The sequence below is a fragment of the Hydrogenophaga laconesensis genome (assembly GCF_031457235.1).
Classification (GTDB): Bacteria; Pseudomonadota; Gammaproteobacteria; order Burkholderiales; family Burkholderiaceae_C; genus Hydrogenophaga; species Hydrogenophaga laconesensis.
Genome location: NZ_JAVDWE010000020.1, coordinates 1 through 57,671 on the forward strand (window position 1 = coordinate 1; position 57,671 = coordinate 57,671).

Sequence of the window (57,671 nt, forward strand, 5' to 3'; positions counted from 1 at the left end):
CAATCTGACATTACGTTCCCATCTACATGTACGTGGGCACGTAGGCTCTCACGTCAGTGCACGAGCAGGAAGGACGTGGTTAATTGCGCGCTTACCTTCAAGGGTGATCGCGTGGATCACCTACTGCCTATGGTCGCTGCGCCAGCGCATTGGCGTCCTGCACCTTTACCGCAGACGCTCGCGCCGGACGAGGTCAATCGGCTGCTGGCTGCCTTCCCGGTGGATTTACCGTCGCACATGCGCTGTTACGCCCTCGTGCGCTGCGTCGTCGACCTCGGGCTGCGCAGCAGCGAGGCGATCACGCTGGAACTCCACGACATCGACTGGGTAGCCGGCACCGTTCGCATCAGCAAAAGCAAATCGCGACGCGCCGATGTACTGCCTCTGCAGCACCTTATCAGCGCTGACATTGCTGAGTACGTGCGATCGGAACGACCCCAGACCACGAGCCACCGGGTCTTCGTTCGGCACTTTGCGCCCGTGATGAAACAGTGGCCGCCGAGGTCGTCAGGCATGCCGTGCGCCAGCCGTATCGTCGTGCCGGGTTGCCGTACACCGGGTGCATATCCCGGCACACGACTGGCCAGTCGGCTTCTCAACGCCGGCGGCACGCTCAACGAGGTCGCCGATGTGCTTCGCCATCGAGAGCTCCAAACCTCACTCATCTATGCCAAAGTCGACTTCGGTCGGCTGGGCGCAGTGGCCATACCTTGCGTTAAAGCTCGGGTTCATCAAGCACGTATCCCATGCCACGCACTGTTCTCAACAGCTTTGCGTCGAATTCGTCGTCGATTTTTGACCTTAACCGGCCGACTGCCACCACTATCACGTTGCTCTCGCAGTCGAAGTTGATGTCCCACATGAGCGAAGCAATCAAGGACCGAGGCAACACTTCACCACGACGTCTCATAAACAGCTCGAGAAGTCCGAACTCCTTAGTGGTTAGGTCCAGCAAACGACCAGACCTCGACGCCTTTCTACGCACTAGGTCCAACTGCAAGTCAGCTACTTGAAGTGTGGTGGACTCCTGGGACTGGGCACCTCTGCGGAGAACCGTCTTGATTCGTGCCAAGAGCTCCAAAAACGAAAATGGCTTCGCCAGGTAGTCATCCGCGCCCAACTCGAGACCTTTTACGCGGTCCTCGATGCTGTCTCTGGCAGTTAAGTACAGCACGGGCAGGTGAGGCTTTTTTCGCCTCAAAGAGCGAAGGACCGACCAGCCATCAATTCCTGGTAAGTTCACATCCAACAGAACGAGATCGTAGTCACCCTCAGTAGCTTCAATCAAACCGTCGATGCCATCACGCATCAATTCAGTGTAGTAGCCGGCCTCTCTCAAACCCTGCTTCAGGTACTCGCCCGATTGGACTTCATCTTCCACTATGAGTATCTTCATATTGCAGCTGTCTCCATCATGGGCGACAGTTTGGCAGTTGAGGAACGCCAATCTCGGAGATGACGAACATGTAATTCAGCTGACACTCCGCCAGGTGCTGACGACGATGCAATTGCCCTCACGGTCTGGAGCGCGAGAGGTTGTCGCAATAAGGCCAGCCGTACAGACGAGCCTCTGCTTTTGATGTTCGGGCTCCATCGATACGAACTCATAGCCTTGGCAAGTGCCAAGGCTATGAGTGACACGTTATGTCGGTTGGTGCGAAGAGGGAGGCAAAACGGGAGAAGCCGATTCGTCGTCAGCCTCTTCATCTTCTTCTCGTCGATAAACAAGCCGATATAGGACCGGCAACACCAGTAACGTCAGTGCTGTTGATGACAAGATGCCTCCAATCACCACAGTTGCCAGGGGGCGCTGCACCTCTGCACCGGTGCCGGTTGCGATCGCCATGGGAACGAAGCCAAGCGAAGCCACCAAGGCTGTCATCAGCACTGGACGAAGTCGCGTCAACGCGCCTTCGAAAATCGCGTCATCCAGTGTCGCACCACCCTCTCTGAGATTTCGGATAAATGAAATCATGACCAGCCCGTTCAGCACGGCCACGCCAGACAACGCAATAAACCCGACAGCAGCTGAGATAGATAGGGGAATATCCCTCAGCCAAAGCGCGAGGATCCCGCCCGTAAGAGCAAAGGGGATTCCGGTGAACACGATGAGGCCGTCTCGCACGTTGCCGAACATGGCGAACAGCAATACGAACACTAGGAGAAGCGCTACCGGGACCACGATCTGCAAGCGCTTTGTCGCGGATTGAAGATTCTCAAACTGTCCACCCCACGTGGTCCAGTATCCCGTCGGAATGACCACCTTCTCCTTCAGAGCGGCTCCGGCTTCCTCCACGAAGGAGCCCAAGTCGCGCCCACGCACATTGGTGCTTACGACGATTCTCCGCTTTCCATCTTCTCGGCTGACTTGGTTTGGTCCTGGTGCCAAATCAAGTGTCGCCAACTCTGAAAGAGGGATAAAGCTCACACGAGTGCTTCCGTCCGCCTGTGTGGCCGCTGGGAGCGTTACCGGGAGACGACGGATCGATTCCAGGTCCCCTCGCATCCTCTCGGGCAGGCGTACAACGATGTCGAATCGGCGATCTCCCTCAAAGAGGGTTCCAGCATTACGACCACCAATGGCAGTAGCAATGGTGTCTTGGATGTCTCCCACGTTGACGCCATAACGTGCCGCCTTGCTTCTGTCAATGTTGATGGAGAGCATGGGCAGGCCGGTGGTTTGCTCGACGTTCACCTCGCTCGCCCCATTGATAGAACCAAGAACCTCGGCGATTTCCTGGGCCGTTTTGTTCAGCACATCCATGTCGTCGCCAAACACTTTGACAGCCACGTCCGCGCGCACACCGGAGATCAACTCGTTGAAACGAAGTTGAATCGGCTGTGAGAACTCGTAGTTGTTGCCCGGGATTTTGCTCACCCTCTCTTGGACAGCTTCAACGAGCTCTTGACGCGTCCGCTTAGGACTTGGCCATTGGTCCTCAGGCTTCAACATCACATATGCGTCGGAGATGTTCGGCGGCATAAGATCTGACGCGATTTCGGCGGTACCTGTGCGGGCAAACACACGCTCAACTTCAGGAAACTCTGCCACCAAAGTGCGCTCAATTTGCTGCTGCATCTGGACAGACTGAGACAAACTGGTGCCTGGAATTCGCAGCGCCTGGATAGCGAAGTCACCCTCGTTAAGGCTGGGTATGAACTCACTGCCCAAGCGAGTTGCCAAAAGTCCCGACAACACAACGGCCACAGCAGCAGCGGTCAGCACAACGGCCCTCGCGCCCATGGCACGTTTGAGCAGTGGGTGGTAGGCGCGACGAGCCCAACCCATGAGACGATTTTCCTTTTCGCCAACGTTGTTGCCGATGAACATGGCGACAGCTGCAGGGATAAAGGTGATTGAGAGAATCATGGCACCCAGCAGCGCGATTACGACTGTCAGAGCCATCGGATGGAACATCTTCCCTTCCACACCGGTAAGGGCGAAGATGGGTAGATAGACGACCATGATGATGAGCTGGCCGTAGAGCAGTGGCCTGCGAGCCTCCTGAGATGCGGCAAACACTTCATGGAATCGCTCCGCCTTTGTCAGCGGACGTCCATAGCGCTCTTGCGCATGCGCCAGGCGACGAATGCAGTTTTCCACAATCACCACGGCGCCATCGACGATGATGCCGAAGTCAAGCGCCCCCAGACTCATCAGGTTGGCGCTCACCTTCTGATTCACCATCCCGGTGAAGGTGAAGAGCATCGAGAGCGGAATGACCAGCGCGGTCAGCAACGCCGCTCGGATGTTGCCCAAGAAAAGGAACAACACCGCGATGACGAGCACGGCACCTTCGAACAGGTTCTTCTTGACCGTGGAGATTGCCTTGTCCACTAGAACTGTTCGGTCATAAACAGTAATCGCGTGTACGCCCTCTGGAAGATTCTGATTGATCTCCTCCATCTTCTTCGCAACAGCTTGGGCGACAGTTCGGCTGTTCTCGCCCAATAGCATGAACACCGTGCCCAGCACGACCTCGCGACCGTTGTCCGTGGCTGCACCAGTTCTCAAGTCCTGGCCAATTTCGACCTCAGCAACGTCGCGGATTCGAACCGGAGTTCCGCTGTTGTTCGCCAAAACGACATTGCGGAGATCCTCAAGGCTGCCGACTTGGCCAGGCGCCCGGATCAGATACTGCTCGCCACGTCTCTCAATGTAGCCTGCGCCCACGTTGGCGTTGTTTCGCTCAAGAGCTTGAACGACATCAGGCAACGTCAACCCGTAGGCCAACAAGCGCTCAGGTATCGGAGCGACCTGGAACTGTCTCTCAAAGCCGCCGATAGAGTTAATCTCAGTCACACCCGGCACATTGCGGAGTTGCGGTTTGATGATCCAGTCCTGAATCACACGAAGGTCGGTCGGCGTATATGGTTTGCCTTCCGCATTCTTCGCTCCTTCTTCAGCCTCCACCGTCCAGAGGAAGATTTCACCCAAGCCGCTAGATATTGGCCCCACAGCTGGGTGGACGCCTTCTGGCAGAGAGCCGACTGCACCCTGCATCCTCTCGTTCACCAACTGGCGTGCGAAGTAGATGTCGGTGCCGTCCTTAAAGACCACGGTGACCTGCGATATGCCATAACGCGAGATGGACCGTGTTTGTTGAAGGCCAGGGAGCCCGGCCATGACGGTCTCAATCGGGAACGTGACGCGCTGCTCTGTCTCGAGAGGCGAGTAGCCAGGTGCAGCCGTGTTGATTTGCACTTGGACATTGGTGATGTCCGGCACGGCGTCAATGGACAACCGTTGGAAGTTGTACACGCCGAGCCCAACCATTCCGAGCACGGCCAACATAACCAGCCATCGTTGTTCGATGGCGAAGCGGATGATGCGTTCAAACATAGTGGGCGGCCCTTAGTGCGCGTGCGTCGCCGAGCTCTTGCCCTGCTCAGACTTGACGACAAAGCTGCCGTCTGCCGCATAGGACTCACCAGCCTTCAGGCCATCCAGAATCTCAACCCGCTGACCATCAGTGCGTCCGATTCGCACAGCTTTCGCGACAAAGCCGCCTTCAACCTTGGTGAAGACCGAAGTCTTGTCTTCCACGGTTTGAAGCGCGTTTGCATCGACAGTTATCGCCGATGCCTTGTCATTGTCATTTGTAAGCACTTCGACGGTGACGAAGAGCCCAGGCCGCCAAGCGCCTTGCGGGTTGCTCAGTTCAACACGAGCAGGTGCCGTTCGAGTTTGCGCACCAATCAGCGAACCAACAAAGGCAATCTTTCCATCCGCGACGACATCTGCGGCATCAGCTTTTACTCGTACACGCTCCCCGACGCGAACCTTGGCAAGGTCACTTGCACCCACGCTCATCTCAGCCCACACCGTTGAAAGGTCGGACAAGGTGAACACGTTTGCGTCCTCGCGCACGGCCTCACCGATGGCGATGTGCTTTTCCACGACCATCGCATCGAACGGCGCCCGCAGCTCAACTCGACCTAGAGCACCGGAACCTGCTGACGCCCCAAGTGTTCGCAACTTCTGCGTGGCATTTGCCACTGCAATCTCTGCCTCACGCAAGGCTTGTCGGGCTTGCAGAACATCCTGTTCGGGCGAAATCTTCTGCTGCCAAAGTGTGTTTTCGCGTTCGTATGTCGTCTGTGCAAGCTCACGACGCTTCGTTGCCGCTTGGAGCTCAGACCTAACCTCCGAAACAGCAGAACTCGAAATCACCGCCAAGACTTGGCCGCGCGACACCTTCTGCCCGAGATTTGCGCTCACACTCTCGACGACCCCCGCTGCTCGCGGAACGATGTGCGCGGTTCGGTCCTCGTTAAATCGAATCTCTCCAGGGAGCTGCAGCGTGGTACGAATCACAGCGGCACCACTTTCCTTAATCACGATACCGGCTGCCTTCACCTGCTCGTCCGTCAGAGCTACCTTTTCCTCATCCTCTTTGTGCGCTTCTTCGCTAGCGCCGGACGGTGACTTGCTCTGTTCAGCAGATGTGCCGGAACCAGTTTCCTGGGCTCCTGCTTTGCTAGCACCCCCTTCGACCTGTGAGCTTTCTTCTCCATGGCCATGGCCATCGCTTTCGCCGTGGCTCTCTCCTCCCCGCAGGATTAGGGCTCCTCCGACTGCGCCCAGCACCAGGATGATGGCGATGATGATGAGCTGCTTTTTCTCAGGTCTTGCATTCATAGGTGATTTGGTAGCCATGGCAGATTCAGTTGAGAGTGTTGTTTCCGAGGAGCCGAGCGACATCTGCTGCCGCTCGATGAGATTCGCCTAGCGAGCGCAGGTACTGGGACCGAGCCTGTAGCAAAGTCCGCTGTGCATCGAGTACGTCGAGGTATTCGAACTTTCCGAGCTCAAAACCTTGCGCGGCGGCGTCGAACGCGAGCTGTGCACTGGGAAGGATTTCCGCACTGACGGCGGCCACCTCTTGGGAGGCGATTTCCATCCGCTGCCTTGCAATCGCGAGATCTGCTCGCAACCGCAACTCAAGTGCCCTCGCGTCGTCTTCCGACTTGTCCCGCAGTCGCAGCGACTGGATGATGTTTCCGCGATTGGTGTCAAACACGGGCAGTGGAATCGAAACCCCAACGATGGCTGTCGAGCGACCGTCCTGCTGAGAACGCTGCATGCCGAGGCTTACGGCTATGTCTGGCTTCCTCTTTGCCTGTTCAAGGTCCGCAAGTGCTGATAGTCGGCTGGTCTCAAGTCGAGCTTGTCGCATCGTCGGTGAGTTCTCAACGCGAGCCTGCAGAACGTCGATTGGAGGGAGGGTCGGAAGAAGCAAAGCGTTGCCGTCCAACGCGTCGAAATGGACCCCACCAGCCAACAGCGCACGCAACTCTTGAAGCTGCGCGGCCAGCTCACCTTGCGCCTGGACAAGCTCGAGACGCACGTTAGCCTCTGCGACCTTCGAGCGCGTCTCCTCCAGGGGAGACACCTTCCCAGCCTGGACGCGCTTGGACGCAGCCTGGCTGCCAGAGCGAGCGATGTTCAGAGACTCTTGCGCCAACCTCACACGCTCCTGCGATAGAAGCGCAGATAGGAATGCTGCTGTGACGTCCGCCTTCAGTTGAGCTTCAGTCGCCTCGCTCTTTACGCGAATAGCTTCCAGTGCGCGCTCCGCCGCAGCAACTCTCGCTGAGCGCTTTCCTCCAAGCTCCAAAGGCTGGCTCAAAGTAACTGTTGTGCTGCGCATACCGGAGCGGAGGTCCTCCACCTCCAGGTCAAGCGACGGGTTTTGATAGACCCCAGCCTGCGTGAGCGCGCCTTGAGCAGCATCTATCTCGCGTCTGGCAGCGGATAACGTCGGGCTGTTGTCGATGGCGGCCTGCAGTGCTGCACCCAAAGTCAGCGGCTGAGACGCTTGCTTGGAGGACGCTACTGCTACTGATGAGGCACCACCGGGAGCGACCTGCTGTGCGTTCGCTGCAAATCCGACGAGCATCGCAAGCGCCATGGCAAGCGACATGGGTTTCCTGGTCATTTGGCTTCTCCCGTTGACCTGAATATCAATGAACGAATCGAGGCAGCACGACAGTGCTCTGCTTTTTGCACAAGCGAGTGACGCAAAGTCGTGGCGGCCATCAGATGGAATCTCGGTCCTAGTGCTCAACTGGCTCAAGGCTGCTCAGCAGTGAGGTACCGCCTTTTCGGAGCAGGACCTTTTCGACAACTCAGTCTTGAAAGAGACTGAGCACGCCGCTTGGCCAAGAAGGCCTGCTACCGGCGATAGAGCTGGTTTCTGGCCACGTAAACGCGGTAGTCCTTGGCAACGAAACCCGAAGGAGCAAACTGCTTCAAGTTCCAAGACCGACCATCCAGGCCGTTGAAGGTCCAAGCAAACGTCTTCCCGCCTGCACCCTGAAACAAGATGGTTTCGCCATATGTGACACTGACTGATTTCGTGGACATCACATCTACGACGCGTGCGTTTTTCGCTTCCACAGCAACCTGTCCATAGGGGGACTCGCCACTACGAAGCGTTTCTGCCGAAGCAGCAGATGTCAGAAGAGCAGATGCAAGGGTTATCGCCGTAAGCGCGACTTGGAGTGTTTTCATCGGGGCCTTAGAGTCAGTCTGAACAGGGGCCAAAGTTCTCTTTTTGGCACTGTCAGAACTGTAGAACTGCCATCTCCACAGTTCGAAAACCGATAAATGACAAATCAGTCATATTGGATGCACGTTGGCGACTGAATGGCTCGCAGGACTCTTCAGAAGCCGTTGTGGGATTGCTCCCCAAGAAGCAGTTCACAGGGGGGCATGTGAGCGGATATTCGCTCTTCCCCCTGACAACCCAGATGCAATCTATTGCTCTATGTGAACAGCAGCAACTTGCTCATGCGCTGATTTCGAGTGGCTTGAAAGCTGGTCGAAGACTAGATGTCGAATTCACGTGAGCTCACACAGCCGTACTCGCGATGGAGGGTTATGGTCACCCATGGTTCACCCAGTTATGCGCGTCGCTTCTGCACCCAGAACTGATACATCCCAACAAAGGTTTGGGGATTCTCTATCTCAAACTGGTGCCACATACTCAAGTCGTGAACAGAGTCATCATCAGGAAATCGTGCTTGGAATTTTCGAAGCACGTCAGGCTCAACATGCAAACCTACGAGGTCGAGCGACAGCTCATCCAGCAGCGCACGTATGGCAACTAAAGTTGTGCGGTGCTCTTGCGTATGGAACAACAAGTCGCGACATGCACTCAAGCCGTAGAAGTCGCCGAACGCAGTGAGGTGGCTAAGTGCCTTCGGACAATCGGCCCTCATGATTGCCGCGCGACATTCTCGAATGCCTTGTGCAGTAGCGGAATAACCATGATGAGCAATGAATTGCCGCGCGGCGACTACTGGAGCGCGCGCTATTTCGCTGTACAGGCCGAGCAACATGAGTCCGCCTGGTCGCAGCATTTGTAGTAGTGCCCGCCAGCCCGCCGCTGGGTCAGCTAAGTGATGCAGTACACCTACGGACTCGATGAGGTCAAAGCGTCGGTTGAGCGACCCGATTCGATAGCGAGACTCGCGTGCTTCAGTAGCTCTTCGACCTTGTCGCTTTCATCTGGGTGCACGAGCCACGAGTATTCGTTCACAAAGCACTGCTGCGCCAGGGCGGAACGCAAGCTCAGCAACACATCATCTTCCACATCGGACCTCAGAGCGCCATCCAGAAGCGTCTCGCGGACCGCTGTCAACAAACGTTCAAGCTCGGCATCGCAAATCGTCGCGCTCTCAAGCAACGCAAGAAGAAGTCTGTTTTCGCTCCAGTCCGCAAGCAATCTCTCTCGGCCAACGCCTTTCGATACTGCTTCCTGGAATCCAGCTTCGCTCTTTAGGAAGGCGATAGCGGCGGGCGCGAGCTCCTCAGGCCGGCGCCAGGCTTCAGCGATTGCGCGTGTCAGCAGAGGGCGCAAGTGGCTCATCACTGGCGAGGCAGGGAGGCGCTGCAAGCACTCGGCGAGGCCAATCTTCACTTCTGTCGCCTCGCGGATGTTCAGAGCCTCCTGATAACTGGACAAGGCCTGAAGCGGTTGACCCAAGCGATTAAGCACAACGCCCAGGTTGCAATGTGCTTCGACAAATCCAGGCGCACAGGCGATTGCTTGGTGATAGTGCGCGACAGCCTGCTCATACTGGGCTTGCCTCATACGAATAAGCCCGAGGTAGTAGTGCGCTTCAGAGAACTGCGGGCGTGCTAGTGCAGCTTTCCGGAGGAGTTCCAGAGCATCCCGGAGATTCCCGCTTTCGCAGGCTAGGACCCCCAGCAAGTACAGCGCATCCGGCTGCGCAGCATCTGAACGAAGAATTGTTCGACACAGACTCGCTGCCTCGGTTGCCTGGCCCGACTCGAAGAAGCTCCATGCCACGCTAAGCGCATCGACTGGGCTGGTCGCTTCACCCGCCGCCAACGGGGTAGAACTACGCGTCATGCAGCAATGCTTGTATTTTTTCCCGCTGCGGCACGGACAAGGCTCATTGCGCCCAACTTCGCTCACGAATCCCCTCTGTAAAGTAAGACCGGCTCCACGATTTCAGTCGTCCTCAGCCAATAGCGGGAAGACCTGTTCGCCCTTGAACCAACGCTCCTCGCAGGTGGGGTCTGTCAATGCAATGAGGAGCGCTTCACCGAGCTCGTGGATGGATAGAGGGCTCTTAGCCTTCGCGTACGCTTCTCTAGTGCCGCTGACGAGCGCCAAGGACTTAAGCGCCAACTCGCCGTCTTCCAACGCACTAACTCCAGGTCTCTTGCACCCCTCAACATCTAGGGATAGGTACTTCCTGCAAGTTGACGGCCTGTCTTCGTAGACGGAACAACGGTCTTCCTTCAGCAAGGGGCAGTTCATCCAGTGCTGCGCGCGACTGACACCTTCTGACCTTTGAACATGTAGACGGAGTCGCTCGGTTACGAGGTCTAGCTGGTCGCCAGGTAGCTCCCGCAGCCTGCGAGCCAGAACGAAAACCTCTGGGGGGAAGACTTCGATGCGGAAGTTGCAGCAATACGAGCACCCCGGTTTGCAGTCGAAGCGCACGTCGGGTCTTGCTTGGACCCTTGTCACTAGTTCGTCTATCTGTCTATGCAGGCTGTGAATCGCATGGATGGCAAAAGTCTTGTTCTTGTTTGCCGAAAGCATCTGGCGATAAGTCTTCTGCTGCTTCTCGGCGATGGCTCTGACTTCTGCTTGACGCTCCTGGGAAAGAAACTCCACGGATAGTTGTCCTGGGATTGAGGGCACGGCCTCTAACCGCGCCCGAGAACAAAGCCATCGGACCTGACATCACAGTGGACGTGGGCCGAGTGAACGTTTGCAGACCTTGCGGTCCGTCGGATCGCTTCGCGGTTGCCAGCGGCAGCCGTCATCTGCTGGACTTAATTTAGAGAGCGCACCGACACAAACCGACATCCGAGCGATGACAAATGCGTCACTTTTTGCTTATGTGTCGGGAGAGCTAGGTAGCTTTCAACCTGGCTCTGAACAGAGGAATCGGTCCGTGCCAGCAGTGGGCCCTGGGTTGAACTGAGAAGCAGCCAAACATGCAATGGGGAGTTGCACGAGGGAAGTTGCTTTCAAGTTGCTGAATCTCGCCTGAATAGCCAAATTCACTAGCGTTTCAACGACGCCCGTTCGGTTTTCTCTTGGTGAAACGCTATGCCATAGCAAGCTGTCTACGTCGAGTCCCGTGCCCTGGTTGCTTGCAATTGAGGGTGGGGGTCAAAAGCTCCGACTCGGCTTTTATCTGTTCATCACCACTTGAAAGCTCACTCATGAAAACAATCATCTCCCCCAAGACCCTGGCCGTGCTTACATTGGCGGCACTCCCCATGCTCGCCAGCGCCCAACTAAGCGCGAACGTCAGCCTCGTCACCAACTACAAGACTCGCGGCCAAGACCAGGATGTGCGAGAAGGACAGCTGCGACCTGCGCTGCAAGGCGGCTTTGACTACTCCCACTCAAGTGGTTTCTATGCTGGAAACTGGAACTCGACCGTCAACTTCCAGACGAGTGCTACAGGCCCGACTGCGAATCTGGAAAGCGATCTCTACGCTGGCTATATCTTTGCAACCGGCGAGCTCAGCTGGGACGCCGGCGTTCTGCGCTATCACTACACGGGTGCCAGCGCTGTAAACACAACTGAGCTCTACCTCGGCGTGGGCTGGGGTCCTCTGAGCGCCAAGTACTATCACACCGTGTCTGACGACTACTTCAATGCTGCGGGCTCCGCGCTCGGGTCGGGCTTGAAGGGCAAGGGCACTGGCTATTTGAACGTGGCCTACGCTCAGGAGATCCATCCCAACTGGACCTTGAAGGCGTCGCTGGGCTACACCTCGTATAGCAGCGACATTGCCCTCCCCAACTACGTCGACTACAGCGTTGGCGCTGTCTATGCCCTAGGCGATGGTTTCTCAGTGTCAGGCGCCATGGTCGGTGCAACCAAGAAGAACTCATTCCTCGGTAAGGCGGATGGCAAGTCTGTGAACGCGAACACGCTGGTCATGATGTTCACGAAGAAGATGTGATTTTCAGAAGTTGATTGCGCGTCAGTTGGCTGTGACCAAACTTTCGTGGAATCCCCATCGAAAAAAGGCCCAAGAGTCGTAAAGCTCTTGGGCCAATTCCACGGGGAGCACTTTATACGCCGCAGCACAGACACCACATCCGTGCTGCGACTCTTTTTGTCAGAACGAGTGACGCACGCCGATGGAGTATCCGGTCGCGCTGTCGCCAGCGGCTATGAGCGGAGACGCCAGGGAAGACGAGGAGACTGCGAAGCCGCGATTGGCGTTGGCGTCATTGCTCACTCGCGCGAGCAGGCCATAGACCACGGTGCGCTTGGACAGCTTGTGAATGTAGCCAAGACCCAGCTTCGAGGAATCGGCGTCGACTTGGTTGCGAGTATTGAATCGCGTGTAGCCGACACGGAATTCACCCGACTGGCCGACAGGGGCCGAGGCACCCAAGGTATACGCATTGACACCACGACCGGCGCCACGCTCGGTGGCAATCAACAACATCGGTTTCACAAAGCCAAGGTCGTACGAAGCACCCAGGTTCACCGCCTTGTAGGTCACTTCCTGAATAGCGGTGCCTGCCTTCAGCTGTGCAAAGCCCAAGGCGATATCGAGCGGGTTAGTTTGATATCCCACGCGTGCGGAGATGAAGTTGCCTCGGCTGTTGTTCGGCTCGCTGCTGGCTCTCTCGCCGAAGCCGTATTGCACCTGGCCGTGGAAGCCACCCATCTTGGGCGTCAGATACGAGACGATATTGCTCGCGCGCTTGGAGTGGCTACCCTCTTGCGTGCCAGCGGCGACCGTTGCGTTGCCGAGCATGTTGTTAGCGCCGTTTCCAGCCACTCCAATGTCGCCGAACGGGTCAAAGGTCTCGACGTTCAGATAGGACGCGAGCTTGTCCCGGCCAAGTCGAACCTCGCCAAACCCGCCAATCAAGCCAACAGTGGAGCGACGGTCAAAACGAAATGTTGTACCGCCGTTGTCAACGGCAACGCTGCCTTCAAGCCAGAAGCTGGCCTTGAGACCTCCGCCGAGGTCTTCCAGTCCACGAAAACCAAGACGGCTGCTAGATTGTTCACCACTGGAGAGCCCCGTGACGCTCGCGCTGTCGCTGGACAGTCGCGTCACAGATGCGTCGACAACACCGAAGAGAGTAGTGCTGCTTTGCGCAAACGCCCCTGCAGTGGTCGCGAGAATCGAGAGGGCGATGAGAGAGTGTTTCATGTCGTCTATTGCTGTGCAGTTGAGTTGGACCGTGTTCCGATGCGACCTACATCGCAAGGACTCGGTGGAACGACAACCCAAGTCGGGCTGACACAACTGATTAGACCGACGCAATGTGACAAAACGAGGACGAAAACACCCCTGGCGAGCTTTGCACCATGGATAAAAATTATCTAACGTGAATGTGACGCAAACATGACTTTTGCGATATGTTTTCGGTGCGCGTGTCAGCCGTTCAAGAATGAAGCGTTCACGAGCTTCTTCGCACACATTCTGCGAGCAAAGTTCGGCTCTTTTCTCTTCAACTCAGTCGTATAGAGCGACCATCACGTCATGCCTGAAAAGCTTCGCGTCGACCTCCCTGTTCTTCTGCCGAGCATTCCTGGCGAAGCAGATGCCTGCGTTGAGCGGCTGCAACAGCTGCTGCGCAATCGGCCTGGAGTTGACGATGTACATGTGCGGCCTGGCGCCGCAGAGAAGCCGCCGCAGCTATGCATTCACTATGACCCGGACCAGCTTTCGTTAGCGCGCATTCGTGAACTTGCGAAAGCAGCTGGCGCAGAAATCTCTAGCCGCTTCGGCCACCTGCAGTGGCAACTTGACGGGGTGAACCATCAAAGGAAGGCCGGGTCCGTGGCCGACCGTCTGCAGAAGATGGAGGGCGTTCTTGAAGCTAACGCCAATGCTTCAGGGCTCCTGCACATCGAGTTCGACCGCGAGAAGACTTCGGAAGAAGTAATACGTGCCGAACTCTCAAGCCTTGGAACGAATCCGCGCGAGGCGGAGGAAGACCATAGCGCGCATAGCCACGACCACGGTGACCACCAACATGCTTCTGGCGGCCACGAAGGGCACCAACATGGCGGCGTGTTCGGCGCGAACAGCGAAATGATTTTCGCGCTGATTTGCGGAGCGCTGCTCGGTGCAGGAGCAGTCACGGAGAAGTTACTCACGGGCGCACCATCCTGGGTTCCACTTGCTTGTTACGTCGCTGCGTACTTCTTTGGCGGCTTCTATACATTGCGAGAAGCCATCGATAACCTTCGACGCAAGCGATTCGAGATTGACACTCTGATGTTGGTCGCAGCTGCCGGCGCAGCTGCTCTCGGGTCATGGGCAGAGGGTGCGCTACTTCTGTTTTTGTTCAGCCTGGGCCACGCACTTGAAAGCTATGCCATGGGTCGAGCAAAGCGAGCCATTGAGGCACTGGCAGAACTGGCGCCAGACACGGCCACCGTCCGCCGTGATGGGCAGACATCTGAGATTGCGGTGGAAGAACTCGTGGTCGGCGACGTCGTTTTGGTGAGGCCAAATGAGCGCCTTCCTGCCGATGGATTTATTCTGGTTGGCACAACTAGCATCAACCAGGCGCCCGTCACTGGCGAGAGCATGCCGGTCGACAAGCGACCGGTCAATGATGCGGGCCTAGCTCGCTCGAGACCCGATGTCATCGAAGCGGCCTCCCGCGTTTTCTCGGGCACCATCAACGGGGCACATTCCATCGAAATTGAGGTGACGCGACGCTCCACTGATTCGACCCTGGCCCGAGTGGTCAAGATGGTCAGCGAAGCAGAGACGCGCAAGTCTCCGACGCAGCGATTCACCGACCAGTTCGAACGCATTTTTGTGCCCGCTGTTCTGTTGCTGGCGTTCCTGCTCTTGTTTGCCTGGGTAGTTGTGGACGAGCCGTTCCGCGATAGCTTCTATCGCGCCATGGCGGTTCTTGTCGCTGCCAGTCCATGTGCCCTGGCCATAGCGACGCCCAGCGCGGTTCTTTCAGGCATTGCTCGCGCAGCGCGAGGCGGCGTTCTGATAAAGGGGGGTGCTCCTCTTGAAGAGCTCGGCTCCCTCAACGCAATGGCATTTGACAAGACCGGCACACTAACGGAAGGCCGACCGCGAATCACCGATGTAGTGACAGCGGAAGGTGTCACCGAAACGGAGCTGCTTGCTGTAGCGGTTGCAGTCGAGTCCTTGAGCGACCATCCGCTTGCTGCTGCGATAGCGAAGGATGGTCGTGAGCGCTTGGGGCAGCAACCCATCCCACCCGCGAGCAATCTCGAGAACTTGATTGGACGCGGGGTGACTGCCACTGTGGATGGGGAGACAGTCTGGATTGGCAAGACAGAACTCTTTGGAAGCGATGGCATCGCCCCCTTGGGCACTTCGGCCGCGTCAGCCATTGAAAGTCTGCGTGAAGCAGGCCGCACATCCATGGTTGTGCGCAAGGGTGAGCGAGATCTCGGCGCCATCGGACTTCTTGATACCCCACGCGAAGGCGCACGTGATGCACTGAAGCAGCTTCGAGAGCTCGGCATCACCCGCATGATTATGATTTCCGGGGACCACAAGAAGGTGGCAGAAGCAGTTGCCAGTGAGGTAGGGCTCGATGAGGCCTGGGGTGACTTAATGCCTGAGGACAAGGTCAAAGCGATTCGCAAGCTTCGCGAGGAAACGAAGGTAGCAATGGTGGGCGATGGCGTCAACGACGCGCCCGCTATGGCCAACGCGACCGTGGGCATCGCCATGGGTGCTGCAGGCTCAGATGTGGCACTGGAGACAGCAGACGTGGCGCTAATGGCCGACGACTTGAGAAACCTTCCTTTCGCCGTAGGCTTAAGCCGTCACACGCGTTCGGTGATTCGTCAGAACGTATTCGTGAGCCTTGGCATCGTGGCGGTCTTGGTACCCGCGACCATCATGGGTCTTGGCATTGGAGCAGCCGTTGCCGTTCATGAGGGGTCGACGCTCTTGGTCGTCTTCAACGCGCTGCGCCTTCTGGCATACAAAGGCGGCGACAAGAAGTAAAACGGGCCACACACCATCCGTGTGTAGCCCGTGTACGTCCAGGCGCCTGTCGTGGCAATCCTCGTCCCGGCAGCGCGGAGTCGCCCATTGCGAGCGATGAAGGCTCAGCTGCGATACAGCGGATTCCGACTCACGAAGACTCGGAACTGCTTGTCGGAGAAACCAGCCGGAGCAATCTTGGCAAGGTCCCAGGAACGGCCACCAACACCATTGAACGTCCAGGTGAACTGGTTGCCTCCATTGCCGCGAAAGACGACTGTCTCACCATAGGAGACGTTCGCGTAGCTGGACGCACTCAGGTCGATGACACGTGCCGATGCCGTGGCAGGAGCGGGTTGGCCAATCAGCGCCTGCTCTTTGCTGGAAACGCCTGCAGCAGAGGCGCTGGCAAGGGTGGCTGCAATGGAGACGGCGAAGGCGGCTTGCCGGAAGGTGTAGATTTTGGACATGTAGGACCTCATAAGTGATTTGGAAAGCCTCTCGTGTGAGGCAACAGCTGCCGTTTCGGCGCTGAGAAACACTGTATGAGTTGGTCCTCAACAACATGAATTCATCAGAATGACAAATCCGTCATATTCGTAAGCCATGCTGAACATGAGTGCGAGGTCGAATGGCTGCGCGGCATCGCGCTCGTGTGATTGTCCACACTGATATGGCAATCGGTTGTCGACTTACTCAGCGAACCGCTTCAGACGGATGCCCACACTGGTGACGCCATTGCTCGATGCAGCCGTGGTCGTGCCGCCATGCATACGCGCAATGGCCGCAACAATTGAGAGGCCGAGGCCGTGATTTTTGCTGGCTCCGCTGCGTGATGCATCGGCTCGAAAGAACCGGTCAAACATCCTGGAGAGGGTCTGCGTGTCAACCGGGGCTCCGCGATTTTCGACGAGAACCGTCACCTGCTCGAGAGCATCGGGTTCAATCCTCACCACTATGCTCGTGCCCTTTGTGGCGTAGCGAGTGGCATTACTAATCAGGTTGGAGAACGCACGCTGCAACAGCTGCAGGTCGAAATCGCCATCGACGTCCCCATCCACCTCAAGGGTTAGTCCAGCATCATCGAGGGTAGCTTCGTGGTACTCGGCAACGCGCCACACGACTGCTGCGAGGCTGGGGGTTGATGTGCGACGCGCAGCCGCCCCCCTATCTGCTTGCGAGAGAAACAGCATGTCGTGCACTATTCCAGCGATGCGCTGCAGATCCTCCAGATTCGAACCGAGCAACTCACGCATCTCGTCCAGACTCTTGGATGAGTTCATCGCCAGTTCAGCACCGCTCATCAACGTCGTCAGCGGTGTCAACAACTCGTGGGCGACGTCAGCGTTGAAGCCCTCCATTTGTTCGTAAGACTGGTCGAGACGGGCCAACAAATCGTTGAATTGCGCAATCAACGGAGCGAGCTCGTCGGGCTGTCGTGAACCATCCAGTCGGATGTGCAGCGTCCCTGCTGTAAGCACTTTCACCTGTGCCGAGAGCTCGCGCAAAGGCCGCAATCCAAGCCACACCAGGAGAAATCCGCCGGAGGAAATCAACAGTACTCCTCCCACTGCCGCCCCAAAGAGAATCCAGGCGATGCGTCGCAACACCAGCGAATCGCCACCTACATCCAGCGACAACTCCGTGCGAAGCATTTGCTGACCAGGCCTCGGGGAGTCGAGGTTGAACTGAATCGTTCGTCGGGCATGCCCCGACGGTGGCAGCAGTTTCTGGTGAAAAATTGCTCCATCTGTCTGTGCTACAGAAAGCCCAAGTTGGGGATGGCCAACCATGAAGTCGTCGAGCTCATGCTTGAGCTTGACTTCATTGCCGTTGCGCGCGGCCTCGGAGGCAAGATATGTCAGCAGCGCCCGCTTCTGGTCCAACTCCTCAAGCTGCCGCGCCTTAAACGCGTAGTGTGTGGCTCCGTACACCGTTGCACACACGATTAGCAGCCCACCCAAGCTTTGCCACGCAAGCCAGGCCGACAGCCGTCGTCCTAGCGAATTTGCGCTATTCCGATTCATTCTTGTCGGGGTTCCAGGATGTAGCCAACGCCGCGAACCGTGTGAATCAACGGGCTGTCAAACGGCACATCCACTTTGGTGCGCAAGCGTCGGACTGCAGCGTCCACCACATTTGTGTTGCTGTCGAAGTTCATGTCCCACACTTGCGAGGCAATTTCGGTTCTCGAAAGTACTTGGCCCTGTCGTCGCAGGAGCAAGGAAAGAAGGCTGAACTCTTGAGATGTCAGGAGAATCCTTTGCCCTCGGCGAGACACCTTGCGACCGACCAGGTCAACCTCTAGGTCAGCCACACTAAGCACCGTGGGCTGCTCAGCTCCCGCTCCAGTCTGTTCTCGTCTCAGCAATGCCTGAACCCGGGCAACGAGTTCAGAAAACGCAAACGGCTTGACCATGTAGTCATCTGCACCTGTGTTCAGGCCGCGCACTCTGTCTTCGACCTTTATTCTCGCAGTCAGCATCAAGACCCTTGTGCGCTTGGTCTGACGCAACGCGGCCAACAAGCCAAGCCCGTCAATGCCAGGAAGCATGCCGTCTAGCACGATGAGGTCGTAGTCGGACTCCATTGCGAGATGCAAGCCATCGATGCCATTGTGCGCAAGGTCCACGACGAAACCAGCTTCCTGGAGGCCTTTCCGAAGGTACTCCGCCAGTTTCACTTCATCCTCAATCACCAACAGCTTCATGTGCCTCGAGTCCAAAAAAAAGTGGTCGTGGGTGGCGTGCTCCGCGATTGCATGGTGAGCGCCTGATGGTGCGCTCTTGAAAACCGCTCTTCAACAGGTACCTCCACTTGAAGCAGCCAGGAGCGAGCTCTGTCGGAGAGAAGGTCGATTCGCGCATCGATGCCATGTCTTCGCGCCAGACGCGAGAAGCAAAATCACTTGACTCTTGCGAGTCGACGCCTTCAGATGGGACAAGAGGAAGTGTACCGAAGCGGGCGTCACGTGACACCTGTGCTGGCAAACGCCCAATCAACTTCACGCCACCGTTCAAGAAGGCTATGCTATTTATTTATGGAATCCCTCACGCCGTTTGTGGCTGTGTGGCTAAAAGACAAAGGGCCTCGCATCCCTTGAAGGAACGCGAGGCCTCATTCTTCGAAAGCTAATGCTCGGGCAGCGAGGCTGCCGAGAGCACGAGCAGCTTAGAAGTTGTGGCGAATGCCCACAGCAACGGAGCTGAAATCGGCACCAGCGGTGCCGGTCATGTAGGTCGCGTTGGTGCTGTTGTTCACGCGGGTGTAGTAACCGTAGACCTTCGTGCGCTTGCTCAGGTTGTAGTTGTAGCCCAGCGTGTATTGCGTAGCGTCGCTGTCGACGATGTTCTCGTATTCGCCTGCACGGCCCACGTTCACGTGAAACTCCGAGGCGCCAACGCTGTAGGCTGCAGCCAAGCGGAGATTGTTGCGTGTTCCAGCTCCCGTAGCCAGCAGTTGGTTTGCGTCCTTGTTCCGCTGATAGTAGCCACCAACGGTAAATTGACCGAAGGAATACAGAGCACGCAAGGAGAACTGCTTGTTGCTATCAATGGCGCTGTAGCCTGCGCCAAGGTCCAGTGCGCCCATGGCGTAGTTGGCAGCAAAGTCATAGCCATTCTTGCCGCCGGTACCGGGTGCTTGCTCATGCAGCACAACAGAACCTTCCGCAGTGAAGCCACCGATGTTGGGGGTGCGGTAGGCAATCTTGTTGCCGGTGCCTGGGCCGCCGAACCAGACCGGGTCGTAGTACAGAGCGTCAGACGAGGACCCAGTGTCGTGGTTGTGCATGCTGACATAGTCGGCAGACGCGAAGTACGAGGCGGGGAAGAAGTTGCCCAAGCGAACGGTACCAAATCCGCCCGACAGGTTCACTTCGCTGTGGCGGCCGAAAAGCGCACCACTGCCAACGCCGGTGTCAGACTGAAAACCGCTTTCCAGCTGGAAGCCAGCGGTCAGACCACCGCCGAGATCCTCAACACCCTTGAAGCCGAAGCGGGAGTTGTTGTTGGCCACAACCGTGGTCTTCACGCCACCCACATCTTGGCGTTCCACCGTGGTATTCACACGGCCGTACAGCGTCACGCTGCTTTGGGCAAAGGCGGCAGTGGACCCGAGGAGGGCGAGCACGGCCAGTGCCAAACGATTCGTCTTGTTCATGAGATTTCCTTTACGCTGATAGCTCTGTTCAGAGACTAGTTTGAGGGGACGAATCGCACCTCGCATGTTGGCCAAAATGTCTTTGAAGACAAACAACCAGAAATGATGGCTGTCTGACCAAGCACATGACGACGGTGCGTACCCGTGACTATGCTCACGTCTACGCATGAACGCTCCCCCTGCGGCTGGTTTCGGAAATTTCGCTAGTGATTTGCCTGAAAACATGCAAAATCCGTTGCTCTCGTCGCACGCGCCAACCCAGCCCATCCTTCGGGCGTTGTGTTTTTCCGTCACTACGTACGGGAAGTCAAATTCGTGAAAATAACAATTTGGTGACGACATCGTCATCAGAGCGAAAGCTCGTGGAAACCAGCATCTCGATAGATTCCTCGACAGGTTTCTATCGAAGTTCTGGAAAACATGCGGCGTCAAGACGTTCAACTGCTGGCCCTTGCGAGACAAGGCGACTTGGATGCGTTATGCGAGGTTGGGCAACGCTACTTGCAGGGTGCGCAGGGCTTTCCACAGTACACCGACCTAGGCCTCAAATACCTGTCCCACCCAGCGCTTTCCACTTCAGAGCGCTCCGCCAGAATCATTGCGGAAAGCCTTTCGTTGAGCGACCTCGTCCGACGCGACCTCGTCCCAATGCTGGTTGCCGCAGCAAGTGCAGGTTCGTCAGCTGCTTGCCTCAAGCTCGGGGTATGGCGTGGTTTGATGCAACTGAACGAAGAGCTTGCTCTTGAGCTGTGGGAGCGAGCTCAAGCCTTGGGGAGTGCGACAGCCTCAGACGCTCTAAGTGCTTACAAGAGCTCCGAGGAAAGCCGTCTCTTGTCGGCCTTGAAAACTCTTGTCGAGGAGCCCGACGTCGCGGCCGAAGGCACTGTTGAACACGCGCTCTCCGAGGCCACACAATCTGCAAACTCTGCACTCGTCATTCGACTGCTCAAGTTCGCAATTGCGCTGCCTTTGGAGCGAGGCTCAGAGCTGTGCGATGCCGTTTGCGGCGCCCTTGTCTTCCTGCAAAGCGTTCAGGTGTCTCTTCCCGAACTTGACAGTACGACGCTACATGCCATTCTGGAGGACTGTGTCGCCCGAAGGAACGCCGAGGCAGCGTTGCTTTTGGGTCGCGCATTTTGCGGCATAGACACCGCATTTGCGCGCTCCGAGAGTCTTGTGCCAAGGCGAAATCTTCGAGGGGGTACCGCGCTATTACTTCGTGCGGCGGACGCAGGTCTGAGTGAGGCCTGGCTGCTCCTTTACCGAGTTCACTCCGACGGCCACGGCTCCGTGGCAAATCCTCAGGCAGCGCTCTTCTTTCTCGAGAAAGCTGCAGCCAGTGGCAACGCCAATGCGCAACGGCAGCTCGGCGCCATGATTCTCAAATCAGCTGCAGGAATCGCAGAGCAGGAACTTGGGCTTCACTGGATGTCTCAAGCTGCAGCCCAAGATGACGCCATTGCGAAAAGCCTGCTGCAGTCGTTCGTTCTTCCCGTGCAAGGAACCGACGACGACGCACTACATGTCATTGAGGAACTGGAAAAAATCGACCCGTGGGTCGCACATCGTTTGCGCGTCTCGAGGCATTTTGGATTGACCAAAGCAGAAGCGACGTGCGTAGACGTTGTGTCCGGCGTAAGGTCTTGGGGCCTGGTTGTATCAAGCGGAGCTGCAGACCGCAACCAGAGAAACAGGTTTGGCCGGGCCATACCGGCGCTAAAGGGTCAATTTGTCGACTGCTTACGAGAGTCTGCCGAGTTCTTCCGACTTGCAGGTGAGGGCCCCATGCTGTCCAACGCCGAGCAGCGACAGCGGTCGCAGAAGCTTCGATACCGACTTGACCGCAGCGGGGTGGATGAATCCATGTTTTTCGCACAAGTCCCTACATCGACTCTCACTTCACTGCGACAGGGATCAAGCTGGGCGCAAGGGGTACGACACACCTTGCGAACCGCTGTTGCCGACTGAACGCGCTGTCCTGACAAAAAAGTAATGCTCAGGCAGCGCTTTCGTCACGGCCATCTAGTTAGCTTAGACGGGTACGCAGGTACTCCGAAGCAATCGTGCTGTTCGGACAATCAAAGAAGGAACACGTATGAAAACGAAACTTGCCCTCGCGGCTCTTGCTCTTGCCTCTACCTCCGTCTTCGCCGGACACGCCGCCGTCGAAGCTGCCAAGGAAATCATCCCACTCAAGGACGGAGGCAATCTCTATATCTTTCCTGACGGAAAGATGGGCAAGGAGAGCCGGGTAGGTACCTCCGTGTATTTGAAGAAGGGCGAAGTTCTGGAGGCCGCAAATGGTCGCTCAATCCCTGTCACGAGCAACGAAGTGGCCCGCATGGACTATCTTCTGAGCAAAGACCACAGCAACAACTGAATCGAGTTCACCTAGTGCGACGGGGACACCACCTTCTCAAACTCGAGGACAAAGGTGTTGGCCCCTGCTAGGGAGCTCAGCTTGACTTGACCGTGGTGCGCTCTCATGATGGCTTTGGTGATGGCAAGGCCTAGGCCAAGACCTCCCGCATCTTTTACGCTCGGCGAAGAGAGTCGTACAAAGCGGTCAAACAGCGATGCTTGAGAGGCAACGGGAATCTCCTCTCCTCTGTTGGTAATCGCCAGACTGACCTTGCCTTCAGCTGTGTTGATGCTGATTTCGATGGTGGATGCGGGTTGCGCATACTTCACAGCATTTGACAGAAGATTGCTGATTGCTCGACGAATCATCAGACGGTCACCATGGACCCGAGCGGAGCCCCTGACTGCAAAGTTCAGCGCCTTTTCGCTTGCCGTAACGTCATAGAAATCAACCAACGATTGAGACTCTACATCGAGTTTGACGAGTTGAACCGATGGCAGAGCGTGCATGTTCTCCGTTCGCGCCAGGAAGAGCATGTCAGAGATGGTTCGCGCTTGGTCTTGCAGTTCTTCCGATATCGTCTCAATAGTGCTCCGATACTCGTCACTGGTTCGTGATTGAGCCAATGTGACTTGGGCGACGGTCAGAAGGTTGCTGACTGGCGTTCGCATCTCATGCGCCAGATTTGCCGAGAACGCGCTCAAGCGGTCAAAGTCGCTTTGGAGGCGATCCAACAAGCCATTCAGTGAGTTAGCAAGTTCGCGCATCTCCTTTGGCCAGCTCTGTGCCGAGATGCGCTCCGATAGCTTATTGGCGTTTATTTGCTCGGCTCTTGCTCTCATCGTAGTAAGCGGCTGTAGGCCGCCTCGGCTTGCTAGCCAGCCGAGCATGGTGCCCACCATTACCGCGAAGCACACATACCCCAGAGTCTTCATGGACAACACGTCAAGAAAGTCCGTGTGCTGGCGCGTGTCCACTGCGGCAATCACCGAGAGCTTTTTCGAGACGTCCCCACCAAGACTGACCTCAAAGCGTTTGGCATGAAAGCTGTGAGCTGTTCTCCGCCAGTCTTTGGCCTCCCCGGCACCCGCGAACTCTTCTGCCAGGCCCACCGGCAATTGCAAATCTCGATGTTCAAATAGGTCGCCAGTGTCGCTGAGGACCTTGATGTACAGCCCTGCATGACCTGGCATGCTTGTCGCAAGCCACCCCCTCAGCTCCTCCTCCGACCGGCTATTTCGCGCGGCTTCAGCTACGAGCTGGACCTTACCCTGCAGTAGAAGCTCGTCCAGTTCATGGAACCGGCTGCTTGTTTCCCGAAAGACCAGCCACGAGAATCCTGCCAGGACTACCGCCAGCACGCAGGCAAACAGAATCGTCAATCGAGCGGTCAACGACATAGTTCTCAAGCACTTTCAGGGCTCGGGTTCGTCGAGTACGTAGCCCATGCCACGCACTGTTCTAAGCAGCTTGGTGTCGAACGCATCATCGATTTTTGACCGGAGCCGCCCTACCGCGACGACAATGACATTGCTCTCACTGTCGAAGTTGATGTCCCACATCAGCGAAGCTATCAAGGTGCGTGGGAGAACCTCCCCTCGGCGCCGCATGAAGAGCTCGAGTAGTCCGAATTCCTTCGCTGTCAGGTCAAGGCGGCGACCCGCCCTGCTAGCCCTTCGTCGCACGAGGTCTAGCTGTAAATCGGCCACCTGGAGCGTTGTGGGCTCCTGCGACTGGGTACCTCTGCGCAGCACCGTCTTTATGCGCGCGAGAAGCTCGGAGAACGAAAAAGGCTTGATAAGGTAGTCATCTGCTCCCAATTCAAGGCCTTTGACGCGGTCTTCAATACTGTCTCTAGCCGTGAGGTACAGAACCGGCAGATGAGGCTTCTTTCTCCTCAATGAGCGAAGCACCGACCATCCGTCAATTCCAGGCAAATTCACATCCAGCAGCACCAGATCGTAGTCACCCTCCGTAGCTTCGTGCAAACCGTCAACACCATCCCGCATCAACTCGGTGTAGTACCCCGCTTCTCTCAGACCTTGCTTGAGGTACTCGCCCGTTTGGGCTTCGTCTTCCACGATAAGAATTTTCATACGGCGACCGTCTCTAAGGGTCGGCAGTTTGGCACGTGAAGTTCTTCGATCTGGAATGTGACGAACATGTAATTCGGCTGACAGAGGACTGTTGCACTCCGGGGCTAAATGGCATCCTTTCGACAAGGAGTCCAGCCCGGACCCGTAGGGTGTTGCGCTTTAGACGATAAAGCCCCTGTAGGGCCCACGTCCAGAACGGAGCCTGTGAAAGGCGGTGATTGGTCGCGCTCAAGCAACCTTCACCGCCTCCCATGTCTCTGTGGTGCGGACATGAACCTGAGCTACTGGCCCACAAGCCAGGTACTGGTAGTCACCAATCAACGGCGATACAACGGATTCTTGGTCACGTAGACACGATAGTCTTTGCTCGTAAACCCGGCAGGCGCGAACTGGGCGAGATCCCAGGAGCGACCATCCAAACCATTGAAGGTCCACGAAAACTTCTTACCGCCCGCCCCTACAAAAGAGACAGTTTCCCCGTACTTGACGTTGGCAAACTTGGTTGACTCAACGTCCACGATTCTTGAGCCGGCATCCGCGCCGGCCGACTGGCCTTGGACCGACTGACCATTACGGAACGTTTCAGCCGCAGACACTGCCCCCAAGGTGCTGGTGAATGCGACTGCAATTGCTGCGATACGGAGTGTTGAAAGTGCTTTCATTTGGAACCTCATTGTTGAATGGAACGGGCCCTTGAGCGAGGCAGGGTTGCCCTCAAGAACCGACACCAACTTTAGAAATCAGGCGCCTACAACATTGAGATTGAAGAATGACAAATCCGTCATGTTGCTCAGGGGAAAGGCGAGTTCATCACTACACGCACGAAAAAAAGCACACGGACGTGTCATACCGGCCAATCCGCGTGCGAGAAGAACCCGAGGTCACCCGGAGAACCGGGGCATCAGCTTAGAAGGTGTGGCGCAGGCCCACCTCGAAGCCGGAGGAGTTTTCACCCCCCAGCATGCCGGCGGGAGGCGTTCCGAGGACAGAACTGCGAGCGGCGCCGTCGTTGCTGATTCGGCTATATGTGGTGTAGAGTGCCGTACGCTTCGACAGGTCGTGCACATAGCCGATTGCCAGACGACTGCTGTCGTCGCCGTCTGCATAGCCAGAGCCCACTGGACCACCCGAGCGATTGGCGCGTGTGTAGCCAACGCGGATGGTGCCGGTGGCAACAGGAACGCTGGCGCCGATGGAGATGTCCTGCGTCTTGCGGCCACCCCAGGTCTTCACGTCATACAGCGTGTGCAACGTTGCAAAACCAAACATGTAGTTGAACTTGACGTTGTAGTGTTTGAAGTCAGAAGGCGTTCCGACATCGGTGACACCGTATGCCACACCAACGTCCATCGCCGAGTTCTTGTATCCGAGCCCACCGCCCGTATAGCGGTTGCCCACAATTCCTTCGCTTGGCGCGACTTGAATCTGGCCATACACGCCACCCATAGCGGGCAGCAGGTAGCTGATTGCATTGTCCGCACGGAGAACCGTGCTGGCCACGCTGCCCAGGTTCGAGCCAGCTCCATAGAGGAAGATGCCGCGTGAGCCAATACCCACGATTCCAAATTCGTCGCCCAGGCCGTTCATGAAAGTGGGGGTGTAGTCGCGACCCAGTCGGACTTCACCGAATCCACCGCTCAGACTCACCGTCGAACGACGGCCAAAGAACTTTGCGGGGTCCGCTGTACCCGTGTCCACGGCGAACTGTGATTCGAGGTGGAAGCTGGCTCTCAGACCGCCACCGAGGTCCTCCACGCCGCGCAGACCCCAGCGACTGGTCATGTTGTCGCCAGAAGCAAGTTGAGTTTGCGATCCGGCAGATCCGTTCTTCACCGAACGCACCGCAGCGTCGACAACGCCAAACAGCGTCACAGAAGATTGGGCGCTTGCGACGGTAGACATGGCTGCCAGCGCAGCGAGCGTCAGCATTTTCCTGTTCATATTGATTGCTCCTAGTTTAGGTTTGGTACGCACCTCCAACTGCTCTCGTCGCAGCCACTGGCTGCAAGAAAACTTGGTGCGATACGTAGGCTATGGGCACAACAAGGAATGAAGCATGTCGGCCCCGAGTTGCAGAAAAAATCGCAAGTGATTTCTCCTACAGGAGGCGCCATCTGTATGCTGGCGTCCACGGGCTCGCCGCACTCGCGCTCATCACAGCCAAGAAATCTATGCACGAGATTGCAGTGCTCTAGCCCTAACAAAAGTCAAGGCGGCACACGTTCTAGAGGCAGAGAGTTCTGTGGCGGACCGGAGCAATTAGCTGTGTGCAGCTCACGCTAAAGGCTCGCGCATGAAAGAGAAGCGCCTTAGGCATCGCGTCGGAGAACGGGCGCGAACCCCTGAGGAGAACAATGGCCGGTACGCCCGAGGCGCTTCAGGTTGTACTACTTATAGTCAATGCGGTCCATGAGTGACGCCCAGTGCGCCATATCGGGCTTTGCGAACAACGCCTGAAGCTCCCCGCAGAGTCAGCGTACCCGCGAGACATCTCCACCTCGGCTCAGCGATGCCATTGACGTTGATATGCCCATTGGGCGTATCGAGCATGCGCTTGTGCGGTCTCCACCAGTCCTGGGTCGCCTTCTGGCAAATCACTCAACACCCCTTTGGCGTAGCGCATGACCCTGGCCGGACGGTCTGGCTGCAAAACTGCCAGGCGGTCGCCCTCCATGTATGCCTGAATCTTGTCGAACTGCAGAATGGCTCGACCCACTCGCGCGCGTTGAGCTGGGTCACTCATATCCCGGCCCATCCAGGGACTCTCCCCGCTCAGACCCATCAACGATACCAGGGTAGGTGCAAGGTCTATCTGACTTGCGATGGACGCGATGCGTTCCGGCGAGCGAATCGCGCCTCCAAGAATGAGACCTGGGATGTGAAAGCGTTCGACTGGTATCACGGATGGTCCATACACTCTAGAGTTGTGGTCAGCCACCACGAGGAAAAGTGTGTTTTGCCAGTACTCAGAAGACTTGGCCTTCTCGAAGAAGCGTCCAAGTGCATGGTCCGCATACTTCACAGCGTTGTTGACCGTGCTTCTTGGTTCCTCATACAAGTCGAAGTTGCCGTCCGGAAACTCGAATGGCGAGTGATTTGAGGAGCTGAGCACCAGACCGAAGAATGGCTTGTCCTTAGGCTGCTGAGTAAATTGCCGGTGAGCGAGTTCGAAAAGGTCACCATCGGATGCGCCCCAAGTACCTATGAACGCGCTCTTCGGCATGTCCTTTTGCTCTACTACACGGTCAAAGCCGTTGCCCATGAAGTAGCTTCGCATATTGTCAAAATGCGACTCGCCACCGTAGAAGAACGTCGACGTGTAGCCATGCGGCTTCAAGAATCCGGCGAGGGTAAAGAAGTCACGTTGGGACTTTGCCAACTTCACGGTGCTTACCGCAGCCGTCGGTGGGAAGCCAGCCACCACTGCTTCAATCCCCCGCACTGAGCGAGTTCCTGTTGCGTAAAGGTTTTCAAACCAAATGCCCTCATCCGCTAGGCGGTCAAGGTTGGGAGTGAGGGGAAGACCTCCAAGCCTCCCCACGAACTCGCCACCGAGGCTCTCCTCCAGGATAAGCACAAGGTTTAGCGGCCGCTCTCGCGGCTGCAAGCTCGCTATCTGATGGCGCAACGGCACCGAAGGGTCTCGAAATGCAGTCGAGGGAAGGCCTGTTTCACGGCGAACGATTTCTATGACCTTTGACTCGGGAATCTCCGCGTACGTGATGCCACCTTCTTCAGCCTTTCTTGACTGATAAATCGCATAGCTGACTGTGTAGAGGGAGCTCAGTGGAAGCTCGTTGACCAAGTGGTCGGTCGTCACTGCAGCACTCGCCGGGTTGGCCGCTCGGTGGCCAAGGGCTCCCCGAGCGCTTACCGCCAACACTGCAAAGAGCAGGACCGAGAGCAACGGCGCTTGCCATAGGCGCAGCTGAGCGGAGGCACGTATGGGTTTGCTCATCCGCCAGTAAACCAATGCCAGAAGGGGGAGAAGGACTGCGGTGAAAAGCAGATGTGGCCAATAGTCCTTTAACAGCGTGCCACCCACTTCCTTTCCATAGGCGAGGTACTCGACAAAGAGGTAGTTGGGGCGGCTGTCGTACTGACCAATGAAGGCTGGTGTGGCCAGTTCCATGAAAGCCACCAGCAGCACCGCCACTCCGCCGTAGTAGCGCAGAAAGGCCGACCACCAAACACGGCTGCCGCGATACAGCGCCATCCAAGGTGTTGCAGTTGCGGGAAAAACCCAAACCATGCCAACAAGAACTAGGTCGAATCTAAGTCCCTCAAGCAGGAGGTGCCTCCACGCATCAGCCTCCGAAATCCGACTCGCCTGCCAGAAAGACATGGCGAAACGGGATACCCACAGCAAGAGCAGCATGCATGCCATGGGAATGAGTAATGGTCGTAACACGACCATGAGGCGTTGCAAAGTTGAATGTGCTTCCAACTCGCGATGGCTCGTCAGAGCACTCCCAAGCCGGCGGCTAGAAGCGGCACTTGTCTTCAATTTTGATTGAAATTTCTTCGAATTCCAAAGCGGCATGCTGGTCTCATCGCATAGTCGGACTCTGCGACGCCTTCAAGCTCAACACCTTCCACCGTAGCCACGGAAGTACAAATGAGGTGGTTAAGAACAATGTCGTGGTCGCAGGGGGGAGGCGACGTAGAGCAAACGAGCACTCAGGCGAGTCATCTCGCGCAAGCCAATCCCGTTCTTCAACGGACGTGGTACCTCCTGGCGTCAACGCTCGAAGGTGCGCAACGTCGCAAGAGGAATCTACTGAGAGCCTAGTTTCTAGATGCTTGCGTCTTGGTTAAAACGAAGTCACCTTATCGTTAGAAATCTGCACTTGAATCGCGCAGTAGTCAGCGCCACGTGAGTCTCAACAGAGCTCTTTATGACGTAAAGGTATGAGCTCCAACGGAATAGCGATGCTCAGACCAACATGACGCGGGTCACGTAACAGCCTCCTGACTCATCCGTAATGAGCAAGCCACGGTTTGGAAACCACCTCACAGATAAATTGTCTCGTGCATGGTCACAGGTGTCTGCAATGGTGCGACATGAGAAAGGGAGACCATCTAACTCCACGGGAAAGAATGCGACGACAAGACGTACAGCTTCTGGCACTTGCGAAACAAGGTGATCGCAATGCTCTTTGCGAACTAGGGCAACGCTACTTGCTGGGCACTGATGGGTTCTCGAAGTACATTGACCTCGGACTCAAGTACCTTTCACATCCCTCTTTAGCGGACTCTGGGCTGTCGGCAAGAATCATCGCTGACGCGCTGCCGCTGAGCGAACTGGTCCGACGGGGTCTTGTCGTTGTGCTTACATCTGCAGCAAACGGTGGTGCAACTTCCGCGTGTCTCAAACTAGGCTTTTGGCGCGCGTTGACACATGGAGAGGTGGATTCCTTTTACCGTCTTTGGGCCCAAGCGAGCGCAGATGGATGCCAACATGCAGCAGCAGCAATGAACGCGCTATCGGGCGGCAAAGAAGACTCAATGAAGGTCGCCATGTCCACACTTGCCTCTCTCCCTGAGATAGACGCTAGTGGAACGATGGCTCAAGCACTGTCGTCGGCTGTAAGGAATGGCGACCTGGATGTTGCTGCTCGTGTCATGGAATACGCGGTTTCATTGGAAGTGGAACAAACCCCGGAACTCTGTGATGCTGTGTGCATTGCGCTGGTCGCAACCCAAAACCAGCGCATGACGTTGCCGCAGATGGATAGTGGTCGACTGCAGTCGATGCTGGAAGACTGCGTGAAGCGGGGAAATTCATCTGCCGCCTTGGTCTTGGGTCGCGCCCTTTGCGGCATTGATTCGGTGTTTGCGTGGTCTGCAAGTTTGACTCCAAAGCGAAACGTCCGGGGCGGAACAGCCCTTCTCTTTCGCGCTGCAGATGCGGGGATAATGGAGGCATGGTTGCTCCTCTATCGCGTACACGCGTATGGCCAGGGGTCTGTTGCCAACCCACAAGCTGCCAGATTCTTCCTGGAGAAGGCTGCTTCAAGTGGGGACCCCTGCGCGCAACGTCAACTGGGAGCATCGATATTGAAATCGGCGCTGGACATCGAGGCGTTTGAGGCTGGCATGCATTGGATGACGCTGGCAGCGAGCCAAGGTGACGCGATTGCACGGAATCTCTTGGGCACGTTCGTGCTTCCAATTCGCGGAGAAAGGAAAAGAGCCTTCGAGGCGATAGACATAATCGCTCGTCTGGATCCTGGCGTAGCTCATCGTCTCCGCATTGCAAGAGACTTTGGACTGACTCGAACGGAGGCCATATGCGTTGACATTGCCTCAGGCTCGAGGCCATGGGGATTCGTCGTCTCTAAGGATGCTGCTGATGAGAGACTACGCTCTCGCTTCAGCCGCGCGATTCCGGCTCTTGAATCTAGGTTCTTAGACCATCTGCGCGAGGCTGCTGAGTTTTTTGGACACACGGGTGAAAGCGGCTCGGTCACGCGGGGAGAACGTCGACTGAGAGAGCACCGGCTCAAGTACGTCCTTGATCTCTGCGACTTAGACGAGTCACTTTTCTTCGCGCAGGTGCCTATCGCCACGATCGCAACACTTCGGCAGGGTGCGAGTTGGGCGCACAGCGTCAAAAAAACGCTACGCACTGCTTTGGCCAAATAGGTAGGGGATGTATTGAACCTCGCAGATGGCTGCGCTCCAGGAGTTCGATGGCATTCGGATTGACAGCACCGGCCGCATGACTCCCCGCGCTGTACGCACGGAAGCGGCCTGCACCGAGCGGGTTCAGGATGGCTTCGGCCATGATGCTGCGCACCGAGTTGCCGGTGCAGATGAACAAGACGTTGTAGGTGGGTTTCAGCATGGGAGTCTTTCGGTGTGGATGTTCAGGGACAGTCGGTACAAATGACCTGATTGACTTCGCAGGGCTGCCCTTCGCAGCAATGCGCGGTGAGAAAACCCAGCAGTCCGTTCATCTGCGGAATGCTGGCGCGGTAGATCAGGTGACGGCCATCTCGCTCGCTGCCGGCCAAACCGGCATGCACCAACTCCTTGAGGTGGAACGAGAGCGTGGTGGGAGAGCACCCCAGCGCCTCGGCCATCTGGCCGGGCGAGACCCCTTGAGGTCCGGCCACCACCAGCAGGCGGAAGATGCGCAGGCGCGTTTCCTGCGCGAGCGCTCCGAGGGCGCGCACGACGTCGGCTTCATCCATGATTCAGTCTTTCGTTCTTTGCAAGGGCATCAACCTGCTTCCGTACGGGGAGTAGCAGCGTGAGCATCCAGCAGATCACCAGCATCACGGCAGAGCCCGTCAACGCGTACAGCAGGCCCCCCCACTGGTACAGCAATCCGGACATGAGCGTGCCCATGAAACGCCCCAGTGCATTCGCCGCGTAATAGAAACCGACGTCCTCGGCCGCCTTTTCTGAACCGGCGTACGCCAGGATGAGGTACGAGTGCACCGACGAGTTGACGGCGAACGCAAAGCCGAACAGGCCTAAACCGCCCACCACCACCCACTCCAGGTTCGGCACTTGCAGGTAGACCGCGGCGGCAATGCCGAGCGGCACCAGCGCCAACAACGCGGACCACAGGCGGGCGGCGGGGACCTCGGCGCTCAGGCCGTCTGCACTGCGGCGCACCAGTTGCGGCGCGAGCGCCTGCACCAGTCCATAGCCAATCGTCCAGGCCGCGAGAAAGCCACCCACCATGGTGAAGGTCCAGCCTTGCGAGTACAAGAACACCGGCACGCCTACCACGAACCAAACGTCGCGCGCGCCGAACAGGACGACGCGCGCCGCTGCCAGGGCGTTGATGCCCGCGTTCTTCGCGAACAACTCTTTGGCCGACTTGGACGCCTTGCTCTTGCCCATCATGGCAGGCAACGAACTGATCACACCGATCAAAACCAAAGCGAGCAGGCCCGCCATGCACCACAGCGACGCTTGAAAACCGAGAGACTCCAGCAGCAGGCCGCCCAAGAAGAAGCCCACGCCCTTCATCGCGTTCTTGCTGCCCGTGAACCACGCCACCCACTTGAACAGTTGGCTCGAACCCTGCTCTTTGGCTTGCGAAGCGGTGACCTTGATCGCCGACTTGCTTGCGGTCTTGGTCAAATCCTTCGCCACGCCGCAAATGCCTTGGGCCAAAACCACCCAGGCGACCGACATGGCGGCGGTCCACGCCGGATCGAGCATCGAGAGTAGCGTGAATCCGATGATCTGCGTGATCAGGCCCACAGTGAGCATGCGCGTGATGCCGTAGCGTGTGGCGAGCCAGCCACCGATCAGGTTGGCCAGCACGCCCGCTGCTTCATACAGCAGGAAAAGGAACGCGAGAGCAAACGGGGAATAACCGAGCTTGTAGAAGTGCAACAGCACCAGCATGCGCAGCGCGCCGTCGGTGAGAGTAAAACCCCAGTAGGCGGCGGTGACGATGGCGTAGTTGCGCGCGGCGTGCTGCATGTCAGACGCCCGCTTCGCTCATATGGCAGGCCAGGTCGACCATGCGGCAGGCGTAACCCATCTCGTTGTCGTACCAGGCGTAGACCTTGAGCAGCGTACCGTCGGTCACCATGGTGGAGAGCGCATCCACGATGGAGCTGCGTGTGTCGCGTGCGTAGTCGGCGCTGACCAGCGGGCGCATCTCATAGCCAAGAATGCCCGCCAGCGAGCCTTTTGCCGCGTTGGCGAACAACGCGTTCACCTCCTCCGCCGTCGTCTCGCGCTTGAGCTCGAACACGCAGTCGGTGAGCGACGCGTTGAGCGCCGGCACGCGCACCGCGTGTCCGTTGAGCTTGCCTTTGAGTTCAGGGTAGATCAGTGCGATCGCGGTGGCGCTGCCAGTGGTCGTGGGCGCCAGGCTCATCAGCGCGCTGCGTGCGCGGCGCAGATCCTTGTGCGGAGCGTCCACCACCAGGTTGGTGTTCGTCGGGTTGTGCAGCGTGGTGATCTGGCCGTGGCGGATGCCAATGGCCTCGTGCACCACCTGTACTACAGGCGCCAGGCAGTTGGTCGTGCAAGACGCGGCGGTGACAATGCGGTCGCGCGCAGGGTCGTACTGCGTGTGGTTCACACCCACGACGATATTGAGCACGCCGCCGACCTTGACTGGTGCGGCCACGATGACGCGTTTTGCGCCACGGTCCAAATGGCCCTGCAAAGTCTCAGGTGTGAGGAACTTGCCGGTGCATTCCAGCACCACGTCCACACCCAGATCGCCCCAGGGAATCTCCGCCGCCGTGCCGTGGGTGCTGAACGACAGCCTCTGCTCATCGATGCGGATGGTGTCCTCGCCCTCGGCGGCGATGTCCGCTCGCCATTTACCTTGCACGCTGTCGAAAGCAAGCAGGTGCGCCGTGGCGGCGGCGCCGCCCTTGAGTTCGTTGAGGTGCACCACCTCCAGCCGATTGCCTGCACGTGGATCGTCTTTTTGCCGCTCGGCGGCCCCCATGGCTGCGCGCAGCGCCAGTCGCCCGATGCGGCCCATGCCGTTGATGCCAACCTTCATGTGGTTCTCCGTTGGAAATTAAATCAATCATTCAATAATAATTGAACTATCGCAGAGATATGCGTCAGTGTCGTGAAGAGCGTGATCTAGTACTACGTAAGGTCGACTGCAACGCATCACCAAAAAACGCGCAGGACGGGCTAGACGCTCACCGAACCTGAGTGACCCCTAGGCCTAGCGAACCGAGAGAAAGTCCGTTCACACATCTTGACCTTCCCATGGTGTCAAGGCTCATCCTTTCCTCAACTCACAGCAATGCCTCTCGCGACAATTTGGCGGAAGATGGTGATCAGGGCCACGGGGTTTCGTAACTTCCAAGAAGGGAAAGACATGGACACACAAGCACAACACAGCCATGCGGACCACCACCACGGCGCGTCCAAACCGCCTCACCCGGCAACCGGACTGAAAGATCCGGTGTGCGGGATGGCCGTCACCGAGAAGTCGCCACACCACCTCGAGCACGCGGGGCGACCGTACTATTTCTGCAGTGCGAAGTGCCAGACCCGGTTTGCAGCCGAACCCGAGCGGTTTGTTACAAACGCGGCGGAGCGTCACGCAGCCCCAACGCCCGCTCCGCAGGGCAAGCCCGGCACGGTCTACACCTGTCCCATGCACCCGGAGATCCGGCAGGACCACCCGGGCAACTGCCCCAAATGCGGCATGTCGCTCGAACCGGTCATGCCCGAACTCGACGCCGACGAGAACCCGGAACTGTTGGATTTCCAGCGCCGCTTCTGGTGGACCTTGCCCCTCTCGGTGGTGGTCACCGTGCTGGCGATGTTCGGCCACAAGCTCGGCTGGTTCGACATGGCCACGCAGAGCTGGATCGAACTGGTGTTGACCGTGCCGATCGTGCTGTGGGCCGGCTGGCCGTTCTTCGTGCGCGGCGCGCAGTCGGTGATGAACCGCAGCCCCAACATGTGGACGCTGATCAGCCTGGGCACGGGTGCGGCGTTCGTCTACAGCCTGGTGGCCACGGTGGCGCCGCAGGTGTTCCCGGACTCCTTTGTCTCGATGGGCCGGGTCGCGGTGTACTTCGAAGCGGCGGCGGTGATCATCTCGCTGACCCTGCTCGGTCAACTGCTGGAGCTCAAGGCACGTTCACAAACCTCGGCGGCGATCCGTTCGCTGCTGGGTCTGGCGCCCAAGACCGCGCGGCGCATCTCGGCCGACGGCCAGGAAGAAGACGTGCCGCTGGCCCACGTGCACGTGGGCGACCTGCTGCGCGTGCGCCCCGGCGAGAAGGTGCCCACCGACGGCACCGTGGTCGAGGGCAGCAGCGCGCTCGACGAATCCATGCTCACTGGCGAGCCGCTGCCGGTGACCAAGCGCGTCGGTGACAAGCTGATCGGCGCCACGCTCAACACCAGCGGTGCACTGGTGATGCGCTCCGAGCACGTGGGCTCGGACACCGTGCTCGCGCAGATCGTGCAGATGGTCGCCATGGCGCAGCGTTCGCGCGCGCCCATGCAGCGCATGGCCGACCAGGTGGCGGGCTACTTCGTCGTGGGTGTCGTGGTGGCGGCGCTGCTCACGTTCTTCGGCTGGGGCCTGTTCGGGCCCGAGCCGAGCTGGGTCTACGCCCTCATCAACGCGGTGGCGGTGCTGATCATCGCCTGCCCCTGTGCCCTGGGCCTGGCCACGCCCATGTCCATCATGGTGGCGACCGGGCGCGGCGCCACCCACGGGGCCCTGTTCCGCGACGCCGCCGCCATCGAGAACCTGCGCAAGGTCGACACGCTGATCGTCGACAAGACTGGCACGCTGACCGAAGGCCGGCCGACCTTCGAACGCGCCGTGGGCCACGGGGACTTCCGCGAAGACGAGGTCTTGCGCCTCGCCGCCAGCCTCGACCAGGGCAGCGAACACCCGCTGGCCGCCGCCATCGTGGCGGCCGCGAAACAACAAGGGCTCGCGCTCGACAAGCCCGAGCAGTTCGACTCCGAGTCCGGCATCGGCGTGAAGGGCGTGGTGGGCGGCAAGTCCCTCGCCCTGGGCAACACGGCGCTGATGCAACAGCAGGGCGTGGACGCTTCGCCCCTGTCCACCCAGGCCGAAGCGCTGCGCGCACAAGGTGCCAGCGTCATGTACCTGGCGGTGAACAAGGCGCTGGCCGGTCTGCTGGCGGTGTCCGACCCGGTGAAGGCCACCACGGCCGACGCGCTGGCGTCGCTGCGCCAGGCGAACATCCGCGTGGTCATGGCCACGGGCGACGGCGTGACCACCGCGCGCGCCGTCGGCCAGCGCCTGGGCATCGACGAGATCCACGGAGAAGTGAAACCCGCCGACAAACTCCGGCTCGTGGAGCAACTGCAGGCGCAGGGCCGCGTGGTGGCGATGGCGGGCGATGGCATCAACGATGCGCCCGCGCTGGCCCGCGCCGACGTGGGCATCGCCATGGGCACCGGCACCGACGTGGCCATGAACAGCGCCCAGCTCACTCTGGTCAAAGGCGACCTGCGCGGCATCGCCACCGCCCGTGCACTTTCGGTCGCGACCGTGGCCAACATGAAGCAGAATCTGGCGTTCGCCTTCCTCTACAACGCCCTGGGCATTCCGTTGGCCGCGGGCCTGCTGTACCCGTTCACCGGCTGGCTGTTGTCGCCCATGATCGCCGCGCTGGCCATGAGCCTGAGCTCGGCGTCGGTGATCGGCAACGCCTTGCGGCTGCGCGGCGCGGCGATCCGGGAAGAATGAGGTTGCCCCTCAGGGTCACGCGCCTCCGATGTCATCGGCATGCCCGGAAGCTCCTAGCGCGTGATGCCGCGCAAAAAGTTCACCTCACTCTGTAAGGCTGCAAATTGAAGTCGGCTGGAGACCAACGATGCGGCAGTCACTCCCGATTCGCTAACTGACAGGAGGAGTGGCCAGGATCTATTTGCAGACCACCCTAGCTGCCTGCAAGCCTCACGAAGGTGGACGCCATCCCCGCCGAGCGATACCATGCCCTCATGGATATGTATCCGCCATTGCGCACGCTGAACCAGTCATAGTGACGCACTGCATTCAGCCGTAGTTGTGAACGGACGAATATCCGACGATCCCGTGGGCCCCCCGGTCGAGGACCTCGTGTCGATGCCCGCGATTGAGGAGCAGAATCAAATGAAGAAGCCTAAGTGGAACGAGGTGCCTTCGCGCGATGCAGTCGCAGGTAAGGGCGGAGTTGCATTGCCGGAGGGGTTCCGACGTGCGATGGAGGAGAGAAAGCACAGCGGCTGCTTGTGTGTCGTCTCTCGTGTCGCCCAAGACGCCGAAGGTGTTGTGACATACGTTGAGTGGGGCATCATCGACCAGTGGCTCTGCGATTGGCTCGCAGGTCCGGAGGTCGCCGAAGTAGGCAACGTCCTGCAGGCCGTGGAAGAAGGTGGCCGGGTGTCGACGTTGTTTGCCACGCCGACAGGGTTCGCCCAAGGACCCAATGTTGTCGTCGATCGCACGCGCCAGTTCGCATTGGAGAGTGGAGGCCCCGCGGAGTGGAACGTGTACATGCTCGCAAGGCTTCAGCTGGCTCGCCACCTTCATTGATGAGGCGACCAGCCGGGGTTCGTACAACCGACAACCGGGCGGTCACCTCAGGAGGATGACCTAGCGACGGGCACATGCATCGAGGAAAGGGCAACTAGGAAAGTTGGTCTGCCTGTGCGACGCTGGTTTTAAGCAGCTGCCTCTTCGAAAGTGGAGCAAAGGTGGGGGCATTTCGAAGGCCGCAGCCTTGTTGCGCCCCTTCACAGGTTGGCTGCTATCACCCGTGCTCGCCGCGTTAGCCATGAGTCTGGGCGCAGCATCGGTGTTCAAGAACGGTTGACGAAGACGCAGGCACCCAACTGAAAAGAGCTTCTCGCCATTGCTGGCAAGAAGCTCTTGGACGGCAGTCTCGAAATCAGAGAAATCTTGACCGCAAGAGTGCAAGTGGCACAGCTTTAATTCTGGTGGCCTTTGTTCAGCAAGACGTACAGACGCGCGACTTCGTTGCCCGTCGTTGTGATGCTTTTGCCGTCGGCCGTCTGGACGACTTCACCCTTGCTGAGGTGAACCACACGTCCAAACTTGCTTTCCTTGGCCATCAAGCCGTCCTTGAAGACATAGAGCTTTTCGCCGTTTTGCAATGCGATGACTTGCTTGGCCTCAGACTGGGCTGCGTCCATGGCGAATGCAGGGGCCAGTGCGGCCAGTAAAAGGACGAGGATGCTGAGCTTGCGAATCATGGAGGTCTCCTTTGAGAACAAAAATCACATCAGTTCAACTGAATCGATGTGGTATAGCGTACGGACTCAATGTAGTGAAATGCCCCTGACCCACAGCTTGCGAGTGCATTACAACTTGGTCAGGGCAAAGTCAGGAGGCGACGATGAGATCCAGCCGCACACAGTCTGGCGCTGAGTTCCGCCCACACCGCACCATGTCATCAGCAGGTCACTCTCAGCCTCTGAACTCGGTATCACCCAGAAATACAGACTGCTGGGGCCTACATGGCCATCGCGGCGCTTGATTGTGAGAAGGCCATCCACAGGCCCATACCGATCATCAAAAGGTTTTCGGTGAGTGACACGAAGCCCAGCGGAACATTGCTGGCTCCGCCGACGCAGGCACACTTCAACTCGCGTCGGTCAATGTAGACGGCCTTGATAACGGAGACGGCGCCAACTGTTCCAATGAAGAGGGCCACTGGGATCGACAACCAGTTCAACGCACCCGCGATCATCAAGACTCCGGCCAGGCCCTCCGCGAACGGATAGAGGTAGGAATACGGCACCCACCGCCGAGCCAACAAGTCGTAGTTCAGGAACATCGTCGCGAAGCTCTCGACGTTCTGAAGCTTGAGCAGTGCCAACGCAGCCATGCTGAAGGCAACAAACCACTCCGCTGCTCGGATCGTGAAGGGGCTATCGAAAACCGCGTAGCTCACCGCGAGGGCCATCAAGGCCGTCATACAGAAGAGCGCGAGAACCGGGCGGTAGGTCGTGGCCTTCGGGTCTGCGACAGTCATGCCAAAGTGGTGGCGAAGGTCGTCGTATCCGCCGACCCGTTTCCCTTCAATGAAGACCTGCGGCGTGGTTTTCACGCCATGCTCTGCTTTGAAGGTGTCTGTCGCCTGCTCAGTGGTCAGCCACTTGTCTTCCACCTCGAACCCTTTGCGGTGCAGAAGATCCTTCGCCTTCAAGCCATAGGGGCACACGTGCTTGTCCATGACCATGCGGTAGAGCGTCGCTGTTTGCGGCTGATTTGCAGATGTCATTTACGTCTCCAGGTGATAGGGCCTACGGACAAGCTCATTGTTGGACGAAGCCTCGCTCATGGTCGCAGAACTCTTCTCTCACGGTGTCACATCACATGGCATCTCAAGCCACACCGCACGCGCGGGCGTCCCTATATCCAAAAAAAGTTCAGGGCTAGGTTGCAAAACCGAGCCCTGAATGAGAGATGCCGTTGAGTGTGCGTGTCAGCTCACTTGCCTGGCTGAATGTCGGTCACGACCATCTTTCCGGCGTCCTGGATGACGATGAACTGGATCTTCTCGCCTACCTGGACCTTGTCCAGCATGGCTTTGTCCTTCGCGTTGAAGACCATGGTCATCGGGGGCATGTCCATGTGCTTGATTTCGCCGTGCTTGATCGTGATCTTGCCGTTTTCCTTGTCGATCTTGCGAACTTCGCCGTCAGTCAGCCCCGGTGCGGGCGCCGTGCCTGTCGTGGCTTGAGCCATGCCCATCTTGCTGTGATCCATGGTCATCTGTGCCATTGCGGGCAAAGACAGTGAAAGCGCTGCAGCGGCGAGAAGCTGCGCCACCGTTTGGGTGTATCTGTTCATGATGTCCTTCCTTGATAGAGATGTCCCGAGGGACTATTTGGCAACGACCTTGATCTTGCCCACCATGCCGGCCTCGTAGTGGCCAGGCAGCAGGCAGGCGAAGTCAAACTCGCCGACCTTGTTGAAGCTCCAGATGATCTCCCCTTTTTTGCCTGCTGCCACGTGAGCCATGTAGGGCTCATCGTGCTCCATACCGGGGAATTTCTTCATCATTGCGGCGTGCTCATCGAGCTCTTTCTTCGTTCCCAGAACAAACTCGTGCATCACCTTGCCATTGTTGACATGCACGAACTTGATCGTTTCACCTTGCTTGACCTCGATGAAATCGGGTGTGAAGCGCATGTTGTCCGTCATGCCGATCTCCACGGTGCGTTTGACAGCATTCGGCTGTCCGGCGATGCCCCATGCTTTTTGCTCCATTTTCACAGGAGCATTTGCATTGGTGTGCTTTTCATCGCCGTGGGCGAAGGAGGCGGTTGAGGCGGCAAGAATTGCGGCCACGATCAAGGTTTGAGTGATGCGCATGACGGAGATTCCTATCGGCTGGTTGGGTTGATGGGGGGAGGAGATAACAATTTTTCAGTGCTTCATGGCAGCACCACTGGGTTCGACTGGCGGGCGCTGTGCCTGCACTTGCCGGTCCATGGGCTTGACCAGTTCACGGTGTGCCCGCCAAGCTTGGCGCACAGCGTCTTATGAGCACATCAAGCTCAGATCGGAGGCCGCCTGTTCCGGACTTTGCACATTGGGTGCGCTTATCTCTTTCCCAGTTGAGAACTTCTGCATGTTCACGCTTGAACTGACCCACGGCGTCATAGGCTTCACGCCAATTCTTCTCGGCGGGTGCCGGTGAAATCTGGGCAGACACGAACAAGGGAAGGCCGGCACGCCCAGCGCTATGGCTCGCAGTATCGAGGGTGGATAAAGTCGATGAATCTCTGATTTGCTCCTTTTCAACCGTTTCAAATTGCACTTAGTTTGCAAGAGGCCCCCCGTCGCAAACCTTTCTGTCACATTACATAGTTGTCAGTTACGGTTCCGTACAGCCGCTGGAAGCGAAAATGTTGACTCGGAGTACACATGAAAATTCTGATTGTCGAAGACGAACCCAAAACTGGCGACTACCTCCGGCTGGGGTTGCGCGAGGCCGGCCACGCCGTTGAATGGCTCACTAATGGGGTTGACGGGCTGCACCATGCTCTAGAGGGCGATCACGACCTCGTCATCCTGGACGTCATGCTTCCCGGAATGGACGGCTGGAAATTTCTCAAGAGTCTGCGTGCGCAGGGCCGAGAGATGCCGGTGTTGTTGCTGACCGCCAAGGATCATGTCGATGACCGCGTCAAGGGGCTGGATCTGGGTGCGGATGACTATCTGGTCAAGCCGTTTTCGTTCTCCGAGCTTCTGGCCCGAGTGCGCACCCTTCTGCGCCGAGGGCGCTCTGGAATGGAACCGACCTCCCTGCAGGTCGCGGATCTGAAGCTGGACTTGCTGCGTCGCCGGGCTACCCGCGCAGGTAAGCGCATCAACTTGACCGCCAAGGAGTTCGGTTTGCTGGAGTTATTGATGCGCCGAGCCGGTGAAGTGTTGCCTCGTTCGTTGATTGCTTCTCATGTATGGGACGTCAACTTCGACAGCGACACCAACGTCATCGAGGTGGCCATGCGCCGGCTGCGTTCCAAGATGGACGATGGGTTCGAGTATCGCCTGTTGCGGACTGTGCGAGGCATGGGCTACGTATTGGAAGGGCCGGAGTCCCTCTGATGATCCGGCGCTTGACCCTCACAGCACGCCTGACTCTTCTATACACCTTGGTTTCCGCCTCGGTTCTCCTGGGTCTGGGGGTTCTGGTGGCTTGGTCCACCCACGTTCACTTCATCGACCTCGACCGCCACTACCTTGAGGACAAGGTGCACCTGGTTCAGAAGATGGTGGAAGAGGCGCCCGATGTAGCGAAGCTTTCCACGAAGCTCGATGAGCTCCTGGACAGCCACCATGGCCTGGTCATCGCTATCGCGCGCGGTGACGAGAGTGTGTATGGACCGGACAGCAAGACCTTCCCAAGCCAGCTCGCAGATCAAAGTGCCCAAGACCAGCCGATCGACTGGATCGATGGGGAGCGCCAACTGCGAGGCATTAGCAAAGCGCTGTCGGTGCCCCAAGTGCCTGGCATCGTTGGAAACCTGGGCGAAAACGTCCGATTGACGCTGGCGCTGGACACGCAGCACCACGCCCATTTCATGCAGGTGCTGCGCCTGCAGTTGGCGGTTTACGTGGTGGTCGCCACCCTGCTCAGTGGATTGCTGGGTTGGTGGGCTGCTCGCCGCGGTCTGGCCCCCCTGCGGATCATGAAGGAGCAGGCACTCACGGTGACCGCCCACAAGCTCGACCAGCGTATGCCAATCGAAGCGGTGCCTGAGGAGATGGCAGAACTGGCAAATAGCCTCAACACGATGCTGGAGCGACTGGAACTGGATTTTTCGAAGCTGATTGACTTCTCAAGCGACCTCGCGCATGAACTGCGCACCCCCCTCACCAACTTGATGACCCAGACCCAGGTATCCCTCTCGCAACGCCGTGATCCGGATACCTATCGAGACATCCTCGCGTCCAATGCCGAGGAGCTCCAGCGCCTTTCGCGCATGGTGTCCGATATGCTGTTTCTCGCGAAGACAGACCATGGCATACAACTCCCGAATCGAGAAAATGTCGAGCTGGAAGCCGAGGTGGCCAGCCTGCTGGATTTCTACGATGCGATCGCCGAAGAAAAAGAGGTTCGTCTCCGGGTGGTTGGAACGGGCACAGTGGCGGGAGACCGACTGATGATCAGGCGGGCCATCAGCAACCTTCTTTCAAATGCACTGCGGCATGCTCACCCGCGCTCTGATGTCGAGCTCATCATCCACCACCAAGACGATAGCACCGCCTTGTGTGTGACCAATACGGGTGACCTTATTGAGGCGGTCGATCTGCCACGGCTGTTTGATCGCTTCTATCGGGTAGATAAGTCGCGCACCCATCCTTCATCGGATGGCGCTGGCCTGGGCTTGGCCATCACCAAGGCCATCATGCTTGCTCATGGCGGCGGCGTATCGGTCACCTCGACAGTCGAAAATACGACGTTTTGTTTGCGGTTTACGCGTCAACGCTGAGGGGCGTTCTTCCTTCCCCCCTAGCGCGACCGAGCTGAAGGCATCGGCTGCTCACTTCTGTTTGGCGAGCCACTTGTCGAACTGTGCGATCTCTTTCTTTTGCGCCGCGATGATTTGCTTGGCCATGGCTTTCATTTCTGGAGACTTGCCATGCTTGAGCTCCATCTCGGCCATGTTCAAGGCTTGCTGGTGGTGAATTTTCATCATCATTGCGAAGTCTTTGTCGGTGTTGCCGGTCATCGGCATCTTCTGCATTTCCTCCATGCCCATCATCATGGAAGCTTTCATGTCTGCAGCACCAACTCCACCTTTGTGCATGTCCCCCATGGGCGTGCTCACAGAAGGACTCGTTGCCGGTGTGGTTTGGGCTTGTACAGAAGCCGACAAACCACCGAGAGCGGTCAACGAGGCGAAGCACAACGCGTGCAAAGGAACAAGCTTGATGCATTTCATCGCGATCTCCTGAGATTGTGTGAGACTGATCATTGCCAACGCGACGCTGCCTGACTGTGCGGCAGCGCACAGTGAATTGGTCGCAACGAGGCATCTCAGACCGGACGGCAAGCGACATTGGCGCGGCCAAACGCAGTCAATGGTCGCGGTGCGAGCCCTGCTGATCTTGGCAGGTGGGCTGAAGTAGGAGGTGGAAACCCCGTTCACCCATTGGCGAGATCCATTCAAACGTCTGAGTCGTGAATCGTTTTCGCACGCAGGGCCGGCAAGGTGACCAGCAGCATGGCAGAGGGCCGCTGCGAGGTCACGGCATCAGCCGCCCCGTCCAGGCCACCGGGGATGGTGGTCATCCACCACATAGGGATGCGCGTGTCGCAGGCCCTTCTCTGCGGGCACCCCGTCGTGCAGGTGCGCGTTCCCTGCGGGCAGATTTGCATGTTCGTGCTCGATCACATCGGGGTCATGTGCGGGCCAGATGCGCAGCGCCAACAGCACCGCCATCAGCGCGGCCAAACCCAGGCCGGCATAAGTCAGCGGCGTGCCCAGTCGCGCGCCCAACCACCCGGCGAGTGGGTAAAAGATCAGCCAGCATGCGTGCGAGAGTGCGAACTGGGCGGCAAAAAGCGCCGGTCGATCCTCCGGCTGGGCCGAGCGCCGCAGGAGGCGGCCCGAGGGCGTCTGGGCGGTTGAATAGCCCAACCCAAGCACAAACCACAGCATCAGCGTCCCAGTGAATGAAGCCACCTGAGTGCCCACCCCCAGGCCCACGACCAGTAGGGCCGCACCGGCGAGCATGGTCGATCGATCGGACAGCCTGTCCAACAGGCGCGGCAGGCCCAGCGCTGCCACCATCGAGCCGGCCCCAAAGAGAGCCAGCGCCAGTTCCACCGATGTCTGCGTGAGGCCCATGTTGGCCTGGACGATGACCACCGTGTTGACGAACACCATAGAGCCGGCCGCTGCCACGGCCGCGTTGATCGCCAGCAGTCCTCGCAAACGAGGTGTTGCCAGAAAAATTCGAAACCCGCGTGTGGTGCGGTCATAGATGCCGCGGCGTTCGGCCGCCGGGTTCGCCGGCAAGACCACCGAAACCACCAGGGCGGCAGAGGCCAGAAAGCCCACAACCGTTCCAGCAAACAAGTCGTGAAAACCGATGACTGTCAGCAGCGCAGCTGCCAGCATGGGACTGACCAGGCTCTCCATGTCGTATGCCAACCGGGAAAGCGACAGCGCCTTGGTGTAGTCCTTCTCCTGCGGCAGCACATCGGGAATGGTCGCCTGGAATGTGGGGGTGAAAGCGGCCGATGCGGCTTGCAGCACGAAGATCAGCACGTACACCTGCCAGATCTGGGTAACGAAGGGCAGCAACAGGGCCACGGCCGCGCGTACAAGATCCAGAGACACCAGCACAGCGCGGCGCGGAAAGCTGTTCACAAAAGCGGCCGCCAACGGTGCCACGCCCACGTACGCCGCCATCTTGATGGCCAGTGCCGTGCCCAGCACGACGCCTGCGTAATCGCCAGCCAAGTCGTATGCCAGAAGACCCAGCGCCACGGTGGCCAGCCCGGTGCCCAGCAGGGCAATCACCTGAGCGGCGAACAGATGCCGATAGGTGCGACGACCCAGGATGTCGAGCATGCCAGTGGCCTCGGTTATCCGAAAAGGATGAGTGCGATGGCGCGCCCTACAGGTAGCGCGTGATTTCCCTGAACTCTTCCATCGAGTGACGTTGACCCCGCGGCAGCGGCCCCACCAGATCTTCCAGGCAATGGTCCAGGTGGTCCTGGATCAGCGTCTTCTTGGCCTGCTGGACTGCCTTCTCCACGGCCTGCAGCTGCTGGGCGATGTCCAGGCAGGTGCGCCCTTGTTCGATCATTTCAACGATGCTGGCGAGATGCCCGTTGGCCCTCTTCAACCGCTTGATGATGGCGGGATGCGAGGCGTGTGTGTGATGTTCCGTCATGATGAATCCTATGCCCCTGGGGGGGATACTATAGTCCCGATTCACCGACTCTTGGTCCCGCCTCAATCTGCATGACGCATCGCGAAACTGCCCTGCCCACAAGGACGTGCCTGCCGCTTGCCGTGTGGTGGCTCGTGGCGATGGCGCTTGTGCTCGGCGCCGTGCTGTCACCGGTGGGCACCTTGAACTCCCACGGCCTGGCTGAGATCACTTCGGTTCAACACGGCACTCATTGCGACGTGGCCGGGGCCTGCGAACATTCACACGAGCACGCGGCTGACGACATGGCCACAGACGTTGTGCACCACTCCGCCAGCGCCGAGCATGCGCAACACAGCGCAGACCACGCGCACGACAAGGCCTATGTGCTGCGTGGCGCTCTGAGCCTCCCCATGCCCCGACCCACCCACTGGCAGGCCATCGCCGCACCCAGGGTCGAGAGGATGGTGCCATCACGGCTTGACCGGCCTCCGATGGCGCAGACCCACGCCTGACATTCAGTCGCTGCCGAGTGCAGCCATCTTGTTTTCAGACCATCGGAGTCTTCATGCACAGCTTTCTTCAAGACAGGCTGCCACGTTCGCCATGGGCGATTTGGCAAACCAGCCTGTTACTTCTATCTGCTTTTTTTCTTTCCCTGCTCCTCGGTACCACCGAGGCGATGGCCCATGCGGTGACCGAGGGCGACAAGGGCTACATCCAGGAAATCTCGGGCGCCAACCTGTTGCCGTTCGTGTACCTGGGTGCCAAGCACATGATGACGGGGTACGACCACATCCTGTTCCTTTTCGGGGTCATCTTCTTCCTCTACAGGATCAAGCACATCGGCATCTACGTGAGCCTGTTTGCGTTGGGTCACTCCACCACCATGATCCTGGGCGTTTACTTCAACGTCGGGATCAACAGCTACCTGATCGACGCCATCATCGGTCTGTCCGTGGTCTACAAGGCCTTGGACAACATCGGTGCTTTCCAGCGCTGGTTGGGATTCCAGCCCAACACCAAGATCGCCACCCTGGTGTTTGGTCTGTTCCACGGCTTCGGCCTGTCCACCAAGATCCTGGAGTACGAGATCTCGCCCGATGGCCTAGTGCCCAACCTGCTCGCCTTCAACGTGGGCGTGGAAATCGGGCAGCTGCTGGCTCTGGCTGTCATCCTGATCGGCATGAGTTACTGGCGTCGCACGCCCAGTTTCGCTCGCAACGCCTACACCGCCAACGTCGCCATGATGAGCGCCGGCTTCATTCTTGTGGGCATGCAGCTCACTGGCTACTTCGTGTCCTGAACACCCAAGGAATCTGAATCATGTACAACAGTGAAACCCCCTCGCGCGCCGAGCTGCCTTCCTCCAAGCAGTTGTTGCGCTCAACCGTTCTGGCTGCGGTCTCGGCCGTCGTCCTCCTCGTTGCCGTCGTGCTGCCAGCTGAGTACGGTATTGACCCGACTGGTGTTGGCCGCGTTCTGCGCCTGACCGACATGGGCGAGATCAAGACCCAGTTGGCGGCGGAAGCCGCAGCCGACACAGCGGCCGCATCTGGCAACTCCGTGGTGACATCGGCCCAAGCGCAGCAACCCCCACCGGGCGCCCGCAGTGCACCGACGCCGGCCTTCGCTCCTGCCGCCAAGCCAGCCGTTCAAGAGGCCCCGTGGCGTGATGAAATGACTGTCACCCTGACCCCAGGTGAAGGCACGGAGATCAAGATGCGCATGACCGAGGGAGCAAAGGCCGACTATTCCTGGGTGGTACAGGGAGGCAGGGTCAACTTTGACACCCACGGCGATGGTGGCGGAAAAAACATCAGCTATGAGAAGGGGCGCGACGTGCCTGCGGATGACGGGCAGCTTGTGGCGGCATTCACCGGCAACCACGGCTGGTACTGGCGCAACCGCGGCAAAGCCGACGTGAAGCTTGTATTGCGCACCCGCGGCGAATACACCGACATCAAACGCGCCATGTGAAAACAGGGGCGCCTCATTCAACCAGTGCGGCGCCCCGCCATTCAAACTAAACACCTTCCTGGATCATGCTGAAAACGCCACGTTCCTTTGTCAAAGCCCTTGTGGTCACCTACCTGTTGTCTGCACTGGCAGCATGCGAAAAACTTCATTGCCGCCAACTTCACAGGGAACTGATTCGTTGAACAGCCCGCACCCGATCATGAAAACAGAAGACCTTTCCCCCTGGCAGCACCACCACGTCTTCGACCAGAGCAACCCGATGGCCGAGCGCTGTACCCGCGCCGTGATGTGGATCACCGCCGTTGCGATGGTGGTCGAGATCGTGGCGGGCTGGTGGTTCAACTCGATGGCGCTGCTCGCGGACGGCTGGCACATGAGCTCACACACCGTGGCCATTGGTGTGAGTGCCTTCGCCTACGCAGCAGCCCGTCGCTATGCACGCGACCCCCGCTTTGCTTTCGGCACCTGGAAGATCGAAGTGCTCGGCGGCTTTGCCAGCGCCATTTTCTTGCTGGGGGTGGCCGTCTTCATGGTGGTGGCTTCAATGGAGCGGATGTTTTCGCCCCAGCCTATCCAGTATCAGGAGGCTATCGCCGTGGCGGTGCTTGGGTTGATCGTCAATGTGGTGTGCGCGATGATCCTGGGAAAGGCCCACCACCATGGGCACGGCCATGATGATCACCATGGCCACGGCGGTGGTCACGCCCATGAAGCCAGCACGGACCTCAACCTCAACTCGGCCTACTTGCATGTGATCGCAGACGCCACCACGTCCGTGCTAGCCATTGTGGCTCTGGTGGGTGGCTGGGTGTATGGCTGGTCGTGGCTGGACCCGGTGATGGGTATCGTGGGTGCCGTGCTGGTGGCGTACTGGGCCAAAGGGTTGATTGCCGAAACCAGCCGTGTGCTGCTGGATCGGGAAATGGACCACTCCGTGGTGGACGAGATTCGGGAAGTCATCGAAGGAGGGTTAGCTGCAGATGTGACACGCCTGACCGATCTGCACGTGTGGCGTGTGGGAAAACAGGCATTTCCCTGTGCGCTCAGTGTTGTGACAGATGACCGTGACCTCTCCCCCCAACAATTGCGCGAGCGATTGGCCGTTCACGAAGAAATCGTTCACGCAACGATCGAGATTCATCATCGAACCGAAACACGGGTCGCGGCTCCTCATGGCATCTGAAAGCTGCCCTGGCGGAGGTCTCTCGCCATAGAATCCCTTTCATGCGCCGTCTGCTAGCCGTCCTTCTGTGTCTGCTGATCCCCTTGCAGGGATTCGCTGCGCCGCAGACCGGGGAGCCGCCCTGCCCGATGCAAGCCATGATGGCGATGCAGCCGGACGCCGGCAACGCGATGGACGTCACCGCCCAGGCGGACGGCATGTCCGACTGCTGCAACGACCTCGCCACCTTCGAGCACACCGGCCAGGCCTGCAAGACCGGTCAGGCCTGCGCGGCACTCGCCGCCTGGATGCCCCCGGCCGGCGTGCCGCGGTTCGAGCCCCTTGCGGCCGCGGCCCCGCCGATGCCGATCCTGCGCGCCCGGGCCCCCGGCGCGCCCGCCAGCCTCTGGCGCCCCCCCTCCCTGATCTGACCTCCCCGCACGGCGCAGACCGCCCCGACCCGGGTGGTTCCTGCCATCGCGCGTTGACCGGGCTGCTGCCCGCACGCGCACGCTTTGGAGCTCAGACATGGAACAACACCTTCTCTCGACAGCCCGCGCGCGGGCCCCGTGGCACGCGCTGGCCGCCGCCATCACCTGGCTGGCCATCGCGACAACGCCCGCCGCTGCGGCCACACCTGAACCGCTGAGCCTGGGTGCGGCGGTTCGCTTGGCGCTGGCGCATTCGCGCGGGCTGCCTGCCTCCGATGCCGCGGCCGCAGGCGCGCGCGACATGGCGGTGGCCGCCGCACAGCGGCCTGACCCCGTGCTGCGTCTCTCGCTCGACAACCTGCCGGTGAACGGGCCGGACCGCTTCAGCACCACACGCGACTTCATGACCATGCGCTCGGTCGCGCTCATGCAGACGCTGCCCAACGCCGACAAGCGGCGCGCGCGCGGTGAACGTTTCGAGCGTGAGGCCGATGCGGCGCTGAGCGAACGCGCGCAACGCGCCACCCTGCTGCAAACCGAGGTGGCCCAGGCCTGGCTGGAACGCCGTATGCAGGAGCAGCGTGTGCTGTTGCTGCAGTCGCAGATCACCGAAGCGCGTGTGTTGGTGCAGACCACAGAGGCTGCCCTGCGCGGCGGGCGTGGCTCCACGGCCGATGCGCTGAGCGCGCGCGAGGCATTGGCTCAGTTGGAGCAAGGCTTGATCGGCGCACAGGCCGAGCGCGCCAACGCTCGCCTCACGCTGGCGCGCTTCACCGGCGGCCCGCCCGACCAACCGCTCGCCGATCCCCCACCATGGCAACGCGGCACGGCCACGATCGGCCAGATGGACCTCTTGCCCGATCTTGCCGCGCTGCAGGCCCGCGAAGCCGTGGCCCGGGCCGAGGCCGAGGTAGCCCGCCAAGAACTCAGGCCCGACTGGAGCGCCGAGGTCATGTTCAGCCAGCGCGGCTCGCAGTTCTCCAACATGGTGTCGGTCGGTATCTCCGTCCCGCTGCAGTGGGACAAGCCTCAGCGCCAGCAACGCGAACTGGCTGCGCGTCTGGCCCGCGTGACCGAACTGGAGGCCGAGCGCGAAGAGAAGACCCGCGAGCGAGCGCTGCAAGTGCAGCGCTGGCAGCAGGACTGGCGCGCAGGGCGGGATCGACTGGCCTACCTGGATGCGCAGCGTCAGCCGCTGGCCACGCAGCGTGTTGACGCTGCGCTGGCCGCATACCGAGGCGGTCGCGAAGGCCTGGGCGCCGTGCTGCAGGCGCGCCGCGACGCGCTGAACCTTGCCCTGGAACGCCTGACCCTGGAGCGCGACACCGCGGGCCTGTGGGCGCAACTCGAATACCTGCTCCCCGACACCACGACTGGAGTGAAGCCATGAACAAGACAAGATCCCTCATCGCACTGGCCACTGTGGCCGCTCTCTCTGGCGTGGGCGTTGGCGCCTGGTGGCTGGGCATGAAGCAAGGCAGGGGCGACACCACTTCGGCCACCGCGCAAACGGCAGCAAGCACCAGCGCCCTCGACGACCCGTCGCAGTGGACCATCCCGCAAGGCGAAGAGGCCACGCGCCGGCATATCCGAGATGCACTCAAGGCCGGTGATGTGGACCCGGCAACGGGTCGGCGCATCCTGAATTACCACGACCCCATGGTGCCGGGCAAGAACTTCGACGCGCCCGCCAAGTCGCCCTTCATGGACATGATGCTGGTGCCACGCTACGCCGGCAGCGACGCGGCGGACACCAGCAGCGTTACGGTGAGCCCGCGCGTCCAGCAAAACCTGGGCTTGCGCACCGCGCCGGTGATTGAAGGCGCGCTGGTGTCGGAAGTGACGGCGGTGGGCAATGTGGCCTGGAACGAACGCGAACGTGTGGAGCTGAGTTCACGCGCCATGGGCTTCGTGGAGAAGTTGCATGTGAAAGCCGCGCTCGACCGCGTGGCCGCCGGTGCGCCACTGGCCGAACTCTACGTGCCCGACTGGGTGTCCGCGCAGGAGGAGTACTTGGCGCTGGCCCGCCTGAGCGGCCCGGGAACCGACGCGCTGCAGGATGCCGCGCGCCAGCGCATGCGCCAGGCCGGCATGACGACCGCCCAGATCGAGCACGCGGTGGCATCGGGCAGGGTGCAGTCACGCTTCACAATCACCGCGCCCATCGCCGGCATCGTGAGCGAACTCCTGGTGCGCGAGGGTGCCACGGTGATGCCCGGTGCCACGTTGATGCGCCTGCAGGGCACCCGCACGGTGTGGGCCGAGGGGGCGGTGCCCGAAAGCCAGGCCGCGCTGTTGCGACCGGGTGCGCGGGTGCGCACCACCAGCCCGGGCGCGCCGGGCCAGACGTTTGAAGGCCAGGTGCAGGCGCTGCTGCCCGAGGTGGATGCGGTCACGCGAACCATCCGCGCGCGGGTCGAGCTGGCCAACCCGCAGGGCCGGCTGGTGCCGGGCATGCTGGTGAGCATGCGGCTGGCCCTCCCGAAGGCAGCAGCGAGCTTGCTGGTGCCCAGCGACGCGGTGATCCACACCGGGCGGCGCAGCGTGGTGATGGTGGCCGAAGACGGGGGACGCTTTCGCCCGGTGGAGGTGACTGCGGGCCTGGAGGTGGGAGGCCAGACCGAGATCAGCGCCGGCCTGCAGCTGGGCCAGCGCGTGGTGCTCTCGGGGCAGTTCCTGATCGACTCCGAAGCCAGCCTGCGCGGGCTGGAGGCCCGGCTCAATCCGGCGCCCGCGCCCATGTCCACGCTCACGCCACAGCGCTACACCACCGATGCGGTGATCGACGCCCTGAGCGGTGACACGGTCACGCTCGCGCACCCACCGATTCCCGCGCTGAAGTGGCCGCAGATGCAGATGGGCTTTCAGTTACCGCCGCGCTCGGAACAACCACGCGATCTCAAGGCAGGCGATCGGTTAACGATCGAATTTGAAATGCAGGATGGCCAAGTGCCGCGCATCACCAGCCTGCAGCGCGTCGCACCGGGGGTCGGCAAATGATCGCCGGGCTGATCCGCTGGAGCATCTACAACCGCTTTCTGGTTCTGCTTGCCACTGCGCTGCTGAGTGCCTGGGGCGTGGTGGCGCTGCAGCGCACGCCGCTGGACGCCTTGCCCGACCTGTCCGACACGCAGGTGATCATCCGCACCACCTGGCCCGGTCAGGCACCGCAGATCGTGGAGAACCAGGTCACCTACCCGCTCACTACCACGATGCTCTCGGTGCCCGGTACGAAGGCGGTGCGCGGCTTCTCGATGTTCGGCGACAGCTTCGTCTATGTGCTGTTCGACGACAAAGTGGACCTGTACTGGGCGCGTTCGCGTGTGCTGGAGTACCTGAACCAGGTGCAGGCGCGCCTACCCGCCACGGCCAAGACCTCGCTCGGGCCCGACGCCACCGGCGTCGGCTGGATCTACCAGTACGCGCTGGTGGACCGCTCCGGCCAGCAGGACGTGGCGCAGCTGCGCGCGCTGCAGGACTGGTTTCTGCGCTTCGAGCTCAAGATCGTGCCCGACGTGGCCGAGGTGGCCAGTGTGGGCGGCGTGGTCAAGCAGTACCAGATCGTGCTCGACCCCGACAAGATGGCCGCCTACCGCGTGACGCAGGCCATGGTGGCCGAGGCGGTGGCGCGCGGCAACCAGGAGGCCGGTGGCTCGGTGCTGGAACTGGGCGAGGCCGAGTACGCGGTGCGCGCCAGCGGTTACCTGAAGACGCTCGACGACTTCCGCGCCATCCCGCTCATTACCAGCAGCGCCGGTGTGTCGGTGCGCCTGGGCGATGTGGCGCGCGTTCAGATCGGGCCCGAAATGCGGCGCGGCATCGGCGAGCTCAACGGCGAAGGCGAGGCCGTCGGCGGTGTGGTGGTGATGCGCTCGGGCAAAAACGCGCTGCAGACCATCGCCGCGGTGAAGACCCGGCTGGCCGAACTGCAGCGCAGCCTGCCGGCGGGTGTGGAGATCGTGCCGGTGTATGACCGCTCGGGCCTGATCGAACGCGCGGTGAAGAACCTGGGCGAAAAACTGCTGGAGGAGTTCATCGTGGTGGCGCTGGTGTGTCTGGCCTTCCTGTTCCATCTGCGCAGCGCGCTGGTGGTCAGCATCTCGCTGCCGCTGGGCGTGTTGATGGCCTTCATCGTGATGCAACATCAGGGCATCAACGCCAACGTGATGTCGCTGGGTGGCATCGCCATTGCCATCGGCGCGATGGTGGACGCGGCCATCGTGATGATCGAGAACGCCCACAAGCACCTGGAGCGCTGGGCACACCGGCACCCGGGTGAGACGCTGCAGGGCGAGCCGCGCTGGCGCGTGATCGGAGACGCTGCGGCCGAGGTCGGTCCGGCGCTGTTCTTCTCGCTGCTCATCATCACGCTGAGCTTCATCCCGGTGTTCACGCTGGAGGCCCAGGAGGGCCGGCTGTTCGCGCCGCTGGCCTTCACCAAGACCTATGCCATGGCGGCCTCCGCTGGCCTGGCTGTCACGCTGATTCCGGTGCTGATGGGCTACCTGATCCGCGGGCGCATTCCGGCCGAGACCGCCAACCCGCTGAACCGCGCGCTGATCGCGCTGTACCGACCGGTGCTCGACGCGGTGCTGAAGAGGCCCAAACTCACGCTGGGGGTGGCGGCTCTGGTGCTGCTGGCCAGCCTGTGGCCGCTCCAGCACATCGGCAGCGAGTTCATGCCGCCGATGGACGAAGGCGATCTGCTCTACATGCCCACCGCGCTGCCCGGCCTGTCGGCCGCCAAGGCGGCCGAGCTGTTGCAGCAGACCGACCGCCTGATCAAGACAATCCCCGAGGTGCAGAGCGTGTACGGCAAGGCCGGGCGCGCCGAGACCGCCACCGACCCGGCACCGCTGGAGATGTTCGAGACCACGGTCCAGCTCAAGCCGCGCAACGAATGGCGCGCCGGTCTGACCCCCGAGGCACTCATTGAAGAACTCGACCGCACCGTGCGGGTGCCGGGCCTCTCCAACATCTGGGTGCCACCGATCCGCAACCGCATCGACATGCTGGCCACCGGCATCAAGAGCCCGGTGGGCGTGAAGGTGGCCGGGCCCGACCTGGCCACCATCGACCGCCTGACCCGCCAGATCGAGCAGGCGGTGAAGAACGTGCCCGGTGTGAGCAGCGCGCTGGCCGAGCGCCTGACGGGTGGGCGCTACATCGACGTGGACATCCGCCGCGCAGACGCAGCGCGCTACGGCCTGAACATCGCCGACGTGCAGGACATCGTGGCCGGCAGCGTGGGAGGCATGAACATCGGCGAAACGGTGGAGGGCCTGCAGCGCTTCCCGATCAACCTGCGCTACCCGCGCGAGCTGCGCGACTCGCTGCCCGAACTGCGCGCACTGCCCATCGTGGCGCCGGGCGGTCAGCGCCTGGTGCTGGCCGATGTGGCCGACCTGCGCATCACTGAAGGGCCACCCATGCTGCGCAGCGAGAATGCGCGCCTGGCCGGCTTTGTGTATGTGGACATCCGCGGGCGCGACCTGCGCGGCGCGGTGCTGGACATGCAGCGTGCGGTGGCTCAGCAGGTGGTTTTGCCTGCGGGGTACTCGGTGTCGTGGTCGGGGCAGTTCGAATACCTGGAACGCGCCACGGCCAAGCTCAAGCTGGTGGTGCCGGTCACGCTGCTCATCATCTTCGTGCTGCTGTACCTGATCTTCCACCGCTTCGACGAGGCGCTGCTGATCATGGCCACGCTGCCATTCGCGCTGGTGGGCGGTGTGTGGTTCCTGTGGCTGCTTGGGCACAACCTGTCGGTGGCGAGCATGGTGGGCTTCATCGCACTGGCGGGGGTAGCGGCCGAGTTCGGCGTGATCATGCTGATCTACCTCAAGCAGGCCTGGCGAGAACGGCTGGACGCCGGGCTGGACGGCGACTCCTCGCTGCTGGACGCGATCCGGGAAGGCGCGGTGCTGCGGGTGCGCCCCAAAGCCATGACGGTGGCCACCATCGTGGCTGGGTTGCTGCCGCTGTTCTGGGGCTTGGGCACCGGCAGCGAGGTGATGCAGCGCATCGCGGCACCCATGATCGGCGGCATGATCAGCGCGCCGCTGCTGTCGCTGTTTGTGGTGCCGGTGGCCTACCGGCTGATGCGAAAGTCGCGTTGACGCTGTCTCGGATTGGCCGTAGACCGCTGCTTACAACCGTGCCAGCCGCAAAGCGCTTCGGAGGCCGACAGCAGGGGCACGCTGCCCATGCCTCTTGAGCATCCTCCGCGCGCGCACTAGCGTCGGTCCCCGTCTGAATGCGGAGCGCTTCTTCGGAGCTTTCACTGAATCTGCGCGTGCGATGTGGAGTGCGACGCGGTTGCCGAAAGCAAGCTTTTGAGGTGCGAGTGGACGGCAGATATCAAGTTTGATTTTGTGCGGTAGATGCCTACTTCATTCGCCGATCGTCTCCTACAGACTTGGACTGCGGAGGGTGGTCAAATTTTTTGATTACGGATCAAAAGAACCGCGACAGCCCTTGGCCCGTATTTCACTCGGCAAGGAGAAATGATGAAAAACGGCAACCACGCCTCCCCAGATTCGGGCACGCAGCATGAAAGCATTGGTCACTACACTTTGTTCGTGATCAATATGGTCCTCAGCCTAACAGTCATGTATTTCGTCATGTTTTCCATGATCGATGGCTGGTTTGATTTCCGCAATAACCTGAACATGCTCTATATGGCACTGACCATGGTCGCCCCGATGGGCATCATCATGCTCTTTACCATGCGCGGCATGTATCAGAGAAAGCCGCTCAATTGGGCGCTTCATGTCGTCCTCGCCCTGATTTTCGTCGCCGCATTGGCCGCCACACGTCAACAAAGCGCGATTGGCGACAGACAATTCATTGCATCGATGATCCCGCACCACTCTGGCGCCATCCTGATGTGTCGTGAAGCCCGCATCCAGGACGTGGAGCTTATTAAACTGTGTGAGGAAATCACAAGTGCTCAGCGCAGGGAGATTGAGCAGATGAATGCAATCCGGGCTCGGCTGGAGTGAAGGGCGCAGAACTCGTAGTTTGGTCCTGATCAACATCAGATCGTCGTGCACGCAATGCGGTGGGCCCACATGCCGTGGTACTGAAGTCTGTTCGGGCGGCTGTACACCGCCGCTGATTGCAACAGTTCTCGCTTGGCAAATCCCGAAACGAAGGGGCAGGGGCAGTCTTCGATTGGTACCTGCCAAAACACGCTTCGAACTCGCGTCTGGTTAGAGATTTGGGCAAGGTGTCGGAGCCCAAAAAATGCAGATAAACGCTTGCTAAGCTGGCTCCCCCATGGCCTGGGCAGCTCTAAGGTTTTCCGCATTGGTTCCAGATGGTGGGATGGAGTGCTGGTTAACCCTCGGCTGCAAACCCGGTTTTCTGCACCGAGATTGAGATCAACCCTATGAGGGCGTCTAAGCGTCAGGCAGCCCTTTGACTTGCCCAGGAAAGTTCGGGCATGCTCGCTCGCACGGATTTCGCATAAGTCGTAGACCACCGACTTGGTGTTCTCGAAGGCACCGCAGCCTCAGAGGTAGGCTCGATGTGTTTTGCCGTTGCCGGGCTTGGCAGTGGTGGCGGCCTCACGTGGCCATACGTGCTACTTACGAAGCTGCCGCAAGACATCGAAAGGGCGTGAATCCGGCAAAACGATACTTCAGTGGCTTCCATGCACAGAGGGTTTCTTGATCTTCACAACGGTATCCGTTGAGGGCTTTTCCTTGCGAGGCATGGACTGTCCTCCCTCGGCCTTGAAGCGGGCTGGTTCGGCCATCGGGCCAGTATATTCATAAGCCACCGTGCCTTCGGGGTGCTTGTACCAACCGGGGTTCTTGTAGTCCCCCGGCTTTTGGTCCCGGCGAACTTTCACGACGCTGAACATGCCGCCCATCTCGACCGATCCATAGGGGCCGTCTCCCGTCATCATAGGGATCGTGTTGTCTGGTATAGGCATTTCCATCTCGGTCATATCCGCCATGCCGCGCTCTCCCATCACCATGTAATCGGGAATGAGATTGTTGATCTTCTTTGCCACCCCACGGTGATCTACGCCGATCATGGTGGGAATGTCATGACCCATTGCGTTCATGGTGTGGTGGCTCTTATGGCAATGGAAGGCCCAGTCACCTTCCTCATCCGCCAAGAACTCGATCTGACGCATCTGACCGACTGCCACGTCCGCGGTGACCTCATAAAGCCGTGTACTCTTGGGCGTGGGACCTCCATCGGTACCAGTCACGATAAACTCGTGGCCGTGCAGATGCATTGGGTGATTGGTCATCGTCAGGTTGCCGACCCGTATGCGGACCTTGTCGTTCAGGCGTACGTTCAGAGAGTCAATGCCGGGGAAGATGCGACTGTTCCAACTCCACAAATTGAAGTCGAGCATCGTCATGATTTTTGGCGTGTAACTTCCAGGATCGATGTCGTAGGCGTTGAGAAGGAAGCAAAAATCGCGATTCACCTCGTCAATCAGCGGGTTCTTCGTCTTGGGATGCGTAATCCAAAAGCCCATCATTCCCATGGCCATTTGAGTCATTTCATCCGCATGGGGGTGATACATAAATGTGCCCGGGCGGCGCGCCACGAATTCGTAGACGAAAGTCTTTCCGGGCTGAATGGCGGGCTGGTTCAACCCCGCCACCCCATCCATTCCGTTGGGGAGTC

47 protein-coding genes and 2 pseudogenes (1 of these 49 running past the window's edge) are annotated in these 57,671 nt (G+C 59.3%); 19 read left to right on the forward strand and 30 right to left on the reverse strand.

Annotation, left to right across the window (positions count from 1 at the left end):
- Positions 1 to 129 precede the first annotated feature (129 nt).
- Positions 130 to 459, forward strand: a pseudogene (locus J2X09_RS24565) (tyrosine-type recombinase/integrase); the annotation flags it as partial.
- A 256-nt stretch (positions 460 to 715) separates the two neighbouring features.
- On the opposite strand, the gene J2X09_RS24570 reads toward J2X09_RS24565, so the two are convergent.
- The 8 genes from J2X09_RS24570 to J2X09_RS24605 all read right to left on the reverse strand — a co-directional run bounded on the left by J2X09_RS24570 (position 716) and on the right by J2X09_RS24605 (position 10,661).
- The gene (locus J2X09_RS24570) at positions 716 to 1,396 is read right to left on the reverse strand and encodes a heavy metal response regulator transcription factor (RefSeq protein ID WP_204735790.1); all 681 of its coding nucleotides are present in this window, start codon (positions 1,394 to 1,396) and stop codon (positions 716 to 718) included.
- A 246-nt stretch (positions 1,397 to 1,642) separates the two neighbouring features.
- Positions 1,643 to 4,843 (reverse strand): efflux RND transporter permease subunit, encoded by a 3,201-nt coding sequence (locus J2X09_RS24575; protein WP_204735789.1) that lies wholly within the window; start codon positions 4,841 to 4,843, stop codon positions 1,643 to 1,645.
- Positions 4,844 to 4,855: 12 nt separating this feature from the next.
- Entirely contained in the window at positions 4,856 to 6,160 is a 1,305-nt protein-coding gene (locus J2X09_RS24580) for an efflux RND transporter periplasmic adaptor subunit (RefSeq protein WP_204735788.1), read from the reverse strand.
- Between the two features lie 7 nt (positions 6,161 to 6,167).
- Positions 6,168 to 7,442, reverse strand: coding sequence for a TolC family protein (locus tag J2X09_RS24585; RefSeq protein WP_310309633.1), 1,275 nt, complete (start codon positions 7,440 to 7,442; stop codon positions 6,168 to 6,170).
- Positions 7,443 to 7,678: 236 nt separating this feature from the next.
- Positions 7,679 to 8,017 (reverse strand): CzcE family metal-binding protein, encoded by a 339-nt coding sequence (locus J2X09_RS24590; protein WP_204735786.1) that lies wholly within the window; start codon positions 8,015 to 8,017, stop codon positions 7,679 to 7,681.
- A 392-nt stretch (positions 8,018 to 8,409) separates the two neighbouring features.
- On the reverse strand, positions 8,410 to 8,847 hold the full coding sequence (locus J2X09_RS24595; RefSeq protein ID WP_204735785.1) for a hypothetical protein: 438 nt from the start codon (positions 8,845 to 8,847) through the stop codon (positions 8,410 to 8,412).
- A gap of 74 nt (positions 8,848 to 8,921) precedes the next feature.
- On the reverse strand, positions 8,922 to 9,950 hold the full coding sequence (locus J2X09_RS24600; RefSeq protein WP_204735784.1) for a tetratricopeptide repeat protein: 1,029 nt from the start codon (positions 9,948 to 9,950) through the stop codon (positions 8,922 to 8,924).
- A 36-nt stretch (positions 9,951 to 9,986) separates the two neighbouring features.
- Positions 9,987 to 10,661, reverse strand: coding sequence for a YkgJ family cysteine cluster protein (locus tag J2X09_RS24605; protein WP_204735783.1), 675 nt, complete (start codon positions 10,659 to 10,661; stop codon positions 9,987 to 9,989).
- Positions 10,662 to 11,218: 557 nt separating this feature from the next.
- On the opposite strand from J2X09_RS24605, the gene J2X09_RS24610 reads away from it, so the two are divergent.
- Positions 11,219 to 11,971 (forward strand): TorF family putative porin, encoded by a 753-nt coding sequence (locus tag J2X09_RS24610; protein ID WP_204735782.1) that lies wholly within the window; start codon positions 11,219 to 11,221, stop codon positions 11,969 to 11,971.
- A gap of 159 nt (positions 11,972 to 12,130) precedes the next feature.
- Here J2X09_RS24610 and J2X09_RS24615 read toward each other — a convergent pair whose 3' ends face one another.
- Complete coding sequence (locus J2X09_RS24615; protein ID WP_204735781.1) at positions 12,131 to 13,186, reverse strand: porin; 1,056 nt, start codon at positions 13,184 to 13,186, stop codon at positions 12,131 to 12,133.
- Positions 13,187 to 13,519: 333 nt separating this feature from the next.
- Here J2X09_RS24615 and J2X09_RS24620 point away from each other — a divergent pair, with 333 nt between their 5' ends.
- The gene (locus tag J2X09_RS24620; RefSeq protein WP_204735780.1) at positions 13,520 to 15,994 is read left to right on the forward strand and encodes a heavy metal translocating P-type ATPase; all 2,475 of its coding nucleotides are present in this window, start codon (positions 13,520 to 13,522) and stop codon (positions 15,992 to 15,994) included.
- A gap of 104 nt (positions 15,995 to 16,098) precedes the next feature.
- Here J2X09_RS24620 and J2X09_RS24625 read toward each other — a convergent pair whose 3' ends face one another.
- The 4 genes from J2X09_RS24625 to J2X09_RS24640 form a co-directional block, all read right to left on the reverse strand.
- Positions 16,099 to 16,443, reverse strand: a complete 345-nt coding sequence (locus tag J2X09_RS24625) for a CzcE family metal-binding protein (protein WP_204735779.1) — start codon at positions 16,441 to 16,443, stop codon at positions 16,099 to 16,101.
- Between the two features lie 222 nt (positions 16,444 to 16,665).
- Complete coding sequence (locus tag J2X09_RS24630; RefSeq protein WP_204735778.1) at positions 16,666 to 18,000, reverse strand: heavy metal sensor histidine kinase; 1,335 nt, start codon at positions 17,998 to 18,000, stop codon at positions 16,666 to 16,668.
- Positions 17,997 to 18,683, reverse strand: coding sequence for a heavy metal response regulator transcription factor (locus J2X09_RS24635; protein ID WP_204735777.1), 687 nt, complete (start codon positions 18,681 to 18,683; stop codon positions 17,997 to 17,999). Before J2X09_RS24635 ends, J2X09_RS24630 begins: the two co-directional genes overlap by 4 nt.
- 461 nt (positions 18,684 to 19,144) lie before the next feature.
- On the reverse strand, positions 19,145 to 20,134 hold the full coding sequence (locus tag J2X09_RS24640; RefSeq protein WP_204735776.1) for a porin: 990 nt from the start codon (positions 20,132 to 20,134) through the stop codon (positions 19,145 to 19,147).
- Positions 20,135 to 20,554: 420 nt separating this feature from the next.
- On the opposite strand from J2X09_RS24640, the gene J2X09_RS24645 reads away from it, so the two are divergent.
- A complete protein-coding gene (locus J2X09_RS24645) occupies positions 20,555 to 22,102 on the forward strand; it encodes an SEL1-like repeat protein (RefSeq protein WP_204735775.1) in 1,548 nt (515 codons plus the stop codon).
- A gap of 127 nt (positions 22,103 to 22,229) precedes the next feature.
- Positions 22,230 to 22,514 carry a CopK family periplasmic copper-binding protein gene (locus J2X09_RS24650; RefSeq protein WP_204735774.1) on the forward strand — a complete coding sequence of 95 codons (285 nt, stop codon included), beginning with the start codon at positions 22,230 to 22,232 and terminating at the stop codon, positions 22,512 to 22,514.
- Positions 22,515 to 22,525: 11 nt separating this feature from the next.
- On the opposite strand, the gene J2X09_RS24655 is transcribed toward J2X09_RS24650, so the two are convergent.
- The 5 genes from J2X09_RS24655 to J2X09_RS24675 form a co-directional block, all read right to left on the reverse strand.
- On the reverse strand, positions 22,526 to 23,890 hold the full coding sequence (locus tag J2X09_RS24655) for a heavy metal sensor histidine kinase (protein ID WP_310309639.1): 1,365 nt from the start codon (positions 23,888 to 23,890) through the stop codon (positions 22,526 to 22,528).
- 21 nt (positions 23,891 to 23,911) lie between these two features.
- Complete coding sequence (locus J2X09_RS24660) at positions 23,912 to 24,592, reverse strand: heavy metal response regulator transcription factor (protein WP_204735772.1); 681 nt, start codon at positions 24,590 to 24,592, stop codon at positions 23,912 to 23,914.
- 317 nt (positions 24,593 to 24,909) lie between these two features.
- Positions 24,910 to 25,254, reverse strand: coding sequence for a CzcE family metal-binding protein (locus tag J2X09_RS24665; RefSeq protein WP_204735771.1), 345 nt, complete (start codon positions 25,252 to 25,254; stop codon positions 24,910 to 24,912).
- A 244-nt stretch (positions 25,255 to 25,498) separates the two neighbouring features.
- A complete protein-coding gene (locus J2X09_RS24670) occupies positions 25,499 to 26,533 on the reverse strand; it encodes a porin (RefSeq protein WP_204735770.1) in 1,035 nt (344 codons plus the stop codon).
- Between the two features lie 562 nt (positions 26,534 to 27,095).
- A complete protein-coding gene (locus tag J2X09_RS24675; RefSeq protein ID WP_204735769.1) occupies positions 27,096 to 29,135 on the reverse strand; it encodes an LTA synthase family protein in 2,040 nt (679 codons plus the stop codon).
- 557 nt (positions 29,136 to 29,692) lie between these two features.
- Between J2X09_RS24675 and J2X09_RS24680 the strand changes: the two genes are divergently transcribed.
- Entirely contained in the window at positions 29,693 to 31,240 is a 1,548-nt protein-coding gene (locus J2X09_RS24680; protein ID WP_310309641.1) for a tetratricopeptide repeat protein, read from the forward strand.
- Positions 31,241 to 31,262: 22 nt separating this feature from the next.
- Here the strand turns inward: J2X09_RS24680 and J2X09_RS24685 are convergent.
- From J2X09_RS24685 to J2X09_RS24700, 4 genes and pseudogenes are all read right to left on the reverse strand, one after another.
- Positions 31,263 to 31,442 (reverse strand): annotated as a pseudogene (locus J2X09_RS24685) (arsenate reductase/protein-tyrosine-phosphatase family protein); the annotation flags it as partial.
- A 22-nt stretch (positions 31,443 to 31,464) separates the two neighbouring features.
- Positions 31,465 to 31,791: an ArsR/SmtB family transcription factor gene (locus tag J2X09_RS24690; protein WP_204735766.1), complete on the reverse strand. Its 327-nt coding sequence runs from the start codon at positions 31,789 to 31,791 to the stop codon at positions 31,465 to 31,467.
- Entirely contained in the window at positions 31,784 to 33,043 is a 1,260-nt protein-coding gene (arsJ, locus tag J2X09_RS24695; protein ID WP_310309644.1) for an organoarsenical effux MFS transporter ArsJ, read from the reverse strand. The genes J2X09_RS24690 and arsJ overlap by 8 nt, the downstream gene beginning before the upstream one ends.
- A gap of 1 nt (position 33,044) precedes the next feature.
- Entirely contained in the window at positions 33,045 to 34,088 is a 1,044-nt protein-coding gene (locus tag J2X09_RS24700; RefSeq protein WP_204735689.1) for an ArsJ-associated glyceraldehyde-3-phosphate dehydrogenase, read from the reverse strand.
- Positions 34,089 to 34,418: 330 nt separating this feature from the next.
- Here J2X09_RS24700 and J2X09_RS24705 point away from each other — a divergent pair, with 330 nt between their 5' ends.
- Together J2X09_RS24705 and J2X09_RS24710 are read left to right on the forward strand one after the other, a co-directional pair.
- Positions 34,419 to 36,788: a heavy metal translocating P-type ATPase gene (locus tag J2X09_RS24705; RefSeq protein WP_204735688.1), complete on the forward strand. Its 2,370-nt coding sequence runs from the start codon at positions 34,419 to 34,421 to the stop codon at positions 36,786 to 36,788.
- Positions 36,789 to 37,193: 405 nt separating this feature from the next.
- On the forward strand, positions 37,194 to 37,616 hold the full coding sequence (locus tag J2X09_RS24710; RefSeq protein ID WP_310309647.1) for a hypothetical protein: 423 nt from the start codon (positions 37,194 to 37,196) through the stop codon (positions 37,614 to 37,616).
- Between the two features lie 395 nt (positions 37,617 to 38,011).
- Here the strand turns inward: J2X09_RS24710 and J2X09_RS24715 are convergent, their stop codons facing one another.
- From J2X09_RS24715 to J2X09_RS24730, 4 genes are all read right to left on the reverse strand, one after another.
- Positions 38,012 to 38,296 carry a CopK family periplasmic copper-binding protein gene (locus J2X09_RS24715; protein WP_204735686.1) on the reverse strand — a complete coding sequence of 95 codons (285 nt, stop codon included), beginning with the start codon at positions 38,294 to 38,296 and terminating at the stop codon, positions 38,012 to 38,014.
- A 260-nt stretch (positions 38,297 to 38,556) separates the two neighbouring features.
- Positions 38,557 to 39,327, reverse strand: a complete 771-nt coding sequence (locus J2X09_RS24720) for a MauE/DoxX family redox-associated membrane protein (RefSeq protein WP_310309649.1) — start codon at positions 39,325 to 39,327, stop codon at positions 38,557 to 38,559.
- 209 nt (positions 39,328 to 39,536) lie between these two features.
- The gene (locus J2X09_RS24725; RefSeq protein WP_204735685.1) at positions 39,537 to 39,899 is read right to left on the reverse strand and encodes a copper-binding protein; all 363 of its coding nucleotides are present in this window, start codon (positions 39,897 to 39,899) and stop codon (positions 39,537 to 39,539) included.
- Between the two features lie 33 nt (positions 39,900 to 39,932).
- Positions 39,933 to 40,424 (reverse strand): cupredoxin domain-containing protein, encoded by a 492-nt coding sequence (locus J2X09_RS24730; RefSeq protein WP_204735684.1) that lies wholly within the window; start codon positions 40,422 to 40,424, stop codon positions 39,933 to 39,935.
- A gap of 555 nt (positions 40,425 to 40,979) precedes the next feature.
- Between J2X09_RS24730 and J2X09_RS24735 the strand changes: the two genes are divergently transcribed.
- Both J2X09_RS24735 and J2X09_RS24740 read left to right on the forward strand, forming a co-directional pair.
- A complete protein-coding gene (locus J2X09_RS24735) occupies positions 40,980 to 41,663 on the forward strand; it encodes a heavy metal response regulator transcription factor (RefSeq protein ID WP_204735683.1) in 684 nt (227 codons plus the stop codon).
- Positions 41,663 to 43,051, forward strand: coding sequence for a heavy metal sensor histidine kinase (locus J2X09_RS24740; protein ID WP_204735682.1), 1,389 nt, complete (start codon positions 41,663 to 41,665; stop codon positions 43,049 to 43,051). The genes J2X09_RS24735 and J2X09_RS24740 overlap by 1 nt, the downstream gene beginning before the upstream one ends.
- Before the next feature lie 51 nt (positions 43,052 to 43,102).
- On the opposite strand, the gene J2X09_RS24745 is transcribed toward J2X09_RS24740, so the two are convergent.
- The 3 genes from J2X09_RS24745 to J2X09_RS24755 form a co-directional block, all read right to left on the reverse strand.
- Positions 43,103 to 43,504 carry a DUF305 domain-containing protein gene (locus J2X09_RS24745; protein ID WP_310309652.1) on the reverse strand — a complete coding sequence of 134 codons (402 nt, stop codon included), beginning with the start codon at positions 43,502 to 43,504 and terminating at the stop codon, positions 43,103 to 43,105.
- A gap of 312 nt (positions 43,505 to 43,816) precedes the next feature.
- The gene (locus J2X09_RS24750) at positions 43,817 to 45,142 is read right to left on the reverse strand and encodes an MFS transporter (protein ID WP_204735681.1); all 1,326 of its coding nucleotides are present in this window, start codon (positions 45,140 to 45,142) and stop codon (positions 43,817 to 43,819) included.
- Positions 45,143 to 45,188: 46 nt separating this feature from the next.
- On the reverse strand, positions 45,189 to 45,467 hold the full coding sequence (locus tag J2X09_RS24755; RefSeq protein WP_204735680.1) for a metal-sensing transcriptional repressor: 279 nt from the start codon (positions 45,465 to 45,467) through the stop codon (positions 45,189 to 45,191).
- 71 nt (positions 45,468 to 45,538) lie between these two features.
- Between J2X09_RS24755 and J2X09_RS24760 the strand changes: the two genes are divergently transcribed.
- The 9 genes from J2X09_RS24760 to J2X09_RS24800 all read left to right on the forward strand — a co-directional run bounded on the left by J2X09_RS24760 (position 45,539) and on the right by J2X09_RS24800 (position 56,020).
- The gene (locus J2X09_RS24760) at positions 45,539 to 45,961 is read left to right on the forward strand and encodes a hypothetical protein (RefSeq protein WP_310309655.1); all 423 of its coding nucleotides are present in this window, start codon (positions 45,539 to 45,541) and stop codon (positions 45,959 to 45,961) included.
- Positions 45,962 to 46,128: 167 nt separating this feature from the next.
- A complete protein-coding gene (locus J2X09_RS24765) occupies positions 46,129 to 46,752 on the forward strand; it encodes a HupE/UreJ family protein (protein ID WP_310309657.1) in 624 nt (207 codons plus the stop codon).
- A gap of 20 nt (positions 46,753 to 46,772) precedes the next feature.
- Positions 46,773 to 47,426, forward strand: a complete 654-nt coding sequence (locus tag J2X09_RS24770) for a transmembrane anchor protein (RefSeq protein WP_204735677.1) — start codon at positions 46,773 to 46,775, stop codon at positions 47,424 to 47,426.
- A 199-nt stretch (positions 47,427 to 47,625) separates the two neighbouring features.
- Positions 47,626 to 48,609, forward strand: a complete 984-nt coding sequence (gene dmeF / locus J2X09_RS24775) for a CDF family Co(II)/Ni(II) efflux transporter DmeF (RefSeq protein ID WP_204735676.1) — start codon at positions 47,626 to 47,628, stop codon at positions 48,607 to 48,609.
- Positions 48,610 to 48,650: 41 nt separating this feature from the next.
- A complete protein-coding gene (locus J2X09_RS24780) occupies positions 48,651 to 49,019 on the forward strand; it encodes a hypothetical protein (RefSeq protein ID WP_204735675.1) in 369 nt (122 codons plus the stop codon).
- A 97-nt stretch (positions 49,020 to 49,116) separates the two neighbouring features.
- On the forward strand, positions 49,117 to 50,409 hold the full coding sequence (locus J2X09_RS24785) for a TolC family protein (RefSeq protein ID WP_204735674.1): 1,293 nt from the start codon (positions 49,117 to 49,119) through the stop codon (positions 50,407 to 50,409).
- Entirely contained in the window at positions 50,406 to 52,019 is a 1,614-nt protein-coding gene (locus tag J2X09_RS24790) for an efflux RND transporter periplasmic adaptor subunit (RefSeq protein WP_204735673.1), read from the forward strand. Before J2X09_RS24785 ends, J2X09_RS24790 begins: the two co-directional genes overlap by 4 nt.
- Positions 52,016 to 55,135, forward strand: coding sequence for an efflux RND transporter permease subunit (locus J2X09_RS24795; protein ID WP_204735672.1), 3,120 nt, complete (start codon positions 52,016 to 52,018; stop codon positions 55,133 to 55,135). Before J2X09_RS24790 ends, J2X09_RS24795 begins: the two co-directional genes overlap by 4 nt.
- Before the next feature lie 390 nt (positions 55,136 to 55,525).
- Positions 55,526 to 56,020 carry a DUF305 domain-containing protein gene (locus J2X09_RS24800; protein WP_310309661.1) on the forward strand — a complete coding sequence of 165 codons (495 nt, stop codon included), beginning with the start codon at positions 55,526 to 55,528 and terminating at the stop codon, positions 56,018 to 56,020.
- 641 nt (positions 56,021 to 56,661) lie between these two features.
- Here the strand turns inward: J2X09_RS24800 and J2X09_RS24805 are convergent.
- Positions 56,662 to 57,671: the 3' portion of a multicopper oxidase family protein gene (locus J2X09_RS24805; RefSeq protein WP_204735670.1), read on the reverse strand. 403 nt of this gene lie beyond the right edge of the window; 1,010 of the gene's 1,413 nt are visible here — the last part of the coding sequence; its start codon lies off the right edge, out of view — the gene reads right to left on this strand; it ends in the stop codon at positions 56,662 to 56,664.

Bases quoted from the DNA above. Each gene is read 5' to 3' on its own strand.
- J2X09_RS24625 (WP_204735779.1), bottom strand. From the start codon at position 16,443: ATGTCCAAAATCTACACCTTCCGGCAAGCCGCCTTCGCCGTCTCCATT.
- J2X09_RS24790 (WP_204735673.1), top strand. From the start codon at position 50,406: ATGAACAAGACAAGATCCCTCATCGCACTGGCCACTGTGGCCGCTCTC.
- J2X09_RS24745 (WP_310309652.1), bottom strand. From the start codon at position 43,504: ATGAAATGCATCAAGCTTGTTCCTTTGCACGCGTTGTGCTTCGCCTCG.
- J2X09_RS24650 (WP_204735774.1), top strand. From the start codon at position 22,230: ATGAAAACGAAACTTGCCCTCGCGGCTCTTGCTCTTGCCTCTACCTCC.
- J2X09_RS24700 (WP_204735689.1), bottom strand. From the start codon at position 34,088: ATGAAGGTTGGCATCAACGGCATGGGCCGCATCGGGCGACTGGCGCTG.
- J2X09_RS24610 (WP_204735782.1), top strand. From the start codon at position 11,219: ATGAAAACAATCATCTCCCCCAAGACCCTGGCCGTGCTTACATTGGCG.
- arsJ (WP_310309644.1), bottom strand. From the start codon at position 33,043: ATGCAGCACGCCGCGCGCAACTACGCCATCGTCACCGCCGCCTACTGG.
- J2X09_RS24755 (WP_204735680.1), bottom strand. From the start codon at position 45,467: ATGACGGAACATCACACACACGCCTCGCATCCCGCCATCATCAAGCGG.
- J2X09_RS24795 (WP_204735672.1), top strand. From the start codon at position 52,016: ATGATCGCCGGGCTGATCCGCTGGAGCATCTACAACCGCTTTCTGGTT.
- J2X09_RS24690 (WP_204735766.1), bottom strand. From the start codon at position 31,791: ATGGATGAAGCCGACGTCGTGCGCGCCCTCGGAGCGCTCGCGCAGGAA.
- J2X09_RS24635 (WP_204735777.1), bottom strand. From the start codon at position 18,683: ATGAAGCTGTTGGTGATTGAGGATGAAGTGAAACTGGCGGAGTACCTT.
- J2X09_RS24675 (WP_204735769.1), bottom strand. From the start codon at position 29,135: ATGCCGCTTTGGAATTCGAAGAAATTTCAATCAAAATTGAAGACAAGT.
- J2X09_RS24725 (WP_204735685.1), bottom strand. From the start codon at position 39,899: ATGAACAGATACACCCAAACGGTGGCGCAGCTTCTCGCCGCTGCAGCG.
- J2X09_RS24580 (WP_204735788.1), bottom strand. From the start codon at position 6,160: ATGGCTACCAAATCACCTATGAATGCAAGACCTGAGAAAAAGCAGCTC.
- dmeF (WP_204735676.1), top strand. From the start codon at position 47,626: ATGAAAACAGAAGACCTTTCCCCCTGGCAGCACCACCACGTCTTCGAC.
- J2X09_RS24760 (WP_310309655.1), top strand. From the start codon at position 45,539: ATGACGCATCGCGAAACTGCCCTGCCCACAAGGACGTGCCTGCCGCTT.
- J2X09_RS24645 (WP_204735775.1), top strand. From the start codon at position 20,555: ATGCGGCGTCAAGACGTTCAACTGCTGGCCCTTGCGAGACAAGGCGAC.
- J2X09_RS24720 (WP_310309649.1), bottom strand. From the start codon at position 39,327: ATGACATCTGCAAATCAGCCGCAAACAGCGACGCTCTACCGCATGGTC.
- J2X09_RS24590 (WP_204735786.1), bottom strand. From the start codon at position 8,017: ATGAAAACACTCCAAGTCGCGCTTACGGCGATAACCCTTGCATCTGCT.
- J2X09_RS24640 (WP_204735776.1), bottom strand. From the start codon at position 20,134: ATGAACAAGACGAATCGTTTGGCACTGGCCGTGCTCGCCCTCCTCGGG.
- J2X09_RS24665 (WP_204735771.1), bottom strand. From the start codon at position 25,254: ATGAAAGCACTTTCAACACTCCGTATCGCAGCAATTGCAGTCGCATTC.
- J2X09_RS24730 (WP_204735684.1), bottom strand. From the start codon at position 40,424: ATGCGCATCACTCAAACCTTGATCGTGGCCGCAATTCTTGCCGCCTCA.
- J2X09_RS24800 (WP_310309661.1), top strand. From the start codon at position 55,526: ATGAAAAACGGCAACCACGCCTCCCCAGATTCGGGCACGCAGCATGAA.
- J2X09_RS24680 (WP_310309641.1), top strand. From the start codon at position 29,693: ATGCGACGACAAGACGTACAGCTTCTGGCACTTGCGAAACAAGGTGAT.
- J2X09_RS24785 (WP_204735674.1), top strand. From the start codon at position 49,117: ATGGAACAACACCTTCTCTCGACAGCCCGCGCGCGGGCCCCGTGGCAC.
- J2X09_RS24670 (WP_204735770.1), bottom strand. From the start codon at position 26,533: ATGAACAGGAAAATGCTGACGCTCGCTGCGCTGGCAGCCATGTCTACC.
- J2X09_RS24595 (WP_204735785.1), bottom strand. From the start codon at position 8,847: ATGTTGCTCGGCCTGTACAGCGAAATAGCGCGCGCTCCAGTAGTCGCC.
- J2X09_RS24630 (WP_204735778.1), bottom strand. From the start codon at position 18,000: ATGAATCGGAATAGCGCAAATTCGCTAGGACGACGGCTGTCGGCCTGG.
- J2X09_RS24780 (WP_204735675.1), top strand. From the start codon at position 48,651: ATGCGCCGTCTGCTAGCCGTCCTTCTGTGTCTGCTGATCCCCTTGCAG.
- J2X09_RS24710 (WP_310309647.1), top strand. From the start codon at position 37,194: ATGAAGAAGCCTAAGTGGAACGAGGTGCCTTCGCGCGATGCAGTCGCA.
- J2X09_RS24765 (WP_310309657.1), top strand. From the start codon at position 46,129: ATGGCCCATGCGGTGACCGAGGGCGACAAGGGCTACATCCAGGAAATC.
- J2X09_RS24575 (WP_204735789.1), bottom strand. From the start codon at position 4,843: ATGTTTGAACGCATCATCCGCTTCGCCATCGAACAACGATGGCTGGTT.
- J2X09_RS24770 (WP_204735677.1), top strand. From the start codon at position 46,773: ATGTACAACAGTGAAACCCCCTCGCGCGCCGAGCTGCCTTCCTCCAAG.
- J2X09_RS24570 (WP_204735790.1), bottom strand. From the start codon at position 1,396: ATGAAGATACTCATAGTGGAAGATGAAGTCCAATCGGGCGAGTACCTG.
- J2X09_RS24660 (WP_204735772.1), bottom strand. From the start codon at position 24,592: ATGAAAATTCTTATCGTGGAAGACGAAGCCCAAACGGGCGAGTACCTC.
- J2X09_RS24615 (WP_204735781.1), bottom strand. From the start codon at position 13,186: ATGAAACACTCTCTCATCGCCCTCTCGATTCTCGCGACCACTGCAGGG.
- J2X09_RS24620 (WP_204735780.1), top strand. From the start codon at position 13,520: ATGCCTGAAAAGCTTCGCGTCGACCTCCCTGTTCTTCTGCCGAGCATT.
- J2X09_RS24740 (WP_204735682.1), top strand. From the start codon at position 41,663: ATGATCCGGCGCTTGACCCTCACAGCACGCCTGACTCTTCTATACACC.
- J2X09_RS24585 (WP_310309633.1), bottom strand. From the start codon at position 7,442: ATGACCAGGAAACCCATGTCGCTTGCCATGGCGCTTGCGATGCTCGTC.
- J2X09_RS24705 (WP_204735688.1), top strand. From the start codon at position 34,419: ATGGACACACAAGCACAACACAGCCATGCGGACCACCACCACGGCGCG.
- J2X09_RS24735 (WP_204735683.1), top strand. From the start codon at position 40,980: ATGAAAATTCTGATTGTCGAAGACGAACCCAAAACTGGCGACTACCTC.
- J2X09_RS24750 (WP_204735681.1), bottom strand. From the start codon at position 45,142: ATGCTCGACATCCTGGGTCGTCGCACCTATCGGCATCTGTTCGCCGCT.
- J2X09_RS24715 (WP_204735686.1), bottom strand. From the start codon at position 38,296: ATGATTCGCAAGCTCAGCATCCTCGTCCTTTTACTGGCCGCACTGGCC.